The 57,671-nt window shown below is 63.4% G+C and carries 49 protein-coding genes and 1 pseudogene (1 of these 50 running past the window's edge); 26 read left to right on the top strand and 24 right to left on the bottom strand.

The genetic code is table 11. The features are described 5' to 3' along the window. Together dnaJ and dnaK are read right to left on the bottom strand one after the other, a co-directional pair. Positions 1-169: the beginning of a molecular chaperone DnaJ gene (gene dnaJ, locus AC0L3I_RS30205; RefSeq protein ID WP_473485661.1), read on the bottom strand. It extends 962 nt beyond the left edge of the window; only the first 169 of its 1,131 coding nucleotides appear in the window; it begins with the start codon at positions 167-169; the stop codon falls past the left edge of the window. Between the two features lie 211 nt (positions 170-380). Next, positions 381-2,297, bottom strand: a complete 1,917-nt coding sequence (gene dnaK, locus AC0L3I_RS30200; protein ID WP_123147317.1) for a molecular chaperone DnaK — start codon at positions 2,295-2,297, stop codon at positions 381-383. A gap of 583 nt (positions 2,298-2,880) precedes the next feature. Here dnaK and AC0L3I_RS30195 point away from each other — a divergent pair. From AC0L3I_RS30195 to AC0L3I_RS30175, 5 genes are all read left to right on the top strand, one after another. Further along, the gene (locus AC0L3I_RS30195; protein ID WP_473485660.1) at positions 2,881-4,824 is read left to right on the top strand and encodes a hypothetical protein; all 1,944 of its coding nucleotides are present in this window, start codon (positions 2,881-2,883) and stop codon (positions 4,822-4,824) included. A gap of 46 nt (positions 4,825-4,870) precedes the next feature. Beyond that, positions 4,871-8,254, top strand: coding sequence for a DUF7929 domain-containing protein (locus AC0L3I_RS30190; protein ID WP_473529341.1), 3,384 nt, complete (start codon positions 4,871-4,873; stop codon positions 8,252-8,254). A gap of 165 nt (positions 8,255-8,419) precedes the next feature. Then, a complete protein-coding gene (locus AC0L3I_RS30185) occupies positions 8,420-10,378 on the top strand; it encodes an EB domain-containing protein (protein WP_473529329.1) in 1,959 nt (652 codons plus the stop codon). Positions 10,379-10,622: 244 nt separating this feature from the next. After that, positions 10,623-11,300 carry a ribulose-phosphate 3-epimerase gene (gene rpe, locus AC0L3I_RS30180; RefSeq protein ID WP_473529328.1) on the top strand — a complete coding sequence of 226 codons (678 nt, stop codon included), beginning with the start codon at positions 10,623-10,625 and terminating at the stop codon, positions 11,298-11,300. Positions 11,301-11,463: 163 nt separating this feature from the next. Beyond that, positions 11,464-12,843, top strand: coding sequence for a malonyl-CoA decarboxylase (locus AC0L3I_RS30175; RefSeq protein ID WP_473529327.1), 1,380 nt, complete (start codon positions 11,464-11,466; stop codon positions 12,841-12,843). A 42-nt stretch (positions 12,844-12,885) separates the two neighbouring features. Here AC0L3I_RS30175 and nagA read toward each other — a convergent pair whose 3' ends face one another. Genes nagA through AC0L3I_RS30155 form a run of 4 tightly spaced genes read right to left on the bottom strand, consistent with a single transcriptional unit; the run spans position 12,886 to position 16,749 of the window. Beyond that, the gene (nagA, locus tag AC0L3I_RS30170) at positions 12,886-14,064 is read right to left on the bottom strand and encodes an N-acetylglucosamine-6-phosphate deacetylase (protein ID WP_473529326.1); all 1,179 of its coding nucleotides are present in this window, start codon (positions 14,062-14,064) and stop codon (positions 12,886-12,888) included. Beyond that, positions 14,061-15,092 carry an SIS domain-containing protein gene (locus tag AC0L3I_RS30165; RefSeq protein ID WP_473529325.1) on the bottom strand — a complete coding sequence of 344 codons (1,032 nt, stop codon included), beginning with the start codon at positions 15,090-15,092 and terminating at the stop codon, positions 14,061-14,063. Before AC0L3I_RS30165 ends, nagA begins: the two co-directional genes overlap by 4 nt. Beyond that, on the bottom strand, positions 15,089-15,871 hold the full coding sequence (locus tag AC0L3I_RS30160; protein WP_473485654.1) for a GntR family transcriptional regulator: 783 nt from the start codon (positions 15,869-15,871) through the stop codon (positions 15,089-15,091). The genes AC0L3I_RS30165 and AC0L3I_RS30160 overlap by 4 nt, the downstream gene beginning before the upstream one ends. Then, positions 15,868-16,749 (bottom strand): glucosamine kinase nucleotide-binding domain-containing protein, encoded by an 882-nt coding sequence (locus tag AC0L3I_RS30155; protein ID WP_473485653.1) that lies wholly within the window; start codon positions 16,747-16,749, stop codon positions 15,868-15,870. The genes AC0L3I_RS30160 and AC0L3I_RS30155 overlap by 4 nt, the downstream gene beginning before the upstream one ends. Positions 16,750-16,949: 200 nt before the next feature. Between AC0L3I_RS30155 and AC0L3I_RS30150 the strand changes: the two genes are divergently transcribed. The 6 genes from AC0L3I_RS30150 (at position 16,950) to AC0L3I_RS30125 (ending at position 23,489) form a co-directional block, all read left to right on the top strand. Beyond that, on the top strand, positions 16,950-17,906 hold the full coding sequence (locus tag AC0L3I_RS30150; RefSeq protein ID WP_473529324.1) for an N-acetylmuramic acid 6-phosphate etherase: 957 nt from the start codon (positions 16,950-16,952) through the stop codon (positions 17,904-17,906). Between the two features lie 2 nt (positions 17,907-17,908). Then, a complete protein-coding gene (locus AC0L3I_RS30145; protein WP_473529323.1) occupies positions 17,909-19,168 on the top strand; it encodes an ABC transporter substrate-binding protein in 1,260 nt (419 codons plus the stop codon). Positions 19,169-19,396: 228 nt separating this feature from the next. Next, entirely contained in the window at positions 19,397-20,320 is a 924-nt protein-coding gene (locus AC0L3I_RS30140; RefSeq protein ID WP_473529322.1) for a carbohydrate ABC transporter permease, read from the top strand. A gap of 241 nt (positions 20,321-20,561) precedes the next feature. Continuing rightward, positions 20,562-21,401, top strand: a complete 840-nt coding sequence (locus AC0L3I_RS30135; protein ID WP_023801468.1) for a carbohydrate ABC transporter permease — start codon at positions 20,562-20,564, stop codon at positions 21,399-21,401. Continuing rightward, on the top strand, positions 21,398-22,459 hold the full coding sequence (locus tag AC0L3I_RS30130; RefSeq protein ID WP_473529321.1) for a Gfo/Idh/MocA family protein: 1,062 nt from the start codon (positions 21,398-21,400) through the stop codon (positions 22,457-22,459). The genes AC0L3I_RS30135 and AC0L3I_RS30130 overlap by 4 nt, the downstream gene beginning before the upstream one ends. A 31-nt stretch (positions 22,460-22,490) precedes the next feature. Further along, positions 22,491-23,489 carry an ABC transporter ATP-binding protein gene (locus AC0L3I_RS30125; RefSeq protein ID WP_292183460.1) on the top strand — a complete coding sequence of 333 codons (999 nt, stop codon included), beginning with the start codon at positions 22,491-22,493 and terminating at the stop codon, positions 23,487-23,489. 167 nt (positions 23,490-23,656) lie between these two features. Here the strand turns inward: AC0L3I_RS30125 and AC0L3I_RS30120 are convergent, their stop codons facing one another. The 5 genes from AC0L3I_RS30120 to AC0L3I_RS30100 form a co-directional block, all read right to left on the bottom strand. Then, entirely contained in the window at positions 23,657-24,502 is an 846-nt protein-coding gene (locus AC0L3I_RS30120) for a fumarylacetoacetate hydrolase family protein (protein WP_473529320.1), read from the bottom strand. 157 nt (positions 24,503-24,659) lie between these two features. Then, a complete protein-coding gene (locus tag AC0L3I_RS30115; RefSeq protein WP_473529319.1) occupies positions 24,660-25,391 on the bottom strand; it encodes an SDR family oxidoreductase in 732 nt (243 codons plus the stop codon). Between the two features lie 344 nt (positions 25,392-25,735). Further along, positions 25,736-28,108, bottom strand: a complete 2,373-nt coding sequence (locus AC0L3I_RS30110) for an aldehyde dehydrogenase family protein (protein WP_473529318.1) — start codon at positions 28,106-28,108, stop codon at positions 25,736-25,738. Between the two features lie 166 nt (positions 28,109-28,274). Then, positions 28,275-29,339 (bottom strand): deoxyribose-phosphate aldolase, encoded by a 1,065-nt coding sequence (gene deoC, locus AC0L3I_RS30105; protein ID WP_473529317.1) that lies wholly within the window; start codon positions 29,337-29,339, stop codon positions 28,275-28,277. Between the two features lie 750 nt (positions 29,340-30,089). Continuing rightward, positions 30,090-30,917 carry a ferredoxin--NADP reductase gene (locus AC0L3I_RS30100; protein WP_473529316.1) on the bottom strand — a complete coding sequence of 276 codons (828 nt, stop codon included), beginning with the start codon at positions 30,915-30,917 and terminating at the stop codon, positions 30,090-30,092. A 220-nt stretch (positions 30,918-31,137) separates the two neighbouring features. Here AC0L3I_RS30100 and AC0L3I_RS30095 point away from each other — a divergent pair, with 220 nt between their 5' ends. The 11 genes and pseudogenes from AC0L3I_RS30095 (at position 31,138) to AC0L3I_RS30045 (ending at position 43,798) form a co-directional block, all read left to right on the top strand. Next, positions 31,138-33,222, top strand: coding sequence for a hydantoinase/oxoprolinase family protein (locus AC0L3I_RS30095; RefSeq protein ID WP_473529315.1), 2,085 nt, complete (start codon positions 31,138-31,140; stop codon positions 33,220-33,222). Between the two features lies 1 nt (position 33,223). Further along, positions 33,224-34,936, top strand: coding sequence for a hydantoinase B/oxoprolinase family protein (locus tag AC0L3I_RS30090; protein ID WP_473529314.1), 1,713 nt, complete (start codon positions 33,224-33,226; stop codon positions 34,934-34,936). Positions 34,937-34,945: 9 nt separating this feature from the next. Beyond that, positions 34,946-35,092, top strand: a complete 147-nt coding sequence (locus AC0L3I_RS30085; RefSeq protein WP_473529313.1) for a hypothetical protein — start codon at positions 34,946-34,948, stop codon at positions 35,090-35,092. A gap of 234 nt (positions 35,093-35,326) precedes the next feature. Next, positions 35,327-35,515: pseudogene (locus AC0L3I_RS30080) on the top strand (glycine cleavage T C-terminal barrel domain-containing protein); the annotation flags it as partial. A 305-nt stretch (positions 35,516-35,820) separates the two neighbouring features. Beyond that, positions 35,821-36,948: a transporter substrate-binding protein gene (locus AC0L3I_RS30075; RefSeq protein WP_473529312.1), complete on the top strand. Its 1,128-nt coding sequence runs from the start codon at positions 35,821-35,823 to the stop codon at positions 36,946-36,948. Then, positions 36,945-37,544 carry an ANTAR domain-containing response regulator gene (locus AC0L3I_RS30070; protein WP_065009964.1) on the top strand — a complete coding sequence of 200 codons (600 nt, stop codon included), beginning with the start codon at positions 36,945-36,947 and terminating at the stop codon, positions 37,542-37,544. The genes AC0L3I_RS30075 and AC0L3I_RS30070 overlap by 4 nt, the downstream gene beginning before the upstream one ends. Beyond that, a complete protein-coding gene (locus AC0L3I_RS30065) occupies positions 37,522-38,430 on the top strand; it encodes an ABC transporter permease (RefSeq protein ID WP_473485640.1) in 909 nt (302 codons plus the stop codon). Before AC0L3I_RS30070 ends, AC0L3I_RS30065 begins: the two co-directional genes overlap by 23 nt. After that, positions 38,427-39,347, top strand: a complete 921-nt coding sequence (locus tag AC0L3I_RS30060) for an ABC transporter permease (RefSeq protein WP_473529311.1) — start codon at positions 38,427-38,429, stop codon at positions 39,345-39,347. Before AC0L3I_RS30065 ends, AC0L3I_RS30060 begins: the two co-directional genes overlap by 4 nt. Before the next feature lie 44 nt (positions 39,348-39,391). Next, positions 39,392-41,035: an ABC transporter substrate-binding protein gene (locus AC0L3I_RS30055; RefSeq protein WP_473529310.1), complete on the top strand. Its 1,644-nt coding sequence runs from the start codon at positions 39,392-39,394 to the stop codon at positions 41,033-41,035. Next, a complete protein-coding gene (locus tag AC0L3I_RS30050; protein ID WP_473529309.1) occupies positions 41,025-41,969 on the top strand; it encodes an acetamidase/formamidase family protein in 945 nt (314 codons plus the stop codon). Before AC0L3I_RS30055 ends, AC0L3I_RS30050 begins: the two co-directional genes overlap by 11 nt. Next, positions 41,966-43,798: an ABC transporter ATP-binding protein gene (locus AC0L3I_RS30045; RefSeq protein WP_473529308.1), complete on the top strand. Its 1,833-nt coding sequence runs from the start codon at positions 41,966-41,968 to the stop codon at positions 43,796-43,798. Before AC0L3I_RS30050 ends, AC0L3I_RS30045 begins: the two co-directional genes overlap by 4 nt. A gap of 226 nt (positions 43,799-44,024) precedes the next feature. On the opposite strand, the gene AC0L3I_RS30040 is transcribed toward AC0L3I_RS30045, so the two are convergent. The 7 genes from AC0L3I_RS30040 to AC0L3I_RS30010 form a co-directional block, all read right to left on the bottom strand. After that, on the bottom strand, positions 44,025-44,933 hold the full coding sequence (locus AC0L3I_RS30040; protein WP_473529307.1) for a nitrilase-related carbon-nitrogen hydrolase: 909 nt from the start codon (positions 44,931-44,933) through the stop codon (positions 44,025-44,027). Between the two features lie 27 nt (positions 44,934-44,960). Then, a complete protein-coding gene (locus AC0L3I_RS30035) occupies positions 44,961-45,230 on the bottom strand; it encodes a RidA family protein (RefSeq protein ID WP_473529306.1) in 270 nt (89 codons plus the stop codon). Then, on the bottom strand, positions 45,227-46,504 hold the full coding sequence (locus AC0L3I_RS30030; RefSeq protein ID WP_473529305.1) for an NAD(P)/FAD-dependent oxidoreductase: 1,278 nt from the start codon (positions 46,502-46,504) through the stop codon (positions 45,227-45,229). Before AC0L3I_RS30030 ends, AC0L3I_RS30035 begins: the two co-directional genes overlap by 4 nt. A gap of 226 nt (positions 46,505-46,730) precedes the next feature. Further along, the gene (locus AC0L3I_RS30025) at positions 46,731-47,012 is read right to left on the bottom strand and encodes a GIY-YIG nuclease family protein (protein ID WP_473529340.1); all 282 of its coding nucleotides are present in this window, start codon (positions 47,010-47,012) and stop codon (positions 46,731-46,733) included. Positions 47,013-47,268: 256 nt separating this feature from the next. Further along, the gene (locus AC0L3I_RS30020) at positions 47,269-48,243 is read right to left on the bottom strand and encodes a D-2-hydroxyacid dehydrogenase (protein ID WP_473529304.1); all 975 of its coding nucleotides are present in this window, start codon (positions 48,241-48,243) and stop codon (positions 47,269-47,271) included. Further along, positions 48,240-49,037 (bottom strand): pyrroline-5-carboxylate reductase, encoded by a 798-nt coding sequence (locus tag AC0L3I_RS30015; RefSeq protein WP_473529303.1) that lies wholly within the window; start codon positions 49,035-49,037, stop codon positions 48,240-48,242. Before AC0L3I_RS30015 ends, AC0L3I_RS30020 begins: the two co-directional genes overlap by 4 nt. A gap of 104 nt (positions 49,038-49,141) precedes the next feature. Continuing rightward, positions 49,142-49,630 carry a methyltransferase family protein gene (locus AC0L3I_RS30010; RefSeq protein WP_473529302.1) on the bottom strand — a complete coding sequence of 163 codons (489 nt, stop codon included), beginning with the start codon at positions 49,628-49,630 and terminating at the stop codon, positions 49,142-49,144. A 131-nt stretch (positions 49,631-49,761) separates the two neighbouring features. On the opposite strand from AC0L3I_RS30010, the gene AC0L3I_RS30005 reads away from it, so the two are divergent. Together AC0L3I_RS30005 and AC0L3I_RS30000 are read left to right on the top strand one after the other, a co-directional pair. Continuing rightward, positions 49,762-50,265 carry a MarR family winged helix-turn-helix transcriptional regulator gene (locus tag AC0L3I_RS30005; protein ID WP_473529301.1) on the top strand — a complete coding sequence of 168 codons (504 nt, stop codon included), beginning with the start codon at positions 49,762-49,764 and terminating at the stop codon, positions 50,263-50,265. 206 nt (positions 50,266-50,471) lie between these two features. Next, positions 50,472-50,765: a hypothetical protein gene (locus AC0L3I_RS30000; protein WP_473529300.1), complete on the top strand. Its 294-nt coding sequence runs from the start codon at positions 50,472-50,474 to the stop codon at positions 50,763-50,765. 76 nt (positions 50,766-50,841) lie between these two features. On the opposite strand, the gene AC0L3I_RS29995 is transcribed toward AC0L3I_RS30000, so the two are convergent. Further along, positions 50,842-51,075 (bottom strand): hypothetical protein, encoded by a 234-nt coding sequence (locus AC0L3I_RS29995; RefSeq protein WP_065009975.1) that lies wholly within the window; start codon positions 51,073-51,075, stop codon positions 50,842-50,844. Between the two features lie 460 nt (positions 51,076-51,535). On the opposite strand from AC0L3I_RS29995, the gene AC0L3I_RS29990 reads away from it, so the two are divergent. Together AC0L3I_RS29990 and AC0L3I_RS29985 are read left to right on the top strand one after the other, a co-directional pair. After that, positions 51,536-51,799, top strand: coding sequence for a hypothetical protein (locus tag AC0L3I_RS29990; protein WP_128169785.1), 264 nt, complete (start codon positions 51,536-51,538; stop codon positions 51,797-51,799). A 35-nt stretch (positions 51,800-51,834) separates the two neighbouring features. Continuing rightward, positions 51,835-52,977, top strand: coding sequence for a M14 family metallopeptidase (locus AC0L3I_RS29985; protein WP_473529299.1), 1,143 nt, complete (start codon positions 51,835-51,837; stop codon positions 52,975-52,977). Positions 52,978-53,657: 680 nt separating this feature from the next. On the opposite strand, the gene AC0L3I_RS29980 is transcribed toward AC0L3I_RS29985, so the two are convergent. The 5 genes from AC0L3I_RS29980 to AC0L3I_RS29960 form a co-directional block, all read right to left on the bottom strand. Further along, positions 53,658-54,113 (bottom strand): hypothetical protein, encoded by a 456-nt coding sequence (locus tag AC0L3I_RS29980; RefSeq protein ID WP_473529298.1) that lies wholly within the window; start codon positions 54,111-54,113, stop codon positions 53,658-53,660. Beyond that, positions 54,110-54,841, bottom strand: a complete 732-nt coding sequence (locus tag AC0L3I_RS29975) for a hypothetical protein (RefSeq protein WP_473529297.1) — start codon at positions 54,839-54,841, stop codon at positions 54,110-54,112. Before AC0L3I_RS29975 ends, AC0L3I_RS29980 begins: the two co-directional genes overlap by 4 nt. A 601-nt stretch (positions 54,842-55,442) precedes the next feature. Then, positions 55,443-55,679, bottom strand: a complete 237-nt coding sequence (locus AC0L3I_RS29970) for a hypothetical protein (RefSeq protein ID WP_473529296.1) — start codon at positions 55,677-55,679, stop codon at positions 55,443-55,445. Further along, positions 55,663-56,757, bottom strand: a complete 1,095-nt coding sequence (locus tag AC0L3I_RS29965; RefSeq protein ID WP_473529295.1) for a chymotrypsin family serine protease — start codon at positions 56,755-56,757, stop codon at positions 55,663-55,665. The genes AC0L3I_RS29970 and AC0L3I_RS29965 overlap by 17 nt, the downstream gene beginning before the upstream one ends. 31 nt (positions 56,758-56,788) lie before the next feature. Beyond that, positions 56,789-57,202: a hypothetical protein gene (locus tag AC0L3I_RS29960; RefSeq protein WP_123146086.1), complete on the bottom strand. Its 414-nt coding sequence runs from the start codon at positions 57,200-57,202 to the stop codon at positions 56,789-56,791. Positions 57,203-57,671 lie beyond the last annotated feature (469 nt).

Genomic DNA, 57,671 nt, shown 5'->3' with positions numbered 1-57,671 from the left:
TCAGCGTCTCGTAGGCTTCGTTGATTTCCTTGAATTTGTGCTCACAGGCATGATCGCCGGGATTGCGATCGGGATGGAACTGCATGGCGAGCTTGCGGAAAGCGCTCTTGAGCTCCTTCTCGTCGGCCCCCTTTTGCACGCCCAACGTTTCGTAGAAATCAGCTTTCATCTTTTCCTGCAGTCCGGATATTCAACGTCTTGAAGCCTTGTTGCGTCGTTTGCCGGCACGCTGTTCCGATTTAGGTGCGATGGAGCCGGGATGCCAGTGTTGACACGGGCTTGCTCGCACTTTTTCGATCAGGCCCGCACTTTTTCGGCCAGAGTTGCAAAAAAGCCCGGCTTTGCGCCGGGCTTTCTGCCTAAACCTGCCATCCGGCCGCTCAGGCCGACTTCTTCTTGTCGTCGTCCTCGTTGATTTCCTCGAAATCGGCATCGACCACGTCGCTGTCCTTGGCGGCATCCGCCTTGGCGTCAGCCTCCGCGGCTTCCTTCTGCGAAGCCTCGTACATGGCCTGGCCGAGCTTCATCGAGGTTTCTGCGAGCGCCTGGGTCTTGGCTTCGATCTCGGCCGTGTCGTCGCCTTCGGCAGCGGTCTTCAGCGCCGCGATCGCATCGGCGATCGCCGTGCGATCGGCCTCGGAAACCTTCTCGCCATATTCCTTCAGCGACTTCTCCGAGGAATGCACCAGCGCCTCGGCCTGGTTGCGGGCCTCGACCAGCGCGCGCCGCTTCTTGTCGGCCTCGGCATTGGCTTCGGCGTCCTTCACCATCTTCTCGATGTCGGCGTCCGAAAGGCCGCCAGACGCCTGGATGCGGATCTGGTGCTCCTTGCCGGTGCCCTTGTCCTTGGCCGAGACATTGACGATGCCGTTGGCGTCGATGTCGAAAGTGACCTCGATCTGCGGCACGCCACGCGGCGCCGGCGGAATGCCGACCAGGTCGAACTGGCCGAGCGCCTTGTTGTCGGCGGCCATTTCACGCTCGCCCTGGAAGACGCGGATAGTCACGGCCGACTGTGAATCCTCGGCCGTCGAGAACACCTGGCTCTTCTTGGTCGGGATCGTCGTGTTGCGCTCGATCAGCCGCGTGAACACACCACCCAGCGTCTCGATGCCGAGCGACAGCGGCGTCACGTCGAGCAGCAGCACGTCCTTGACGTCGCCCTGCAGCACGCCGGCCTGGATGGCGGCGCCCAATGCGACGACCTCATCCGGGTTGACGCCCTTGTGCGGCTCCTTGCCGAAGAACTGCTTCACGATCTCCTGGATCTTGGGCATGCGGGTCATGCCGCCGACCAGGACGACCTCGTCGATTTCGCCGGCTTTCAGACCGGCATCCTTGAGCGCCGCCTTGCAGGGATCGATCGTGCGCTGGACGAGATCCTCGACCAGGCTCTCGAACTTCGCCCGCGTCAGCTTCAGCGTCAGGTGCTTGGGACCGGTGGCATCGGCGGTGATGAAGGGCAGGTTGATCTCGGTCTGCGTCGTCGACGACAGCTCGATCTTGGCCTTTTCGGCCGCTTCCTTGAGGCGCTGAAGGGCGAGCTTGTCGCTCCGCAGGTCGATGCCCTGTTCCTTCTTGAACTCGGCCGCCAGATATTCGACCAGACGCATGTCGAAGTCCTCGCCGCCGAGGAAGGTGTCGCCATTGGTCGACTTCACCTCGAAGACGCCGTCGCCGATTTCGAGCACCGAAATGTCGAAGGTGCCGCCGCCAAGGTCATAGACGGCAATGGTCTTGCCTTCCTTCTTGTCGAGGCCATAGGCAAGCGCGGCCGCGGTCGGCTCGTTGATGATGCGCAGCACTTCGAGGCCGGCGATCTTGCCGGCATCCTTGGTTGCCTGGCGCTGGGCGTCGTTAAAATAGGCTGGAACGGTGATGACCGCCTTCTCGACCTTCTCGCCGAGATAGGCTTCCGCCGTTTCCTTCATCTTCTGCAGGATCATCGCCGAGATCTGGCTGGGTGACTGCTTCTTGCCGCCGGCCTCGACCCAGGCGTCGCCATTGTCGCCCTTGACGATCTTGTAGGGGACAAGCTTCTTGTCTTTTTCCGTCACCGGATCGTCATAGCGGCGGCCGATCAGGCGCTTGACCGCGAAGATGGTATTTTCAGGATTGGTGACTGCCTGGCGCTTGGCCGGCTGGCCGACGAGGCGCTCGCCATCGCTGTTTATGGCGACGATGGAAGGGGTCGTGCGCGCGCCTTCCGCATTCTCGATCACCTTCGATTCCTTGCCATCCATGATGGCGACACAAGAGTTGGTGGTCCCCAGATCGATACCGATTACTTTTGCCATTTTTCTAATCTCTCCGCTAAGCAGGCTCTCAGGACCCGTACAGGCGTTCCGGCGAAAGCCCCTGTTCACAAGAAATTCCGCTTCGGCAACCGGCATTCCGGCGTCGAACGGCTTGGCGCGTATATAAGAACAGGCTGCGCGGCGCGCAAGCATTCTGCGCAAGGCGTCCAACATCCTTTTCTCGGGCCGGCCGGTTGTTCTCCGGCCATGGCTCCCCTGAACCTTTCCGCGTCCGTTCGCGACTGACACCAAGGTGCGCCGCATGGTGCGGCCCAAAGGAAAGCCCCATGACTGGAAATCCAGAGCCTCCGCGGTCTCCGGGAACTCAGCGCGACCACCGCTTGCGGGATGGAGCCGATATGCCAGGCCTTCCGCTGATTCCGTTGACCCCGCGTAAGTGCCGGCATATCGTGACTACGAGGAAAGCAGACAATTCGATCAGGGAAAAACGTGCCGGAACGCCGCGCCTTGCCCTGATTTGCGCGGAAATGCCGGATGTTTCTCCCGTAGCCCGGGGGGGAACTCCATGTCTGGCGACCACGGCGCGTTCGTGCGCACTCGTGCTGGCCGTTCGCGTCGTGCGATGCAACAAACCAGTGGCTTTCTGGCGCTGGCGCTCGCCACCACCCTGTGGCTTGGCGGTGCCGCCCAGGCGCAGGAAACGCAGATCATCTATCGAGGCTCGATGGCGGTGACCGGATTTTCCGGCACCGTCATTCCCGATTTCGAACAGGATCCCACTCTCGAAGAAGGCCCCAAATTCGAAGAGGGCCTCCCGCCCGGCGTCGACCCTGTCGGCGAAACCTTCATCGACACGACGCGCGCAACCTTGCGCGTTTTCGATGTTTCAAGCCTAGGCGGGCCGGCTTCCGGCCAACTCGTCTTCACGCCGCCGCCCTTCGAAGTGACGGCCGGGCAGATCGGCCAGGTGTTCGCCATCACCTATGACGACGGTGTCCGCGACGGCGCTCCCTCAGGCATTCCGAACCTCTATGCCGGCGCCACCTCGTTGCATGGCATCCGCATCGTCACGTCAGACGAAGATGCGGACGGTCCTCCCGAGCGGCAGCGTCGCGGTGCTGCCGGCGCCACCTTCATGGATGGCCAGTTCGGCACCGAGAACGGTGGCGGACCGGGCACGATCTGGAAGATCGACGGCATCTCCGGCCAAGTGAGCAAATTCGCCGACATCGACACCAACAGCGGTCCCAGCATCGGCGACGTCACCTTCGACACCATCAACCGCCAGCTCTTCGCCAGCGACCTCGACACCGGTCTCATCCATCGCATCGATGCCAACGGCGCCCTGGTCGACATGTTCGACCACGGCATTGCCGGGCGTCCGGCGCACCAGTTGGCCCCGCTTGCCGACGATGGGACGGGGATGGACATCGAAGACGCTGCCTTCGACAGCGAAGACCCCGACAGCTGGGGCTACACGCAGGATGAGCGCCGCGTCTGGTCCGTCGCCTATCATGGCGGCCGACTCTATTATTCGGTTGGTGAAAAGGCCGAGATCTGGTCGGTGGGCGTTGCCCGCGACGGCAGATTTGCCGGCGACCCGCGCTGGGAGCTGACGGTCAAGGCCGACAAGGACCACGCCGTCACCGACATCGCTTTCGATATCAGCGGCTTCATGTACCTGGCCCAGCGCGGCCCGGTGGAAAGCCGCTACGACTACAGCCAGTTCGTCGATTCCGGCAAGGGAGAGGTCATCCGCTATTGGCGCGAAAACCCGGACGATCCGGCGACGGAATCAATCTGGGTGGAAATGCCGCAGGACTATCCGGTCGGTTTCCCGCAAGGCAACCGGCAGTCGGCCGGCGGCCTCGACCTGCAATATGGCTATGGCGCCGACGGCAATCTCGACGCGAGCGTCTGCACCGAAACGCTGGTCAAGACCGGCGACAAATTGCGCAACAATCCGGCGCTTGCCGAACAGCTCGCCGGCGGCGGGCCGCTCGCCTTGCACGGCGTGCAAATCACGCCGGCGGCATTGGTCAAGCCGGCCAACGTGCCCCCCTTCGGCTCGTGGTTCGTCGACTTCGACGGTTATTTCGAGGACCCCGAGGTTGAAGGTCATGTCGGCGACGTCGAGGTCTGGCACCCCTGCGAAGGCCGTGCCGGCTACTACGAGCAGATACCGGGCGGCGGTTACCTGCCACCTTTCTATCCGCCTGATTTTCCGCCGCCCGGCGGCGTGCCTCCTTGCCTCGACCTTGAGGATGTCAGGTATTTCTGCACGCCCTCCGGTCTCGAGGCCGAACTCTATCTCCGCGACCCTGCCGGCTTTGGCGGCGATTCGATCAAGGCTCTGTCCAGGACATCAGGCGTCGGCGTGACTTCACCCCTCTCGCATGCTCCCGGCGCGCGCCACACGATCGGCATCACCGGCCATTATCCTGGCGACACGATCGATGTCGGGCTCTGCTTCTACAGGCAGTCCGACCGCGAGAAGGGCGGCTACTTCCCTTGCTGCAAGATGACCGTGTCGCTCAGAACCCCAGCCGTCAGCTGCGAACGTTGAGGAGGGGAAGGTGAGCATTTCAGCATTTTCCCCGCTTGCGACGAGCATGAAACCGCTGTCACTCGCCAGGCGCAGCGCGCGCTGGCTGATGGCGGCCGGGATCGCGGTTGCCATGCTGGCCCCGGCGCAAGGCTTCGCCCAGGACCTTGTTCCGGCCCAGACCAGCCAGGTCGACCTCGACAAGCCCGCCGATCCCGGTCCGCTCGTAACCGCCAGTCCGGATTTCGGACTCGACCTGGACAATCCGCGCATCGTCAATCCGCGGCCCGGCCGGGTTGTGCCTTTCTTCACCAAGAAAGGCAGGCAACGAGGCTGCGACTTTGTCGTATATTCGCTGAGCTTTGGCCTGCGCGGCAACCCGCAAGCTTTTGCCAGCCCGAGCCTCGCGGCCGCGCTGGAAAAGCTCAAGATCGACTTCAAGGACCAGCTTCCGAATGGCCTGCGGATCGTCGGCGTGCATGTGTCCGGCGACGGCACGGATGCGTCCGGCGGACCGCTGCCCGGGGCCTCGATCAGCACGGCGGCAAATCCCAACGACACGGCTGATGTTTCCGATTTCCGGCTCTCCGCCTCCGATCTTGATGGCGTCGGCGCTCCGAACGAGCGCGTCATTACCTTGCAGATCACCGCCAGGATCGACCATGCGGCGTTTGCCTCGCCGGCGATCGTCGACAATCAGGGCATGATCAAGCTGACGGTCGGACCCGGCACCGGGACCATCATCCCGTCGCAGGATCCGGCCAAGCCGGACGACGGCAATTTCCTCACCGGCGAAAAAACCTCGATCAAGATCGACTTGACCAAATGCAACCCGCCGCCTCCACCTCCCGGCGACCGGGAATGCTTCAAGGTGGAACGCGGCACGGTCGATTGCGTACCCGGCGGCGGCGCCTTCATCTACCACATGCCGGTCGGCGCCGAGATGGGCGGCAAATGGGTGCAACTTTCGACGACGACACCCGGCATCACCGTCATCCCCGACACGCAATTGGTGCCGGCGGGCGGCGGTGTGCTCGACTGGAAGATCGTCGGTGCCTCACCTGGCGAGGTCATCCACCTCATCGTCACCGGAATCGAAACCTATGCCGGCCCGGAAGAGGGCTGGGGCCTGTGCTGCACGCAGACGATCGAAATCGTCATTCCGCGCGACCAGAGGTGTCCGCCCAAGGACAGGGAGCCGGATCTGAAAGTCGAAAAACGCGCCGACGTTCCGCGTTGCACGATGGGTGGCGACTGCGACTTCACCATCAGGGTCACCAATGTCGGCGACGGGCCGTATCACGGCAAGATCGTTATCGACGAAGTAACGCTGCCGGCCGGCTCCACTCTCGATTCAGGACCGAATGCGCCCTGGGCCTGTGCGCCGGCGGCCACCCCGATGATGTGCACCCATCCAGTGACCACGCTCAACCCGGGTGCCTCCGTCGACCTCAAGCTCGGCTTCAAGCCGGCCGGAGGTTGGAAGGGCCGCATCTTGCGCAACTGCGCCGCCTATAATTATGGGGCCAGCGGCAAGCCGCTGTTCGGCAGCCAGCAAAACGACCGCGGCTGCGCCTCGATCCCGATCTGCCGGCGTGGCGACCGTGACCGCGACTGCCGGCCGCCGGTGGAAAAGAATGTCGATCTGATCCTGAAGAAGCGTGCCCGCACCCCGGTCTGCACGGCCGATGGCGTCTGCACCTTCGTGATCGACATCATCAACAACGGCATTGTCCTCTATGACGGGCCGCTGACGGTCACCGACACCTATCCGGGCGGCGCGCCGGCATCGTCGAGCTTCGGCCCAACCCCGCCCTGGACATGCGGACCGAACGGCCCCGGCCAGTTCCGTTGCGACAATGCCGGCATCGTGCTCTCGCCGGGCGCCTCGACGCCGATTTTCGTCAAGGCGGTGATGCCGGCCGGCTATCGCCCGGACACCGTCGAGAACTGCGCCGAGGTGAAGGCCATCCCCGGCGAGAGCGACCTCACGAACAACCGCGCCTGCGCCAAGCAACGCATCCGTGATGGCGGCAAGCCGGCCCTGCGCATCACCAAGCTGTGCAGCGGCTCGCTGGCCGGCGCTGCGGCCATCACCTGCCGCATCACCGTCATCAGCACCGGCACCACTGCTCCCACCGGTCCGGTGCGGGTCAGCGATGCCGCCACGCTGGTGGTCGGAGGCGCCCCCGTCCCGATCCAGACTATCACCCCTGACGGCGCGGAATGGGCGTGCGGACCGGTTCCAGCCAATGCGCTGTCGTGCCAGATTCCCGGCGCTATCATGACGCCCGGAACCAGCCGCCACTTCGATGTGACGATTGCCGGCAATGGCGTGTTCGAGAACTGCGCGCGCGGCTTCTACGGCCCGGCGCCAGGAGACGACATCGTCCATCCGATCGGCAGGGCCTGCGCCAAGGGTGGCGGCGCCTCGACCATCCGTGTCGAGAAGACCGGCGATGCCGAGTGCCGGATGGGCCAGCCTTGCTCGTTCGAGATCACCATCGCGAATGATGGGCAAAACGCCTTGTCCGGTCCGGTTCGCATCGGTGATGCGATCGGCGTCGAAGGCCTTGGCCGGCTGGAAGGCGTTGCGATCACCTCGATCGACCCGCCCTTCGGCTGCGCGCCGGAACCGGCGACCTTGCCTGCGTCCTGCATCGCCAACCTGACGCTCGGCGCCGGGGAAAGCCACGTTCACCGTGTAACCGTGATCATTCCCGACGACGGCCACCTGGCCGATCTGCAGGGCACCGTCAGCGGCCAGAACTGCGTCGGCGTGCTGTCTCCCGAAACGCCGGTGCGAGGTGCGGGCGACGTGCTCTCCCGCGACCTGACCAGCGTGCAGGGCGATCGCGGCAAGGCCTATGCCTGCCATCCCTTCACCATCAGGCATGAGGTGAAGAAGGGGTGCTCGGCAGGCCTCGTCATGAACGACGCCGGCCGGTGTGTCTGCCCGGAAGGCACAACCTTCCGCAATGGCCAGTGCTCGTCCGGTGGCGGCACGGTCATCATACCGAAGCCGAAGGAGCGCTGCCTGCTGCTCAAGGGCCAGATCCGTACCCAGGATGGTGATTGCATCTGCCCGAGAGGGACGGAACTAAGGGGCGACGCCTGCCGGCCGATCCGGAAAAAGCCGCCCCTAGTGGAACAGTGCAAGCTGCTGCGCGGCCAGATCCGCACCAAGAACGGCGCCTGTGTCTGCCCGCGCGGGACCGAGGTGATCAGAGGGGCATGCCGCAGGCCGCAGGTGGAGTGTGCGCCTGGCTCACGGCTGATCAACGGCCGGTGCCAGCCGATCGTCAAGCGGCGCTGTCCGGTCGGGACAGTCGGACAGTATCCGGACTGCGCTCGGATCCGCAGGGCGCCGACGCTGCAGATCAATCCGAACCTGTTGCTGAACCCGAACATCCTACAGCAGCCGAGGCGCAGGCCGCGGGCTCTCCAGTAGGGACCCGGCGCGCAACAGTCCGTCACATTGGACCGCAATACCAAGACCTCGCGGGAGCAATCCGGCGGGGTTTTTCGTTGGTCGGACGTGTTTCAGCCGCTGCGTGAACCTAATCGCTGCAGTCGGCGACAAACTCCCTGAAGGAACATTTCAGGGAGAGAGAAGATGTCTTCAACCAAGCATATTTTTCGCAACACGGCGGCGACCGTCGCCCTGATCGCAGCCGCGCTCGCCACCACACCGGCCTTCGCCAAGCAGGCGAACATCAAGTCAATGTCGTTCAACACCGAAAGCGCCAAAACGACGATCCATGTCGGCTCCAGCGACAAGCAAAAATGGGACACGCTTAAGAGCGGCAACGTCCAGTTCTGGGGCCACATGAAGCTCAACACATGGTGGCCAGGTTATATGCAGGATGTCGGCGTGGCGCTCGGCGTTTGTGGACCGGGCCAGTGCGGCGCGTTTCCGCCGATCTGGAGCGCGTCGCCTGTCAGCCGCGACTACGATCGCCAGGAAAATTTCTCCTTCGATCCCTCCATAATACCGCTGTCGTCGGACACCGGTATCGCCGTCGTGCCTTACGGCGACCAGATCATTGCCAGGTGCAACCAGCACCTCCAGCCCGATGGGCCGACAAAGTCTTACTCGTTCACGCACAGCTTCCATGCGAGCTTCTCGGCACTGACCGACACGGCGCTCGATATGGACAATGCGGTCAGCGAGGCCCAGGGCGGCAGCTGGCCCCATCCGCTGTACGACTCGCACTATGCCGAGCACGGATCGTTCGACGTCCAGGTTGTCTGCGACCCCGTCATCAAGCCGCCGGTTCAGGACGTCGCCAATGATTTCGGCGAATTCGACGTGGGCAACGTCAAGCTGTTCCTGACCACCTACCAGTCGAACCAGACCGGCTCGACGCTCGGTACGGTCTGCCCGTCGTTGAAGGTCACGAGCCGGGCGCAGGCTAACCAGGCCGGGCCTGTGTCGATGCGCATCTGGCGCCAGAAGAACGACGGGCCGATCACCTCCGAGGTGCAGCAGGCGTGGGCGTCATACGACGCTACCAAGAATGGCTATTTCGGCACCTACGAGAAATGGGAGGATGTCGGCGCCACCGCCTACTTCCAATACAAGACCGAGATCATCGGCATCGGTCCGTTCGAACCATTTGACGGCTGGAAGGACATCACCGTCCATTGCACCGGCGCGGGCGGGGGCGGCTTCACCGACGCACCTCAGGACAACCCCGAAAACCCGCCGGCGCATTCGGACTGGCAGGGAGAGGTCACTGTCTCGGACAGCGCTGGCTTCAAAAAACTCTGCCCACGCAAGGGTCAGGTGGCGTTCCAAGTTGAGCGCGATGCGCCGGGTGCGTTTCACTACCGCATCAGCTGCTCGAACGGCGCATTCTTCACCGGCACGACGGCCGCCTTCAACGATGGCGGTGTGTTCAAGGCGAGTGCCGCACACGAGCTCAGCATCGTCAGAACCCGCTCGATCCAGTGCACCCTGCAGGAGATCAAGCAGAACGGTTCGATCGCCACCGTCGACAACAGCAGCGAGGATTTTACCTGTATCAAGCGCAATTTTGATCCGAATGGCGATGGTCTGGCGGTCGATACGCGACCCAATCCCGGCAAACCGCAACTTCCGCCGGTCGTCATCGATGCCGGCCGCACATGCCTGCCGAGCCAGAGGCTGATCCGTGGCAAATGCGTCGACAGGCCGCTCGTGGCTGCCTGCCGCAGCACCGAAAAGCGTGTCAACGGCAAGTGCGTTGGGGTCAGCATCCACTGCCTGCCCGGTTACCATCAGGTCGGCCTGAAATGCGTGCGCAATGCAGTGATCGCCGACAGGTGCAAGCGCAACGAACAACGCATCGACGGGAGATGCGTGCGCAATACCCCCATCATTATCGACTGCAAGCGCGGCTATCATCTGGTCGGCAAGGCATGCGTTAAGAACCCGCTGATCATCACCGCCTGCCGGGCAACCGAAAAACTGGTGGGTGGACACTGCGTGCCCAAGCAACCTGTGAAAAAGCCCAATCTGCAAAAAGTGAAGCAAGGCAGCGGCAGGGTCTTACTGCCACGACTGGCCAGGCCGCGGCATCCGGTGAACTGAAATCGCGACGCTTGAACAGGGAGAGAGGTGGCCGACGCTGCCTCTCTCCTTTGTGCAACAACCCATCTTCGTGCAACAGCCACCGGCGCCGGATTCCTGTCGACAAGCGGCGCTGAGACGATTAGAGCGACGTCAAAGTACGCGTCTCAAAGCTTTGAATCTTCGCTTCGTGCTTTCCGAAAATCCATTCCGATTTTCGGGCCGATGCGGTAGGCGAAGGCGGGCTCAAGAACGGGAAGCGAACATGGCTCACAAGATCCTGATCGCGCCATCTGTGCTGGCGTCGGATTTTTCGAAGCTCGGCGACGAGGTCGAGGCGGTAGCGGCGGCCGGCGCCGACTGGATCCATCTCGACGTCATGGACGGGCACTTCGTGCCCAACATCACCTTCGGTCCGCCGGTGATCAAGGCGATCCGCAACCGCACCAAGGCCTTCTTCGACTGCCATCTGATGATCGCGCCGGCCGATCCCTATCTGGAGGCCTTCGCCGAAGCCGGCTGCGACGGCATGACGGTGCATGCCGAGGCCGGGCCGCATCTCGACCGTTCGCTGCAGACGATCAGGGACCTCGGCAAGAAGGCCGGCGTGTCGCTCAACCCGGCGACGCCGGAAACGGCGATCGAATATGTGCTCGACCGGCTCGATCTGATCCTTATCATGACCGTCAATCCGGGTTTTGGCGGCCAGGCCTTCATTCCGGGGGTCGTCGACAAGGTGAAGCGGGTGAAAGCGCTGATCGGCAATCGGCCGATCCGGATCGAGATCGACGGCGGCATCTCGCCGCAAACAGCACCTTTGGTCACCGCCGCCGGCGCCAGCGTGCTGGTCGCCGGTGCATCCATCTTCAAGGGCGGCAGCGTCGAAGCCTATCGGGCGAACATCGAGGCGATCAGGACAGCGGCCGACCAGGCGGCCGGTTGACGCTGCCGGCGTCGTTACCAGAACGCGCCGTCTCTTCAGCCGGTCAGGAATTCGTTGGCCGACGCCGGTGCGCTTGTGCTCGTGACATGCGGCCCCATATGCTCTGTCTCACCCTCATGCCTCTCCGGACCCTCCCGCAGGCTCCTCTTCGACGGTCGGATTGATGAACCGCAGCCCTTTCTTCGCTGATTTGCTGAACACCATCGCCGATCGCGGCCGGATGATGCTGAACCTCGTGCGCGGTGACGAGCCGGTCTCGGCCGACAGCCTGGGGCGTCTGTGCGCCCGTCTGCTTTCCAGCCAGGGCGAGGCATCGGGTGTCGCCTATGCAAGGGAAATCCTGGAGCGCTGGCGCATCCTCGGCGCCGACGGAAGGCTGGCTTTCCTGCATGTGCTGCGCGATCGTTTCGGCACTGATCACGCCAGGCTTGCCGCCGCGGTGGATGCCTATCGCGCCGAGCCCGACGATCGCTCGGCACTTGCCCTGCACGACGCCGCCGAGCCGGCCAGGCAGGAGCTCCTGCGCCGCCTGAACCTGGCGCCCGGCGGCATCGAGACGCTGGTGCGCATGCGCGAGGATCTGCTTGCCCGGCTGCCCACATCGCCCGATCTCGCCATCGTCGATGCCGATTTCACGCACCTCCTGTCGTCGTGGTTCAACCGCGGCTTCCTGGTGCTGCGGCGGATCGACTGGTCGACACCGGCCAACATATTGGAAAAAATCATCCGCTATGAGGCGGTGCACGCCATCCACACCTGGGACGATCTGCGCCGCCGGATCGAACCTGACGACCGGCTCTGCTATGCGTTCTTTCATCCGCAGCTCGGCGACGAGCCGCTGATCTTCGTCGAGGTCGCGCTCACCCGGGCGATGCCGACGACGATCGCCGAGCTGCTTGCCGACGAGCGGCCGCTGGTGCAGCCACGGCAGGCCACGACAGCGGTGTTCTATTCCATCTCCAACTGCCAGGAGGGCTTACGCGGCATTTCCTTCGGCAATTTTCTGATCAAGCAGGTGGTCGAGGATCTGCGCCGCGACCTTCCCGGCTTGACCGATTTCGTCACGCTGTCCCCGGTGCCGGGCTTTGCCCGTTGGCTGGCTGAGCAGACTGAAACCATACCCTCCGCCGCCGAAGTGTTAGACCTCGTCGCCGACGAGGGCTGGCATGCGGACGCTGCCGCGCGCGACCGCGTAGGCCAGGCCCTGCTTCCTCTTGCGGCGCAGTATTTCCTCGAAGCCCGCACCGCCTCCGGCAAGGTGATCGACCCGGTCGCCCGGTTCCATCTCGGCAATGGCGCGCGGCTGGAGCGCATCGATCTTTTCGGCGACCTGTCGCTCCGCGCCTTGCGTCAGGCGCATGGCCTGATGGTCAATTATCGCTACAAGCTTGACGATATAGAGAAGAACCACGAGCTGTTCGCCGCCAGGAACGATGTGGCGGCCGCGCCCGCCGTGCGCCGCCTGCTGCCGAACCGGCGAGACCGGGCCGCGCCGCGGCTTCCGGCGCGAGCTCAGGGGATTGAGGACAAGAGGGACATATGAGCAACCCACCCGCTTCAGGCTGCGGGCCGAACAGCTGATACCTTAGGCGCCCCTTGCGACACCGGCCTCGAAAACCCTGTCGCCTTCTATCCAGACGCCCTTGACGTCCAATTCGTCCGACAGCGCAACGATATCGGCGGAGGTGCCGTTGGCGAACCGCCCGAGCCGGTGCGACTGGCCGATCGCCTGCGCCGGATAGAGCGAAGCCATGCGCAGCGCCTCCGAAAGCTCCAGTCCGACAACTCGGTGGACGAAGCGCACGGCGGAGATCATGTCGAGATCGGCGCCCGCCAGCGTCCCGTCGGCAAGCCGCAGGCTGCCGTCCTTGCGATAGATGGTGCGGCCGTTCAGCGTGAACGAGGTCATATCGGTGCCGATCGTCGCCATGGCGTCGGTGACCAGGAAAATTTTTGCCGGGCCCTGCTTGGCGCGCAGCGCGATGGCCATGGTGGCGGGATCGACATGGATGCCGTCAGCGATGATGCCGGCAAACAATGTGGCTGTATCGATGGCGGCACCCGCCAGACCCGGCTCACGATTGCCGATCTGGCTCATTGCGTTGAACAGATGGGTGACCATTGTTGCGCCGGCATCGGCGAACGCGCGCGCCTTGGCATAGCCGGTGTCGGAATGGCCGAGGCTGACCACGATGCCGGCCTCGACGAGCGCCGAAACGCGCACGGTGTCGACGGATTCCGGCGCGATCGTGGTCAGCAGCACTGGCAGGTTTTTCCGCGCCGCAATCAGCATCGCCTGGTCGGCATCTGACATTGGCCGGATCAGCGCCGGGTCATGCGCACCCTTCCGGGCGACCGATAGATGCGGGCCTTCGAGATGCAGACCCAAAAAGCCCGGCACCTTCTGCTGCGCGGCCTCCGCTCCGGCGGCGACCGCGGCGGCGGTGATCTCAGGCGTGTCGGTGATCAGCGTCGGCAACAGTGCCGTCGTGCCGAAAGGCGCATGCGCCCGGCAGATGGCTTCGATCGAGGCGACGTCGGGATGATCGTTGAGCATGACGCCACCGCCGCCATTGACCTGCAGGTCGATGAAGCCCGGCGCAAGCATGCCGCCGTCGATCTCGATACGCGCAACGCCGGATGGAACGGCGCCGGCGGCAACGATGGCCTCGACCAAACCGTCGCGGACGACTAGGGCGGCGTTATCGTGCCAGTCGTCGCCGTCGAAAATCCGGGCGCCAGTCAGGGCAAAACGGTCGCTCATATGGTTTCCGTCACCTTGCGAAGATGGGGCGGCGTGTCCGGATCGAGACCGCGATGACGGGCAAAGGCCTCGACGAAGCCATAGAAGGACACGATCAGCGCCAGTGGGTCGGTCAACGGATGGCCGGTGGCGACATGCGTCAGGTGCTGAGCGCTTTTCGCCTGGTCCGAAGTCACGAAGACGGCCGCACCCTTGGCCGCCAGGCTGTCGGCGGCCTCTGCGATCGATGGCTCGGAAGCATCGCGGGCGGCGAGCGCCAGCACCGGAAAATCGGGCCCGACCAGTGCCAGCGGGCCATGCATCACTTCGGCAGCACTATAGGCCTCGGCATGCATGGCGCAGGTTTCCTTGAACTTCAGCGCCGCTTCATTGGCGATCGCAGCGGACGGACCGCGACCGAGGATGAACAGCGATTTCGGCGTCTCCAACGCACCGGCCAGCGCCATCCAGTCGCAGGCGATCGCCTTGCGAAAATGCTCCGGCAAGCGGGCAAGTGCTGCCAGAAGCTTATCGTCGCCGGTGCTATGCGCCATCAAGGCGAGGCCGGCGACAGCCGAATTGACGAAGGTCTTGGTCGCCGCAACGCTGCGTTCCGGGCCGGCCAGGATGTCGATCGCATAATCGGAGGCGCGCGCCAGCGGCGAATCGGCAGTGTTGGTGATGGCGACGGTCAGGGCACCGCCGGCTCTCGCGGTTTGCGCCATGGCGACAATGTCCGGGCTCTTGCCCGATTGCGAGATCGCCAGGCAGGCTGAGCCGGCCAGCTTGAGCTTGGCGCCGTAGATCGAAGCGATCGACGGGCCGACCGACGCAACAGCAAGGCCGGCGGTCAGCTCGACGGCATATTTCATGAAGGTGGCGGCATGGTCGGACGAGCCGCGCGCCACGGTGACGACGAACTGCGGATCGCGCTCGCGGATGCCGCGCCCGGCCTCGGTCAGCACCGCTGCCGAGCCGTCGAGCAGGCGTGCGGTCGCCTCCGGGATCTCCTCGATCTCGCGCCGCATATGGGTAATTGTCGCGCTCATGGCCGGCCCTCTTCGCCCGGCCCGCTCAGCCGGAGTTCGGCGACGAAATCATAGGCGTCGCCCCTGTAGATCGAGCGGGTGAATTCGATCACCTTGCCGCTCGCCAGATAGGAAATACGCTCGATGTGCAGGGCGGCAATGCCAGGCGGCACTTCGAGCAGGCGCGCGTCGTCGTCGCCGAGATTGGCGGCGGAAATGCGCTGCACCGCCCGCACCGGCCGCAGCCCCGTCGTTTCCAGCGCCGCGTAGAGCGACGAACCGATCGCCGCCGGGTCGGGCAGCACGCTGGCCGAGAGGGCGGCGCGCTCGATCGCCAGCGGCGTGTCGTTGGCAATGCGCAGGCGCGCCACCCGCGCCACCAGTTCGTTCGACGACAGGCCGAGCACCATCATCTCGTCCGGCGAGGGCGCGTAGAGGCCGCGGTCGAGCCAGGCCGAACGCACAGCCATGCCGCGCCGCGCCATATCCTCAGTGAAGGATGTCAGCCGCGACAGCGACTGCTCGACGCGTTCCATCCGCGGCGCGACGAAGGTGCCGGAGCCGTGGCGTTGGACGAGGATGCCGCCCTTGACCAGATCCTGCACCGCCTTGCGCACGGTGACGCGCGAAATGTCGGCCTTGCTGGCAATATCGCGCTCGGAAGGCAGCGCATCGCCCGGCCCGATCAGGCCGCGATTGACCGCGTCCTCGATGCTCTTCCTAAGCTGCAGATAGAGCGGCGCGCCGCTCTGCGACGACTGTTTCAGCATGGCGAAGATCTGGTCGGCGGCTTCGCTCATCGCGTTGCCTCCGCCGCTTTGGCGAAGACACGAACTGCCATCTGCACCGCGCCGCCGAGCGCATCGTCGAGCGGCGGCTTCAGCAGCGCCCGGTAGCGCGCCGACAGGCGTGGTGCATAGAGCGGCGCCAGCCCGCCAAGCAGGCAGAGCGGATCGTCGTCGCCGAGATCGAGCACGCCAAGTGCTGCCTCGACGTCGGCGACCGCCTTGTCGAGGATCCAGTTGGCGACGGCGTCGCCCTTTTCGGCATGGTCGAACACCTTTGGCGCGAAGCCGCCGAAATCGCCGGGTTTTGCGTTGGTGGTGAACTCGACCAAATCCTCGGGATTGTCGCGGAAGATGGCGAGCATGGCCTGCGTCAGCGGCGACCCCTGGCGGATGCCGTCATAGGCAAGCAGCGTCTGTTCGAGCAGGTCGCGGCCGATGCGGGCGCCGCTGCCCTGGTCGCCGACCTGAAAACCCCATCCGCCGATGGCGCGCGACTTACCGTTTTTACGCGCCATGTAGGCGGTGCCGGTGCCGAGGATGGCCATGGCGCCGTCACCGAAGCCGATCGCGCCTTCCAGCGCGATTTCGGCGTCGGTCTCGACGCGGCTGATGCTGAACGGCAGGATCGCTTCGAGCTGCTGCCTGTAGGTGCCGACATTGGCGCCGGCGAGGCCGAGGATGGCCGGGGTCTGCGGGATCAGTTCGGGGTCTTGTCCGGCGGCGACAAAGGCCTGCCGCGCCGCGTCGACGATGTTGGCCCTGGCGCCGGTTAGATCGGTGCGGATGTTGGCGGCGCCGCTCTTGGCGCGGCCAATGACGGTGCCGTCCGCTGTTGCAAGGGCCGCCCTGCAGCTGGTGCCGCCGCCATCGATGCCAAGCACGAATTTCACACGATTTCTCCTCCGGGCGGATAATACCAATAAAATACCAATAGCCAAGGATTAATTTCCGTTTCAAAAAGATTAAGGCGTAGTTGATTGAAAAACCACCGTATTTTGCCTGAACGGCGATTTCAGGGCAGGGAAGTCGCTAATGCGTGTGGACAAGTGGTATTTTTTTGGTATTGTTTTCTGGATTGGAGGGAAAGCGGATGGCCGAAACGCGCACCGAAGCGCTTCACCAGAATGCCGAGGGGCTGGACATCCAGGCCTCGGACGTCATCCTTTCCTCTTTGGCCAACGCGCAGATCGAGGCCGCCAAGGCGGTGCGCGGCGCCATTCCCGCCATTGCCAAGGCAGCCGAAATCATCGCCAGCCGGCTGAACAGCGGCGGCAAGCTCGCTTACGCGGCGGCCGGCAGCTCGGGCCTGATGGCGCTGGCCGATGCGCTGGAACTGCCGGGCACCTTCGGCATTCAGCGCGACCGTATCGCCATCCTGATCGCCGGCGGCGACGATGCCTTCAAGACACTGGCCGGCGGGCCGGAGGACGACACCGAGGAAGCCTCAGCAGCGGTTGCCGCTGCCGGCGTCGGCGAGGGCGACTGCCTGATCGCGGTCTCGGCCAGCGGCTCGACGCCCTATGCCGTCACGGCGATCGAGGACGCCAGGCGCCGGGGTGCGGCGACCATCGCCATCGCCAACAACAAGGATGCGCCGCTGCTTCGGCTGGCCGATATCGCCATATTGCTCGAAACGCCGCCGGAGCTGATCGCCGGCTCGACGCGCATGGGCGCCGGGACCGCCCAGAAGATCGCGCTCAACATGCTGTCGACGCTGGCCGCCATCCATCTTGGCCATGTCCATGACGGCTATATGGTCAACCTCATGGCTGACAACATCAAGCTGCGCGACCGCGCAACACGCATCGTCGCCGTCATCAGCGGACGCGACAAGGAGGATGCGGCGCGCCTGCTCGAAAAGAGCGGCGGCGCCGTCAAGACCGCCATTCTCCTCGCCGCCGGCGCCGCCAATGCCGATGCGGCCGAGAAGATACTGGAAGGGACCGGCCAGAAGCTGCGCCCGGCCCTTTCCGCGATTGAGGGGAGCATGAGGCAGAAAGCCTCTGTTCTCAAAACCGAACCTGAAAAAGGTCAACAGGGAGACTGAGCATGACAACGAAACTACTGACGGCACTGCTTCTCGGCACCAGCATTCTCGGCTCCGCCGGAATGGCCTATGCCCAGGACGTAACGCTCAACATCGAAAGCTGGCGCGGCGACGACCTTGCCATCTGGAAGGACAAGCTGATCCCGGCTTTTGAAGCCAAGAACCCCGGCATCAAGGTGGTGTTCGCGCCGTCGGCACCGACCGAATATGACGCCGCACTCGGCGCCAAGCTCGCCGCCGGCTCGGCGGGCGACCTGATCACCTGCCGCCCGTTCGACAAGTCGCTGGAACTTTTCAAGAAGGGCAACCTCGCCGATCTGTCGGCGCTGCCGGGCATGGAGAATTTTTCCGACGTCGCCAAAGCCGCCTGGCAGACCGACGACGGCAAGGCGACATTCTGCGTGCCGATGGCTTCGGTCATCCACGGCTTCATCTACAACAAGGACGCCTTCGACCAGCTCGGCATCAAGGTGCCGACCACCAATGAGGAGTTCTACGCCGCGCTCGACAAGATCAAGGCCGACGGCACTTACATCCCGATGGCGATGGGCACCAAGGACCTCTGGGAAGCCGCGACCATGGGCTACCAGAACATCGGCCCGAACTACTGGAAGGGCGAGGAAGGCCGCACCGCGCTGATCAAGGGCGAGCAAAAACTGACCGACCCGCAGTGGGTCGCGCCCTTTGCCGAACTCGCCAAATGGAAGCCCTATCTCGGCGACGGCTTTGAGGCACAGACCTATCCGGACAGCCAGAACCTGTTCACGCTTGGCCGCGCCGCCATCTACCCTGCCGGCTCGTGGGAGATCGCGCTGTTCAACACCCAAGCGCAGTTCAAGATGGGCGCCTTCCCGCCGCCGGTGCAGAAGGCCGGCGACACTTGCTACATCTCCGACCACACCGATATCGGCATGGGTCTGAATGCGGCGTCGAAGAATGCCGATGCAGCCAAGACCTTCCTGTCCTGGGTCGCCTCGCCGGACTTCGCCACTATCTACGCCAACGCGCTGCCGGGCTTCTTCAGCCTGAACAACACGCCGGTGAAGATGGAAGACCCGCTGGCCCAGGAATTCGTCTCCTGGCGCGACAAGTGCAAGTCGACGATCCGCTCGACTTACCAGATCCTGGGGCGCGGCACGCCGAACCTCGAGAACGAGACCTGGGTTGAATCGGCCAACGTCATCAACGGCACCGTCACGCCGGAAGCTGCCGCCAAGAAGCTGCAGGACGGTCTCAACAGCTGGTATAAGCCGGCGAAGTAAGAACGAGCGCTATCTCCCCCTCGAGGGGGAGATGTCGCCGGAGGCGACAGAGGGGGTCGGTTGTGGCAGGTTGCGACCTGATCGTTGCTGGAAAGCACGATCGAAACCACGATGGCGCACTGCTCGGCCGACCCCACCCGCCTCGCTTCGCGAGGCACCCTCCCCTCGAGGGGGAGGGAGGCGCCGCGCCCTTTGGCGGCAAGAACCTGATCGGCGGGGACCGAACGCATGGCCGCAGCACCGAAACGACCGTTCCGCTGGCACATCGGCGTCTTTCTGGCGCCGGCAGTGCTGGTCTATACGGCGATCATGATCCTGCCGCTGGCCGGCACGCTGCAGCTCTCCTTGTTCCGCAACATAGACCAGTCCCAGGTCTTCGTGGGACTGGCAAACTTCCGCACGCTGTTCGGCGATCCTAACTGGTCCGTGGGTTTCTGGAATGCGCTGAGGAACAATATCTGGTTCTTCATCATTCATATGCTGGTGCAGAACCCGATCGGCGTCCTTTTGGCGGCGCTTCTCTCAAGCCCGCGGTTGAGATTCTCCGCCTTCTACCGCACAGCCATCTTCGTGCCGACGATCCTGTCCTTCGTCATCGTCGGCTTCGCCTGGAAGCTGATCCTGTCGCCGCTGTGGGGCGTGGCGCCAAACCTTATGGATCTTGTCGGCCTCAAAAGCCTGTTCACACCGTGGCTGGGCAAGGAGCAATATGCGCTGACCACACTCAGCCTGATCTCGGTGTGGCAGTTCGTCGGCATTCCGATGATGCTGATCTATGCGGCGCTGCTGTCGATCCCCGACGAGGTGATCGAAGCGGCCGAATGCGACGGCATCACCGGCATGTCGCAGTTCTGGAAGATCAAGCTGCCGCTGATCCTGCCGTCGATCGGCATCATCTCGATCCTGACCTTCGTCGGCAATTTCAACGCCTTCGACCTGATCTACACCGCGCAAGGCGCGCTAGCCGGGCCGAATTATTCGACCGATATTCTCGGCACCTTCCTCTACCGCGCCTTCTTCGGTTTCCAACTGCAAATCGGCGATCCCAACATGGGCTCGGCAATCGCCACGATGATGTTCCTGATCATTCTTGGCGGCGTCTGCGTCTATCTGTTCCTCGTCCAGACGCGCCTGCGTCGCTATCAGTTCTAGGGGCCGAAATGTTCAGCTTGAGCACCCCCCTCTGGCCTGCCCTCTTTGCCACCACTTGGCATCTCCCCCTCAAGGGGGGAGATTGGATGTCATCGCCGGGTTCGCCAACTTTCAGCGCAGCAGAACGGGTAGCGACATCGACGCTGCCGATCTCTCCCCTTGAGGGGGAGATGTCCGGCAGGACAGAGGGGGGCGTCTTGGCGCCATCCTTTGGAAATGCAGCTCGTCAGGAGACTTTCCAATGAGCACGGCAACCCACTCCCTGCCCCGCACCATCGGCGCCCATGCGGTGCTGTTGACCTACACGGTGATCGCCCTGTTTCCGGTGATCATCGTCATCATGAATTCATTTAAATCCCGTGCGGGCATCTTCGGCGCGCCGCTGACGCCGCCGACCCCGAAAACCTTCGACCTGATCGGCTACACAACGGTGATCGGACAGGGCGATTTCATCCACTATTTCCAGAACAGCCTTGTCGTCACCGTCGCCTCGCTGTTCTTCGTGTTGCTGTTCGGTGCGATGGCGGCCTTCGCGCTGTCGGAATACCGCTTCCGCGGCAATTCGCTGATGGGGCTTTACCTCGCGCTCGGCATCATGATCCCGATCCGCCTCGGCACCGTCGCCATCCTGCAGCTGATGGTGGCAAGCGGGCTCGTCAACACGCTGACGGCGCTGATCCTGGTTTATACGGCGCAAGGCCTGCCGCTCGCCGTCTTCATTCTGTCGGAATTCATGAAGCAGGTCTCCGACGACCTGAAGAATGCCGGGCGTATCGACGGTCTGTCCGAATACACGATCTTCTTCCGGCTGGTGCTGCCGCTGGTGCGGCCATCGATGGCGACCGTCGCCGTCTTCACCATGATCCCGATCTGGAACGATCTGTGGTTTCCGCTGATCCTGGCGCCGTCGGAGGAGACCAAGACGGTGACGCTCGGCGCCCAGCTGTTCCTCGGCCAGTTCGTCACCAACTGGAACGCGATCCTGGCCGCACTTTCGCTGGCGATCATGCCGGTGCTGATCCTCTACGTCATCTTCTCGCGGCAGCTGATCCGCGGCATTACCTCGGGAGCGGTCAAGTGAGTGAGGAAAAACCTCTTCGCGTCGTCGTCGCCGGGCTCGGCAATATGGGCCGCAGCCATGCGCTGGCCTATCACACCAATCCGGGCTTCGAGATCGCGACACTGGTCAACCGTTCGGACGTGCCGCTGCCGGCCGGGCTTTCCGGCTATGATATCAGGCGCTCCTTTGGCGAGGCGCTGCGCGACGAGACGCCTGATGTCGCCTGCATCGCCACTTATTCCGACAGCCACGCCGACTATGCGGTGAGGGCATTCGAGGCCGGCTGCCATGTCTTTGTCGAAAAGCCGCTGGCGACGACGGTGGCGGATGCCAAACGCGTGGTCGCGGCGGCCAAGGCCAACGGCAGAAAACTGGTGATCGGCTACATCCTGCGCCATCACCCGTCCTGGATCAGGCTGATCGCCGAGGCGCGCAAGCTCGGCGGCCCTTACGTGTTCCGCATGAACCTCAACCAGCAATCCTCAGGCCATAGCTGGGAGACGCACAAGCAGTTGATGCAGACGACATCGCCGATCGTCGATTGCGGCGTGCATTATCTCGACGTGATGCTGCAGATCACCGACGCCAGGCCGATCGAGGTGCGCGGCATGGGGCTGAGGCTGACCGACGAGATCGCACCCTCGATGTACAATTACGGTCATCTGCAGGTGCTGTTCGACGACGGTTCGATCGGCTGGTACGAGGCCGGCTGGGGGCCGATGATCTCGGAGACCGCCTTCTTCGTGAAGGACGTGATCTCCCCCAAGGGCTGCGTGTCGATCGTCATGAAGGAGGGCGTCAGATCCGACGACATCGACACCCACACCAAGACCTCGACCATCCGCCTGCACAGCGCGGCGACCGGCGCGGACGGCAAGTTCGCCAAAGCGGATGAGATGCTGTCGATGGAAGGCGAACCCGGCCATCAGGATCTCTGCGACCGCGAACAGGCTTTTCTGCTCAAGGCGGTCCGCGAGGATATTGATCTTTCCCGCCACATGGACGACGCGGTGAAGTCGCTCGCCGTCTGCCTTGCCGCCGATGAGAGCGTTCGCAGCGGCGCCCCAATCAGACTCTAGACCAGTCAAACTCTAGAACAGGAACGAAGCCGTGGGCTCGCTGAACATCGAGAATGTGAAAAAAGCCTTCGGGCCGGTCGAGGTGCTGAAGGGCATCAACCTCGAAGTGACCGACGGCGAATTCGTCGTCTTCGTCGGCCCCTCCGGCTGCGGCAAGTCGACCTTGCTCAGGGTCATCGCCGGATTGGAGGATTCGACCTCGGGGCGTGTGGTCATCGACGGGGCGGACGTCTCCGCAACCCCGCCGGCCAAGCGCGGCATCGCCATGGTGTTCCAGACCTATGCGCTCTACCCGCATCTGACGGTGAAGAACAATATGGGCCTCGGCCTCAAGCAGGCCGGCACGCCGGCGGCCGAGATCGACCGCCGCATCGGCATCGCCTCCTCGATGCTGTCGCTGGAACCCTATCTCGCAAGGCGCCCGGCCGAGCTTTCCGGCGGCCAGCGCCAGCGCGTCGCCATCGGCCGCGCCGTGGTGCGCGAGCCCAAGCTTTTCCTATTCGACGAGCCTTTGTCCAACCTCGATGCAGCGCTGCGCGTCAACACCAGGCTGGAGATTGCGCAACTGCATCGCCGGCTGAAGGCGACGATGATCTACGTCACCCACGACCAGGTCGAGGCGATGACGCTGGCCGACAAGATCGTCGTGCTCAACGCGGGCAAGATCGAGCAGATCGGCGGGCCGATGGAGCTTTATAATTCACCGGCGAATGAGTTTGTCGCCGGCTTCATCGGCTCACCGAAGATGAATTTCGTTGACGGCGCCAGGCTTGGCGAGACGGCCAAGACCATCGGCGTCCGTCCCGAGCACCTGACGGTCGATGCGAAATCCGGCGCCTGGAAGGGCACGGTCGTCCATGCCGAGCATCTCGGCGCCGACACCAACCTCTATCTCGACTGCGAGAAGGCCGGCCTGATCACCGTGCGCATCTTCGGCGTCTACAACGCCGAACCGGGAGCCACGCTCTACGCGACGCCGGATCCGGCAAGGACGTACCGGTTCGGAGCGGATGGGAAGGTGCTGAAGTAGGGTTGCGGCAAAGGTTGGCGCTGCCCCTCACCCTTACCCTCTCCCCGTATAGAGACGGGGAGAGGGGGGCGTCAGCGCTGCAGCTTCGTCCTTCTCCCCGCCACTATACGGGGAGAAGATGCCGGCAGGCAGATGAGGGGCGGCGCAAACTTGCCAAAGTGAAGCGCCTACTCGTCCGCCTTGAACGTCTGCTTCTGCATGCCCAGCCCTTCGATGCCGAGCTCGACGACGTCGCCGGGCTTCAGGAACACCGGCGGCTTCATGCCGAGACCGACGCCGGGCGGCGTGCCGGTCGAGATGATGTCGCCCGGATGCAGCGACATGAACTGGCTGAGATAGGAAACCAGGTAGGCGACGCCATAGACCATGGTCTTGGTCGAGCCGTTCTGCATCGTCTTGCCGTTGACCTTCAGCCACATCGGGATGTTCTGCGGGTCCTGGACCTCGTCCTTGGTCACCAGCCACGGGCCGATCGGCCCGAACGTGTCGCAGCTCTTGCCCTTGGTCCACTGGCCCTGGCGCTCTGCCTGGAAGGCGCGCTCGGAAACGTCGTGCGCGACGCAATAGCCGGCGACATAGTCCAGCGCCTCGGCCTCGGTGACGTATTTGGCTTTTCTGCCGATGACCACGCCGAGCTCGACTTCCCAGTCGGTCTTGACCGAGCCGCGCGGGATCAGCACATCGTCATCAGGCCCGACGATGGCCGAGCTTGCCTTCATGAAGATGATCGGCTCCGGCGGCACGACGGCGCCGGTCTCGGCGGCATGATCGGAGTAGTTGAGGCCGATGCAGATGAATTTGCCGGTGCCGGCGACGCACGCACCGATGCGCGGCTTGCCGGAAACCGCCGGCAGCGATTTTGGATCGAGCTTCGACAGTGTCTCAAGCGATGCCGGGTCGAGCGCCTTGCCGGCAATGTCGGTGACATGGGCGGAGAGGTCGCGGATCGTCCCATCCGCATCGAGCAGGCCGGGGCGTTCGCTCCCCGCCTCGCCATAGCGCAGCAGTTTCATAGAATTTTTCTCCCAGTTGCGACCAGAGGCCGTTTGCAAATTCGCTCCGCTGCGGCGAGTGGCGTGGCTTTCGAGAACCGGAGCGGAGCGTACTTAAAGTGCCTAGGCAAGCACAGACGCCGCGCCAGGCGCCCGGCAGAATAGGATTTTCAGACTCCTAGATCGACCAGCCGCCGTCGATATTATAAGCCTGTCCCGACGTATAGGTGGCACCGGCCAGATAGACGGCGAGATCGGCGATTTCCTCGGGCGTGCCGAGGCGGCCCATCGGCTGGCGGGCGATGAAGGCGGCGCGGGCAGCCTCGTAGTCGCCCTGCGCATGCATGCGGTCCTCCAGCGACGGGCTTTCGACGGTGCCCGGGCAGATGGCATTGCAGCGTATGCCCTTGCCGACATAGTCGGCGGCAACCGATTTGGTCAGGCCGATGACGGCCGCCTTGGTCAGTCCATAGACGAAGCGGTTGGGCACGCCCTTGGTCGAACCGGCCAGCGACGCCATGTTGATGATCGAGCCGTCGCCGCGCTCCAGCATGCCGGGCAGCACGGCGCGGATGGTGCGGATCATCGAGCGAACGTTGAGGTCATAGGCAAAGTCGAGATCGGCGTCCTTCATCTCGAGGATCGAGCCGGAGTGGACGAAGCCGGCGCAGTTGAACAGCACATCGACGGCGCCGATCTCGGCGAAGGCGGTTTCAACCGCCTCGTCGTTCAGCACGTCGAGCTTGCGGGTCTTGATGCCAGCCGTCTTGCCAAGTTCGGCGAGCATCACCTCGTTGATGTCGGTGGCGTGGACGACAGCGCCCGCCCTGGCGAAAGCCAGCGCGCTCGCCCGGCCGATGCCCTGTGCCGCCGCCGTGACGACAACGATCTTGCCTGCCAGATCAGCCATGGTTTTCTCCTCTGTGGCCGCCCGGCTTTTACCGGCCCGCGGCCAAGGCGCAATGTGCCAGATAGGCACTATCATGCCGCCTGTATTGCTGTTCGCTTAGGGGCAAATGTTTTTTCTCGGTAAAGAACATCTTTTCAGCCGTCAAGCCCGGAGATCTCTTGGGTATCCCTCACCCGGGCCTTGGCGCTGCCCCTCCAACATTGCAGTATGTGCGCCGAGGCTGCGGCCAGCGTGTTTCTCCCCGTCACTATACGGGGAGAAATGCCCGGTCCACCCTCCGCAGCTGCTGCGGAGGACGGGCAGGGCAATGAGGGGCGGCGTCGACGTCGACAATCGACACACGCTCAGTCGCCGTACGGCACCCAGACGTTCTTGACCTCGACGGCACGGCGCAGGAAGGCATCGCCGGCGGCCTCGGTCGACGCCCAGTCGAGGCTGCGGCCGTTGCCGGTCCAGACGCGCTTGAGATTGCCGACGGAGTCGGCTTCTGCCTTGGCGCAGGTCTCGGCATCGGCGAACACCCAGAGCCCGTCGACATCGTCATGCTTGGCCAGCACGCCGGCGAGCTCGGCGGTGCGGCCGGTGACGATGTTGATGGCGCCGGCCGGAACGTCGGAATATTCGATGACCTGGTAGAGATCGGTGGCAAGCAGCGGATATTTTTCCGAAGGCACCGCGACCACGGTGTTGCCCATGGCCAGCGCCGGCGCCACCAGCGAGATCAGGCCAAGCAGGGGCGCATTGTCGGGCGCCACGATGCCGACGACGCCGACCGGCTCGTGCAGCGCCAGCGTGACGGCGCGGGCCGGCGGCTGGTGGACGCGGCCCTCGAACTTGTCGGCCAGGCCGGCATAGAGGAATAGCCGCTCGATCGACTGCTCGACCTCTTCGCGCGCCGCCTTGACTGTGGCGCCGGTAAGCTCTGTGAGACGCACGGCAAACTCGCCGGCACGGCCGGACAGATTTTCGGCCAGATAATACAGTACCTGGCTGCGGTTGTAGGCGGTTGCCTCCGGCCAACCCTTGCAGGCACGTGCAGCCGCGACGGCATCGCGGATATCCTTGCGGCTGCCGAGGCCAACCTCGCCGGCAAGCTTGTCCTTGGCGGTGGCGACGGCAATCGAATAATTGCCGTCCGGCCTGACCTGCTTGCCGCCGATGAACAGTTTTGCGGTGCGATCGATGGCGTCGCTTTCGGCCTGCTCGACAGGTTGTGTCGAAGCCGCTGCCGGCTTGACGACCGGGCCGAGCGGCAGTTTTGCCGACAGATATTCGAGCATGCCCTCGCGCCCGCCTTCGCGGCCAAAACCGCTTTCGCGGTAGCCGCCGAAGCCGCAGGCGGCGTCGAACATGTTGGTGCCGTTGACCCAGACGACACCGGCCTTCAGTTGCGGCGCGACGTGCAGCGCGAGGTTGATGTTCTCGCTCCACACCGAAGCGGCCAGGCCGTAGCGCGTGTTGTTGGCGAGCTCGATCGCTTCCTCGGTGTTGCGGAAGGTCATGGTCGCCAGCACTGGGCCGAACACCTCCTCCTGCGCCAGGATGTTGGCCGGCGAAACGCCTGTTGCCAGCGTCGGCAGGTGATAATAGCCGGAAGCCGGCAGCGCCACATCCGGCTGCCAGCAGACGGCGCCCTGCTTTGCGCCTGCGGCGACCAGACCCCTGACGCGATCGAGCTGGGTCAGGTCGACCAGCGGGCCGATGTCGGTGTTCTTGTCGAGCGGGCTGCCGACGCGCAAACGGCTCATCCGCGTCTTGACCTTGGCGATGAAGGCATCTGCGATGCCTTCCTGCACCAAAAGGCGCGAGCCGGCGCAGCAGACCTGGCCCTGGTTGAACCAGATGCCGTCGACCAGTCCCTCGACGGCGCTGTCGAGATCGGCGTCCTCGAAGACGACGAAGGCCGACTTGCCGCCGAGCTCCAACGACAGTTTCTTGCCCGAGCCGGCGGTGGCTTTGCGGATGATCTTGCCGACCTCGGACGAGCCGGTGAAGGCGATCTTCTGGACGCCGGGATGATTGACGATGGCCGCACCCGCCTCCGGCCCGCCCTGTACGACGTTGACGACACCCTTCGGCACGCCGGCGCGCTCACAAATCTCGGCGAACAGGATGGCGGTGAGCGGCGTGAACTCGGCCGGCTTCAGCACCACCGTGCAGCCGGCGGCGAGCGCCGGCGCGATCTTCCAGGCCAGCATCAGCAGCGGGAAGTTCCACGGGATGATCTGGCCGACGACGCCGACGCCCTTCTGATCCGGGAAATCCTTGTCCAGCGCCTGCGCCCAGCCGGCATGGTGGATGAAATGGCGAATGGCCAGCGGCACGTCGATGTCGCGGCTTTCGCGGATCGGCTTGCCGTTGTCGATCGATTCCAGCACCGCGAACAGCCGCTGGTGGCGCTGCATGGCGCGGCCGATGGCATAGAGCACTTTGGCTCGGCTGTAGCCGGAGCTGGCGCTCCATTTCGGCAGCGCTTTGGCGGCGGCCGAAACTGCCGCATCGATATCGGCAGCTCCGGCATCCGACACCTTGGCCAGCAGTTTTCCCGATGACGGATCGCTGGTGTCGAAGGTCTTGCCGCCCGCGGCTGCTTTCCAGTCGCCGCCGACAAACAGCGCTTTGGAGAAATCGCGCACGGCAAGCCAGGCATCGGCCTCGTTGCGGGCCTCCGGCGCCGGACCGTAGTCCATGGCATGATAGCGTTCGAGAATGTTCATGGAGCGCCTCCTTTACCCTCCCCCTGGTGGGAGGGTCGATCGGCAAAGCCGATCGGGGTGGGGGTAATTGGCTATTGGCTGGTTCATTGCACGGGCTGATCTGATTCCTTTGACCCCCACCCCGCCGCTTCGCGCCCACCCTCCCCACAAGGGGGAGGGTGGGCGCTCACGCCATCGCGTGGCGATGATTGGCCGAATAGTGGCCGGTCAGATGATGTTCGAGCTGGCGTTCGATGTCGGTCAAAAGGCTCGATGCACCGAAGCGGAACAGGTCTGGCTCCAGCCACCGCCGGCCAAGCTCTTCCTTCATCAGCACCAGCCAGTCGAGCGAAGCCTTGGCGGTCGAAATGCCGCCGGCCGGCTTGAAGCCGATGAGATAGCCGGTTTCCTCGAAATAGGCGCGGATGGCGCGCACCATGGCAAGGCCGACCGGCAGCGTCGCGTTGACGCTTTCCTTGCCGGTCGAGGTCTTGATGAAGTCGGCGCCCGCCATCATCGCCACCATCGACGCCAGCATGACGTTGCGCAGCGTCGCGAGGTCACCGGTGCCGAGAATGACCTTGAGATGCGCCTCGCCGCATTCGGCGCGCATCGAGACGATCTCGTTATAGAGTTCCTGCCATTTCGCGGCGAAAACCAGGCCACGCGGAATGACGACGTCGATCTCGTCGGCGCCGTCCTTCACCGAGGCTTCGATCTCCTGCAGGCGCGTCGAAAGCGGGGTGAGGCCGTGCGGGAACGCAGTGGATACGGCGGCGACATGGATGCCGCTGCCGCGCAGCGCATCGACGGCGGTGGCGACGAAGGGGTGATAGACGCAGACCGCCGCCGGGCGGATCCTTTCACCTGTAATGCCGAGGCCTTCGACGATGTCGCGGCGGAACGGATTGACCGCCTTGGCGCAGAGCCGGCGCACGCGCTCTTCGGTGTCGTTCGAGTTGAGCGTCGTCAGGTCCATGCAGGCAACGGCGCGCAGCAGCCAGGCGGCCTGGTTGTCGGCCTTGATCGAGCGCCGCTTGGTCAGGCTGGCGACGCGCCGTTCCAGCGCAGAGCGGTTGACGCTGCGCATCGATTCCATGAAGCCGAGATCCAGCCTCATGCCTGGGTTGCGGGCAATGACGTGCGCTTGCGGCGTCGGCGCATTGGCGGCGGTGCGCGCCGGCAGCGGCGTGATCTTGGAAGGTCCCAATCTGTCGGCACTAAGATCGGCTTCGCGGATTGTGCTGCTCATCTCCTGCCCTTTCGTTCGACGACTTATGCCGAAGATAGACCGTGAAGCAGCGCTTCACGAGTCCTTCAGGCGGTCATAGCGGAAAAAGCCTGCTGTGACATCAGCCGAAGAGCGCGGCGCTGGAGATTAGCCACAGGCCACCATGCCTTCGTCATCCCAGGGCGGAGCAGGAGCGAAGCGACGCGGAAGCGTAACGAGCACGGTTGCGCGTGCAAGCGCCATTCTGAGCCGTAGCATTCTTCGGCCTGGGTAACGGCATGGATCCTAGGGTCTGCGCCGCGTCGCTCCGCTCCTTGCTTGCCCTAGGATGACGAAGGCGTGGTGGGATTTGGCCAATCGCCAGCGTTGGAGATTTGGCTGCCGACCGGCCGGCAGCGAAGGTCCACAGCCCCTTTCAGCAGCGAATCTCAGTGGCATATCGCAGAGGTTGGAGATTGGCCGAAACACCCCTCCACTTCGTCATCCTAGGGCGGAGCAAGGAGCGAAGCGACGCGGCGCAGACCCTAGGATCCATGCCGTTACCCAGGCCGAAGAATGCAGCGGCTCAGAATGGCGCTTGTATCCGCAACGCTGCCAGCTACCCTTCAACCATGATCGGCTATGCCTAGATGACCGCGCGCCAGAAGCGCGGCACGATCTCCATCGGCGTCACCAATGATCTTGGCACCGCCGCATGCCGGAGCATAAGTCCGGCGATGGCTCCGAAGTGGAGGGATGGTTCGGCTAAATTTCCATGGCCTGCGATTCGTCTCAGCCAACAAACGCGCGCTCGACGACGAAGCTCGCCGGATGATGCAGCGAACCTTCCTCGAAGCCGAGGCTTTCGGCCAGTTCCTTGACGTCCCTGAGCATATGCATCGAGCCGCAGATCATGATGCGGTCGGTCTCGGGGTCGAGCTTGTCGATGCCGAGATCGGCATAGAATTTTCCCGAGCCGATCAGCGCGGTGATGCGGCCCATGCGCTCGGAGGTTTCGCGTGTCGTCGAATTGTAGAGCGTGACGCGGCCGCCGGTCAGCTCGCCGATCAGCGGATCGTTCTCCAGCTCTGCAACCAGCTCCTGGCCGTAGGTGAGTTCGGCATTGTCGCGGCAGGTGTGGGTCAGCACGACCTGCTCGAACTTCTCATAGGTATCAGGATCGCGCAGCAGGCTGGCGAACGGCGCGATGCCGGTGCCGGTCGAGATCATGAACAGGCGCTTGGCCGGGGTCAGCGCGTCGACCACCAGCGTGCCGGTCGACTTCTGCCGCATGATGACGGTGTCGCCGATCTCGATTTTTTGCAGCTGCGAGGTCAGCGGGCCGTCCGGTACCTTGATCGAGAAGAATTCCAGCTCGTCGTCCCAGGCAGGGCTGGCGATCGAATAGGCGCGGAACACCGGCTTCTCGGCATTGGGCAGGCCGATCATGACGAACTCGCCGGAGCGGAAGCGCAGCGACTGCGGCCGGGTGATGCGGAACGAAAACAGCCGGTCGGTATAGTGCTTCACCGAGACCACGGTTTCGGCATAGACATTGGCCGGTATAGGAAACTGCAGCGGCCGGGCGCCGGCGGTGTTGAGCGTTGATATGGTGTTCATCAAACCTAACCTTCTGGCCAACCCGAGGGCGCTGACGCCAAACCTTCTCCTGCGCGCCCGAACCGATCAGGTTCCGGCGTGCCGTTTGCACACTGCGAAGCGGTAAGCTCTTGTGTCCGGAATTTATTAGTATACAAATGATATTTGCGTCAAGACGCCAGCGTGAAACACCTTTCCAAACTGAGACATATCTGTAGTCCTGACATTTCGGGTTTCGACAATGGAAGAGAATTTTTCGGCGCAGACGCTGGATTCCTCGGGCAGCGTCGTCGCCGGCATCGATGTCGGCGGAACCTTTACCGACCTGCTTCTGATCGACGGCCGTGACGGTGGCCGGGTGCATATCGCCAAGACCCCGACCACGGTCGACAACCAAGCCTTCGGCGTCGTTTCGGCGCTCGGTGCCACCGGCTTCCCGGTCGACAGCATCGACCTCATCGTGCACGGCACGACCACCACCACCAACGCGGTGCTGGAACGCCGACTGGCCAAAACCGGCATGATCACCACGCGCGGCTTTCGCGACGTCATCGAGCTGGGTCGGCGAACGCGGCCGCAAGCCTATGGCATGACGGGGACCTTCGTCCCGATCATTCCGCGCAACCTGCGGCTCGAAGTGTCGGAGCGGGTCGAAGCCTCGGGCGGGGTGCGGATTCCGCTCGACGAAGCCGAGATGCGCGCGGCGGTTTCACAATTGATCGAGGCCGGCTGCGAATCGCTCGTCATCCATTTCCTGCATTCCTACGCCAATCCGGCGCATGAGCGACGCGCCGCCGAGATCGCCGCCGAGCTTTGGCCGAACGGCTACATCACGACAGGCCATGCGCTGCTGTCGGAAGCACGCGAATTCGAGCGCGGCGTCACCGCTTCTGTGAACGCCTCGGTGCAGCCGATCCTCGAGCGCTATGTCGAGCGGCTGCGCAAGGAATTGGGGTCAAAAGGCTACGCCCGCGACTTCCTGATCATGAACGGCAATGGCGGCATGATTTCGGCCCGCTTTGTCACCCGTGAATCGGCCAAGACCGTGATGTCCGGCCCGGCCTCCGGTGTTATCGCCGCCGCCTATACGGGAAAACGCGCCGGCTTTGAAAACCTGGTCACCTACGACATGGGCGGCACCTCGACCGACGTGGCGCTGATCCGCAATGCCGAACCCGCAGTGTCGAACGAGATCGAGATCGAATATGCGATGCCGATCCATGTGCCGATGGTGGCGGTGCATACGGTCGGCGCCGGCGGCGGCTCGATCGCCCGCGTCGATGCGGCAGGTCTGATCCAGATCGGCCCGGAAAGCGCCGGCGCCAATCCCGGCCCGATCTGCTACGGGCGCGGCGGCAGCGAGCCGACCATTACCGATGCCAATCTGGTGCTCGGCCGGCTGGCGCCGAAAAAGCTGCTCGCGGTCGAAAACCCGGTCACCGTCGAGCACGTCACCGGCATCTTCGAGGACAGGATCGGCCGCCCCACCGGCCTGTCCGGCGTCGAGGCGGCGGGCGCCGTGCTGCGGCTCGGCAACATCAAGATGGCCGGCGCTATCCGCATGGTCTCGGTGTCGCGCGGCCACGACCCGCGCGATTTCGCGCTGTTCGCCTTTGGCGGCGCCGGGCCGCTGCATGCGACAGCCCTGGCGCGCGAACTCGGCCTGCCAAAAGTGCTGGTGCCGGCGCGGCCGGGCATCACCAATGCGCTCGGTTGCGTCGTCGCCGATCTCAGGCACGATTTCGTTAACACCGTCAACCAGCCGGTGGCGGGACTCGATGAAATCCAGCTTCACGGGATATTGGAACGGCACCGAAACGAAGGCGAAGAGCTGATCGGCAAGGAAGCGGTAAAGCCGGAGACGATCCGCGTCACCCATTCCGCCGACATGCAGTTCGTCGGCCAGACCCATATCATCAACGTGCCGCTGCCCTCGTCCGCAGTGACGCGCGCGGTATTGCAGCAACTGTTTGAAAAGGCCTATTTTGCCCGCTTCAAGGTCGAGCTGCCGGAAATCCGCGCCAATCTGGTCAACCTCAATACGTCGGTGACCGGCATGCGGCCGGCGATCGATCTTTCGCGATTGATCGACCCGGCTGGCCGCGCCAAAACACTTGATGAGGCGCGCCGCGAAATTCGGCCGGTCTGGTATGGCGGGCGCTGGCACGATACGCCGGTCTACAGCAGGGAAAAGCTGCCGCTCGACGCCCTCATCGAGGGCCCGGCGATCCTCGAACAGATGGACGCGACCACCGTGCTCGAGCCCGGCGACCGGGCGCGCTCGGACGCCGACGGCAACATCATCATCGACATCGGTGAGGCCTGAAATGGCAAAGCTCGACACGATCACGCTTTCGGTCATCCAGGCGGCGCTGCAGCAAGTCTGCGACGAGATGGACTTGACCTTCTCGCGCGCCGCCTTCTCGCCCGTCATCGCCGAGGCCAACGACCGCTCCGACGGCATCTATTCGGCGGTCGATGGTTCGCTGATCGCGCAAGGCAGCCAGGGCCTGCCGGTGTTCGTCGGCGTCATGCAGTATTCGACCAAAACGGTGATCGAAATGATCGCCGATGGACGCTGCCTGCCGCCCGAGCCAGGCGATATCTACATCGTCAACGACCCCTATCTCGGCGGCACCCATCTGATGGATGTGCGCTTCGCCATGCCGGTCTACCGGGACGAAAAGATTTTCTGCTGGCTGTCGAACACCGGCCACTGGCCCGACATTGGCGGCTCGGTACCGGGCGGTTTTTCCGCCTCGGCAACGGCGGTCGAGCAGGAAGGCCTGCGGCTGCCGCCGGTGAAATTGTTCAAGAAGGGCGTGCTCGACCCTGAGATCTACGCCATCATCTGCTCGAACATCAGGGTTGCCGACCAGCGCATCGGCGACATCCGCGCGCAGGCGGCGGCACTGCTGATCGGCCAGGACCGGCTTAAGGGAATCCTGGATCGTTACGGAGACGAAACAGTTGTCGAGGCGATCGCCGAACTGCGCCGCCGCGCCGCCGAGCAGATGCGCGCCAACATATCGGCCATTCCCGATGGCATCTACCGCTCCAAGGCCTTCGTCGATTCCGACGGGGTGGTGAACGAGCCGCTGACCATCGCGCTGGCGGTCGAGAAACAGGGCGACACGCTCAGCTTCGATTTTTCAGGCTCGTCAAAGCCGTGCGCCGGGCCGATGAACAGCGTGCTGGCGACGACCTTGTCCTCGGTCTACCTCGCCATGCGCCATATTTTCCCCGATGTGCCGATCAGCGCCGGCGCCTTCGAGCCGCTGATCGTCGAGCGGCCGGAAGGCACGTTCCTCGACGCCAAATATCCGCGCCCGGTATCGGGCTGTGCGGCCGAGGTTTCGCAGCGCATTGCCGAGGCGGTGTTCGCGGCCATGGTGCAGGCGCTGCCGGACAAGGTGACGGCGGCTCCCGCCGGTTCCAGCGGCAATTTCGCGCTCGGCGGCAACGACCCGGCCCGCGGCCGCGATTACGTCATGTACCAGATCTCCGGCGGCGGCTATGGCGGCAATGCCGGTCATGACGGCCTCACCAATGGCTGCTCGACCATCGGCATCTCCAAATCGCCGCCGGTCGAAATCATGGAGCAGGCTTTTCCGGTGCTCTATCGTCACTACGCCCTGCGCGAAGGCTCGGGCGGCGCCGGCAAGCATCGCGGCGGTTTTGGGCTCGCCTATGAGGTCGAGATCCTGCGCGGCGACGCCCGCGCCTCGTTCGTCATGGACCATGGCCGCTTCGGCCCGCAGGGCGCGCTCGGCGGCAAGGACGGCGCTGTCAACACGGTGACCGTGTTCCGCGACGGCAAGGAACATATGCCGCCGCACCTCTCCAAGGAACAGGACATCGCGCTGAAGGCCGGTGACCGCGTCCGCGTCGGCACGCCGGGCGGCGGCGGCTATGGCGATCCCCTGGCGCGCGACCCGGAACTGGTGCTGAGGGATGTCAGGCTTGGGTATTATACGGCCGAACAGGCCAAGGACATGTTCGGGGCTGTGTTGGATGACCAGTCCAAACCAAATTGGTGAAGAAGTATCATGCCCGAACGGCGATCGCCTTTCTACAACAGCATCGTCGAGCTCGGCGCAACGATGGGCCGGGTCGGCGGCCTTCCTGAACTTCGTCATCCCTGGGCGAAGCAGGAGCGAAGCGACGTCGCGGAGACCCTGGGATCCATGCCGTAACCTTAGCCGAGGAGTGCAGCGGAGCAGAATTCTGCACCGCAGCAGCGCTCTGAAGTCACGGCATGGATCCTGGGGTCTCCGCCGCGTCGCTTCGCTCCTTGCTCCGCCCCAGGATGACGAAGCGATAGGCGTTTCCGCCAATCGCCAAGGTATACAACGCACGCACATGTAACCTGCGCCGGCCGTCGCCGAGGCGCCGATCAGCGTCACCAATGTCACCGTGAAGCCGGCGAGGATGCCGGCGTCGTCACCTACAGCGACCACGGCTATTCGCTGGGGACGGTGCTGGCAACCGCGCATCTGCGGCTGCCATTCACGCGGATCGGAACGGAACTCGGCATCGACATCGATGGCATGCCGACACGCGCGGTGGTGTCGGCGATGCCATTCTTCGATCCTGACGGGGCGAGGCTGAAAGCGTAATCTAGCTGTGGCTCCAGCCAGCCGCCGAGGTAATATTCAAGGCAAAACCCGCTCGTTAGGGCAGGTGCGTCGTGCAGTCGGGACACGCCATTTCCGGATAGGACGAGTTTTCTGCGGGACCCCTTCGCGCAACCAGACGCAACGCGGTCGCTTTGGCCGCTCTCACTTTTCCCGCTTGACTGACCCGCCGTACCGAATACGCTAATGGGGAAAATACCGGCTCCGACCGCCGGGCGGCAAAAATGCCTCGTATGCCTCGCCTTCCGCGGCGGCGGCTGCGGGGCATTGTTATTTGGGGATTTGCTTTGGGACGGCGTATCGAAATCGGCATTCTTTACTCGCGGTCGGGCAACTACCGCCTGCTGTCCGAATCCTGCCGTTCGGGTGCGATGACGGCCATCGCCGACATCAATGCCGATCCCGCCATCCCGATCGAATTCGTTCCGGTGGAGCGCGACCCGCAAGGCAACATCGATGGCTACGCGACGGGCTGCGCCGACATTCTCGGCAACAGCGGTGCGCGCCACATCATTGGCTGCATCACGTCATGGAGCCGCAAGGAGGTCATTCCGATCCTCGAGCGCGCCGGTGGCACGCTCTGGTACGCCTGCCCCTATGAGGGCTTCGAAGCGAACGAGCATGTCGTCTACATGCACGCTTGCCCAAACCAGCATCTCGTCCCGCTGCTGGCCCATGTCGTGCCGCGCTTCGGCGCCGACGGCTTCCTGCTCGGCTCGAACTACATCTGGGGCTGGGAGACCAACCGTGTCGCCCGCGACCTGATCGCCGACGCCGGCGGCAAGGTTTTGGGCGAGCGCTATCTGCCGCTCGGCGAGGTCGATGTCTCCAGGCTGATCGCCGAGATCCAGGCCACCCGGCCGGAGTTCATCCTGAACAACCTGATCGGCTCCTCGTCCTATGCCTTCATCGCGGCCTATGCCGAACTTGCCGAACGCGACCCGCATTTCAGGCCGGAGCGCTGCCCGATCCTGTCCTGCAATCTGACCGAATGCGAGTTGCCGGCGCTCAACGAGGCGGGCAATGGCCACCTTTCCGTCGGGCCGTACTTTCACGATATCTCGGTAGCGGATCGCCAGGGCGATTCGGCGCCCTCCATCATGCCTGCCTCGTCCTTCGAGGCGGCGGCCTATGCCTCGGTGCGGACGCTTGCCGAGATCCTCGCCCGCAATCCCGGCGCACAATGGCCGGACCTTCCCCAGGCCTTTGCCGGAACCTCGTTTCGAACCCCGCTCGGCGACATATCCATCGATCCGCAAACCCAGCACGCCACCTTGCCGGTGCAGATCGGGCGCATCGAGGGGACCGCATTCAAGACCGTCACGCTGACCAAGGGAGTGGCGCCCGATCCCTATCTGTCCCGCTATGACCGGACCGAGACGTTCGGCCGCCCACGCCTGAGGGTGGTCTCGTGAGCAAGGTCCCGCGCATCCCGAACCTCGGCGGCGCCAGGGCCTTTGTCCTGCATCGTCCGCATCCGACGGTGCAGGCGATCACGCGGCAATTGTCGGCCATCGGCCTCGAGACGGTCGGCTGCTGGCCGGAACTGCCGGCCGAGGCGCTGGCAGCGGATTTCGTCTTCTTCGATGCCGACCTCGGCTTCGACGAACAATTCCCATGGGCGCCGGGCGAGGCGCCGATGCCGCTGGTCGCGCTGATCGGCTCCGAAGCGCCAGGCCGCATCGAGTGGGCGCTGTCGCACAAGGCCGACGCCCAGTTGCTGAAGCCGGTCGGCAATGCCGGCGTCTACAGCGCCCTTTTGATCGCACGGCAGAGTTTCGAGGCGCGCAAGCTTTTGGCAAGCGAGATATCGTCGCTTCGGCTGCGCGTCGCGGAGCGCCAGACCATCGTGCGCGCGGTCGAGGCCTTGTCGAAAGGCGCCGAGGACGGCCGCGCCTATGCGCAGTTGCGGTCGCTGGCGATGAGCTGGCAGATCAGTGTCGAGGAGGCCGCGCGCAGGATCGTGGCGATGACGGAAGAAGGCGGCGATGACCAGTCCCATCGCGCCTGACCTTCCGGCAACCGGGCGCATGCCAATCAAGCCACGCGCCGGCGTCTGGCGGCGCCTGGTCAAGCGTCCTCTGGCATTGATCGGCCTGGGGATCGTTGCCGTCGTCTTGGCTGGCGCCATCCTGGCGCCGTGGCTGACGGGCTACGATCCGAACGAGCAGATGTTCGACGGGCTGACGCTTGAAGGCGCGCCTTTGCCGCCGAATGCCAGCTTCTGGCTGGGCACGGACCTGCTCGGCCGCGATCTGCTGACCCGCATCCTTTTCGGCGCACGCACCTCGCTGATCATCGGCATTGTCGCCAACGGCGTGGCGCTTTTGATCGGCACGCTGGTCGGCGTCACCGCGGGCTATTTCCGCGGCTGGATCGGCGGCGCGCTGATGCGCTTCACCGATCTGATGATGGCCTTCCCGGCGCTGCTGCTCGCCATCTGCCTGGCGGCGGTGCTCCAGCCGAGCCTGTGGATCGTTGCCATGGTGATCGCACTGGTGAACTGGGTGCAGACCGCGCGGGTCGTCTACACCGAGACCAGCTCGCTCGCCGAGCGCGAGTTCATCGACGCCGAGCGTACGATCGGTGCCAGCGCGCCACGCATCCTGTTTCGCCATATCCTGCCGCATCTGCTGCCGACGATCATCGTCTGGGGCACGCTCGGCATCTCGACCACGGTGCTGCTCGAAGCAACGCTCAGCTATCTCGGCATCGGCGTGCAGCCGCCAACCGCATCCTGGGGCAACATCATTTTCGAGAACCAGACCTATTTCCAGGCAGCGCCCTGGCTGGTCTTCTTTCCGGGCGCGGCGATCCTGGCGCTGGCGCTGGCCTTCAACCTCATCGGCGATGCGCTGCGCGACATCCTCGATCCGACGCAAAGGGGCCAGGCATGATCGCCTATCTCGGCCGCCGCGTCATTCAATCGCTGCTCATCCTGCTGGGCGTCTCGCTGATCACCTTTGCGCTGCTCTACCTGCTGCCCGCCGACCCTGTCCGCCAGATCGCCGGCCGCAGCGCCACGCCCGAGACGGTCGAGAACATCCGCCGGCAGCTCGGCCTCGATCAGCCCTTCATCATCCAGTACTGGCACTATCTGACCAGCCTGCTCAGCGGCGATCTCGGACGCTCCTACATCCAGCGTTCCGAGGTCACTGAGCTCATCGTCTCGCGGCTGCCGGCAAGCCTGCTTTTGATGGTCGGCGCCATCCTTTGCGAGCTGGTGATCGGCCTGACGATGGGCCTGCTTGCCGCCGTCAGGCGCGGCACCGCCACCGACCAGACGCTGATGGTCGCGTCCTTTGTCGGCGTCTCGGCGCCGCAATTCGTCGTCGGCCTGCTGCTCCTTTATGTATTCGCCGTGCGGCTCGGCTGGTTTCCGATCGGCGGCTACGGCACCTGGCGCCATCTGGTGCTGCCCTCGCTGACCATGGGCATCCTCGGCGCCGGCTGGTACGCCCGCATGATGCGCTCGTCGATGATCGACGTGCTGCGCCAGGACTATATGCGGACCGCCCGAGCCAAGGGCCTTGCGCGCGGCACCATCATCTTCCGCCACGCACTTCCCAACGCCATCCTGCCGGTCATCGCCATGATCGGCATCGACATCGGCATCTTCATGGGCGGCATCGTGGTGGTCGAAAGCGTGTTCGGCTGGCCCGGCATCGGCCAGCTTGCCTGGCAGGCCATCCAGCGCGTCGACATTCCGATCATCATGGGCGTCACCCTGGTTTCGGCCTTCGCCATCGTGCTCGGCAATCTCCTGGCCGACACCGTCGCACCGTTCATCGATCCGCGCATCAAGCTCAGATGAAAACCAAAAAAAGACACGATAAAACCAGAGAAAGGGAACATGAGATGAAGAAAATCTTGACCTCCACCGTTGCGGCATCGGCGCTCGCGCTGATGCTCGGCATGACAAGCGCCCGCGCCGAAGACGCCATCGATCCGAACGCCAAGCAGGGCGGCGCGATCACTATCACCTACAAGGACGACGTCGCCACGCTCGATCCGGCCATCGGCTATGACTGGCAGAACTGGTCGATGATCAAGAGCCTGTTCGACGGGCTGATGGACTACGAGCCGGGCACCACCAACCTGCGGCCCGACCTCGCCGAGAGCTACGAGATCGCGCCCGACGGCAAGACCTTCACCTTCAAGCTGCGCCAAGGGGTGAAGTTCCACAATGGCCGCGAGATGACTGCTGACGACGTGAAATATTCGCTTGATCGCGTCACCAATCCGAAGACGCAGAGCCCGGGCGCCGGCTTCTTCGGCTCGATCAAGGGCCATGAGGATGTCGCTGCAGGCAAGGCGGAAAGCCTGGCGGGCGTCACCGTCGTCGACCCCTACACGATCAAGTTCGAACTGACCCGGCCCGATGCCACCTTCCTGCATGTCATGGCCATCAACTTCTCGCATGTCGTGCCGAAGGAGGAGGTCGAGAAATACGGCGCGGACTTCGGCAAGCATCCGGTCGGCACCGGGGCTTTCAAGTTCGCCGAATGGACGCTCGGTCAGCGCGTCGTCTTCGAGCGCAACCCGGATTACTGGCATAAGGGCCTGCCCTATCTCGACAGGATCAGCTTCGAGATCGGCCAGGAGCCGATCGTCGCCCTGCTGCGGCTGCAGAAGGGCGAGATCGACATTCCCGGCGACGGCATTCCGCCGGCCAAGTTCCAGGAGGTGATGTCCGATCCCGAGCAGAAGGCCCGTGTCGTCGAGGGCGGCCAATTGCACACCGGCTACATCACCATGAACACCACCATGGCGCCCTTCGACAATGTGAAGGTGCGGCAAGCGGTCAACATGGCGATCAACAAGGACCGTATCGTCCAGCTGATCAACAACCGTGCGGTGCCGGCCAACCAGCCGCTGCCGCCGTCGATGCCCGGCTACGACAAGGAATTCAAGGGCTATCCCTATGACGTGGCCAAGGCCAAGGCTTTGCTTGCCGAGGCCGGTCATCCCGACGGTTTCGACACCCAGCTGTTCGCGATGAACACCGATCCCAATCCGCGCATCGCCCAGGCGATTCAGCAGGATTTGGCGGCCATCGGCATCAAGGCCAGCGTCCAGTCGCTCGCGCAGGCCAATGTCATCGCCGCCGGCGGCGACAAGGCCGGCGCGCCGATGATCTGGTCCGGCGGCATGGCCTGGATCGCCGATTTCCCCGATCCGTCGAACTTCTACGGGCCGATCCTCGGCTGCGCCGGCGCAGTCCCGGGCGGCTGGAACTGGTCTTGGTACTGCAACAAGGATCTCGACGCCAAGGCGGCGGAGGCCGACTCGATCGTCGATCCGGCCAAATCAGGCGAACGTGCCAAGATGTGGAGCGCGATCTACGGCAAGATCATGGAAGACGCACCCTGGGCGCCGGTCTTCAACGAGAAGCGCTTCACCATGAAATCGGCCCGGATGGGCGGCGCCGACAATCTCTATGTCGACCCCGTCCATATCCCGATCAACTATGACAATGTGTATGTGACCGATGTGCAATAACTGCGACTACACCATCCATGGGCGCCATCACCATTTCGGCTGGGACAATTCCTTTGTCCCGACTGAGCGGGTGGCGCCCGGTTCGACGATCGAGTTCCAGTGCCTCGATTCGTCCGGTGGCCAGCTTCAGGCCGACAGCACCGTTGCCGATGTCGCCAAGCTCGACTTTGACAGGATCAACCCGGTGACCGGGCCGATCTTCGTCGACGGTGCTGAGCCGGGCGATGCGCTGAAGGTGACGATCGAGATGTTCAAGCCGTCCGGCTTCGGCTGGACGGGGAACATTCCGGGGTTCGGCCTGCTCGCCGACGACTTCCCGGAACCGGCGCTGAACATCTGGACATACGACGCCGTCTCGCTCGAGCCGGCGCTGTTCGGCAGGCAAGCCCGCGTGCCGCTGAAACCCTTTGCCGGCACCATCGGCAACGCGCTGGCTGAAATGGGCCTTCACTCGGTGGTGCCGCCAAGGCGCGTCGGCGGCAATCTCGACATCCGCGATCTCGCGGCCGGCACCACGCTCTATCTGCCGGTGGAGGTGGCCGGTGCGCTGTTTTCGGTCGGCGACACGCATGCCGCGCAGGGCGACGGCGAAGTGTGCGGCACGGCGATCGAAAGCCCGATGGATGTCGTGCTCAAGCTCGACCTGGTCAAGGATATCAGGCTGAAGACACCGCGCTTCACCACGCCTGGCCCGGTGACGCGCCATCTCGACGCCAAGGGCTACGAGGTGACGACCGGCATCGGACCGGACCTGATGACGGGCGCCAGGGAAGCGGTCTCCCAGATGATCGACCTGCTTGCCGGCCGCTACGCAATGGACCCGGTCGAGGCCTACATGCTGGTATCGGTCTGCGGCGATCTCCGGATCAGCGAGATCGTCGACATGCCGAACTGGGTGGTGTCGTTCTACTTCCCGCGCTGCGTCTTCGAATGAGCAAAGGCGCAACCAGCAAGCGGACCGGGGCTTTTGCCCCGGCCGTTTCGGTCACGGCCGGACCGGTGCTGGAGATCTCCGGCTTGACCGTAAGCGTACGTGGCGAAGACGGCGAGCGGCCGGTGGTATCAGACCTATCGTTCTCGCTTGCGCGCGGCGAGACGCTTTGCATTGCCGGTGAATCCGGCTCCGGCAAATCGATGACCGCGCTGGCGATCATGCAGTTGCTTCCGCAGCCCGCCGCCCGGATAGAATCCGGCGCGATCCGGCTTCGCGATATGGATCGGGGCGACATCGATCTGGCTTTGCTCGATGAGCGCCAGATGCGCCACATTCGCGGCGACCGCATCGCGATGATCTTCCAGGAGCCGATGACATCGCTCAATCCGGTGCTGTCGATCGGCCGGCAGCTGGTCGAGTCCATCGAGGCCCATACCGACCTGTCCCGCGCCGAGGCGCGCCGGCGCGCCATCGAGGCGCTGAAGGCTGTCCGCATCCCGGAGGCCGAAAGCCGGCTAAAACAGTTTCCGCACGAACTGTCCGGCGGCATGCGCCAGCGCGTGATGATCGCCATGGCGCTGGCGCTGAAACCGGATGTGCTGATCGCCGACGAGCCGACGACGGCGCTCGATGTCACCGTGCAAGGCGAGGTGCTGGAACTACTGCGCGATCTGCAGCGCGAGCATGGCACCAGCGTCATCCTCATCACCCACGACATGGGCGTGGTCGCCGAAATGGCCGATCGCGTCGTCATCATGCGGCACGGCCGCATGGTCGAGGAGGGAACAGCCGCCGATATCTTTGCCCGCCCGCAAGCCGACTATACGCGTGAACTGCTCGCCGCCGTGCCGCGCATTGGTACCGGCGTCGGCCGCCAAAAATCCGCCGAGCAAAAATCCGTCGAAGCGGAAATGCCCGCAAGCGTGGCGGTGGTCAACGATCTGCATGTCCATTTCGACCTGCGCGGTGGCTTCTTCGGCCAAGTGAACCGCCGTGTCCACGCCGTCGAAGGCATCAGCTTTTCGATCGCGCCGCACGAGACGCTGGCGCTGGTCGGCGAATCCGGCTGCGGCAAGTCGACCACCGCCAAGGCGCTGGCCGGGCTTGTGCCCTACCACGGCGATATCGTGATCGGCGGGCGCAATCTGGCGGGCCTTGGCCGTGACCAGCGCAAGGCGGTTCGCCGCGACGTGCAGATGATTTTCCAGGATCCCTATGCCTCGCTTGACCCGCGCATGCGCGTCGGCGACCTCGTTGCCGAGCCGCTGTTGATCCATGGCATCGCCTCGAAGGAAGAGCGCAGCCAGCTTGTGGCGGCGCTGTTCGAGCGCGTCGGCCTATCGGCCGACCAGATGGAGCTCTATCCACACGAATTCTCAGGCGGCCAGCGCCAGCGCATCTGCATCGCGCGCGCTCTGGCGCTCAGACCCAAACTCATCATCGCCGACGAGAGCGTTTCGGCGCTCGACGTGTCGGTGCAGGCCCGCGTGCTCGACCTGCTGAAGGAACTGCAGCGCGAATTCGGCATCGCCTATCTGTTCATCTCGCACGACATGGCGGTGGTCGAGAACATTTCCGATCGTGTCGCCGTCATGTATCTCGGCCAGATCGTCGAAATGGGCACCCGCGACCAAGTCTTTTCGAACCCGCGCCATCCCTACACGAAGCGCTTGATCGAGGCCGTGCCGGTGCCCGATCCGGCAAAGCGCCGGCCGCGTTTCGCGCGTCTCGATCAGGAGATTCCGAGCCCGACTCGAAAAATCGGCGAGGACCCGCCGAAACTGGCCCTGAAGGATCTTGGCAACGGTCATCTCGTTGCTGTTTCCTAGAGCATTTTGCAGCCAAACGTCTTCGTTTGGCGTCCGACAAAATGCGTTAAAACAAAGAGTTAATGCATGTCGCGCAAAAGTGTGCAGCGGTTTTGCGATAACGACATGCATAAAACAGCAACCTTAAAGCGCGTCGCATGAGGCCGGTCGAACGCGACGCGCTTTAGGGCGCCGTCTTGGTTCCACCAAAACGCAAAGCGCTCTAACACCAGCGAGCGCTGTCACCTCAAACCTGATCCGCGATCAGCCGGTATTGGTCGGGCCGGCGATATCTGGCGAAGTCGAAATTCACCTTGCGGCAGACGGCGATCAGGTCGAGATCGGCGCGATGGACGATCACCTCATCGTCGAGCGACATCGCCTGCGCCGCGATTTCGCCGGTCGGGGCGATGATGCAGGAGCCGCCGATCAGGGCCTGGCCGTCCTCGACGCCGGCCTTGGCCGCTGCCGCGACCCAGACCGTGTTCTGATAGGCGCCGGCCTGCATCGGCAGATGATTGTGGAACATGCGCAGATGCGCCAGCGCCGGCGCCTCATCGAGCAGCAGCGGCGTGTTGTAGCCGATCAGGACAATTTCAGCGCCGTTGAGACAGAGCATCCGGTAGGTCTCCGGCCAGCGCCGGTCGTTGCAGATGGCCATGCCGACGCGCACGCCGCGATAGACGAAGATCGGAAAGCCGAGATTGCCGGGCTCGAAATAACGTCGCTCGAGATGGACGGTCGTGCCCGGTTCCGGCTCACTCGATCCCGGCACATGGATTTTGCGATAGCGCCCGACAAGCTTGCCGTCCTGCCCGACCAGATCCATCGTGTTGAAGCGGCCCCCGTCGACGCGCGTCAGCTCGGCATAGCCGAGCGCAAAGCCTATCTTGAGGCGCGCCGCGGTGTCGTAAAGGCGCTGTGTCTGCGGGCCCGGCATGGCGGGTTCGAAGAACGCCTCGATCTCGGCCTGGTCGTCGATCCGCCAACGCGGAAAGAAGGTTGTCAGCGCCAGTTCGGGAAACACCGCGATTTCCGCGCCGGCGGTAGCCGCCCTTTCCAGAAGCGCGACGAGCCGGTCCACCGTTTCGGACCGTTGCGCGCTTTTCTGTATCGGGCCGGTCTGGCAGACCGCGATGGTCAGGTCTCGAGCCATGGCGTCGTCTCCCCAATAGATTGCAGTTCATGCTGCAGCGGTCACCATGATCTCGACGCGATAGCCGTCGCCGGCGAGCCGGGCCTCGACCGTTGCCCGCACCGGCATGGCGCTTTTGTCGATCCAGGCATCCCAGGCGGCGTTCATCTTGTCGAAGTCGGCAATATCGCGCAGCCATACCGTGGCGCTCAGGATCCTGGTCTTGTCGCTGCCGGCCTTCGCCAGATAGCTGTCGATCTTGGCGAGCACGTCGCGCGTCTGCTGCGTGGTGTCGCCCGACAGATCGTCGGCCGTCATGCCGGCCAGATAGACAATGCCATGTGGCTGAGCACGCGGCAGAAGCGTGGGCCATTCTCGAAGCGTTCGATTGTCATGTCCTTCCTCACGATGCTTTTTCCTACTTTTTCCTCCGGCGCGGATGTCGCCCCGATCCGGCCAGGCGCAAGATCACCCGGCTCGATGCCTTGGCGCAACAGATCATCCGGCAAACGTCCGGTGCGGATCAGGTCGCGACATGCCCTGGCCAGCGCCGGCGATGTCTTGATGCCATAGCCGCCCTGGCCCGCCAGCCAGAAGAAGCCTTCGGCCTTCGCGTCGAAGCCGACCACCGGCGAGGCGTCGCGCACAAAGCTGCGCAGTCCCGCCCATTGATGTTCTATCCGGCGCACGTCGATCGTCGTCGCCCGCTGCAGGCGATCGACGCCGACGGCGACATCGAATTCATCGGGAAAGGCGTCCATCGGCTCGCTCGGGGTGGCATCCGCCGGCGAGACGAAAATCCGGCCGGCGTCCGGCTTGAAGTAGAATTCCTCGCCGACATCGTTGACCAGCGGCCATCCGGCAATGGAGACACCATCCGGTGCCGCGACATGGAATGCGGTGCGTCGCTTCGGCACCAGGCCGATCGGGGCAATTTTGGCCAAAGCAGCGATCCTGTCGGCCCAGGCGCCGGCCGCATTGACGAGGATCGGCGCGGCGAACAGTCCCTGGCTCGTCTGCAGGATCCAGCGACCCTTGTGCCGCTCGATCGCGTCGACGGCTGCATTGGTGACGATCCGGCCGCCACGTTTGCGCGCATTGCGCAGGAAACCCTGATGGAACTCGTTGACGTCGATCTCGCGACAACCCGGTTCGACGATCGCACCGGCGACATAATCGGCTCGCAGCACCGGCACGCGGTCCAACGCCTGTTCGCGGCTGACCCGATGGATCGACGGCACGAATTGCCTGGCCCTTTCGAGTTCCTCTTCAAGCCGGCCGAGCTGATCCTGGCGCGCGATGGTCAGCATGCCGCGCGGAAGCATCAAGGGATGATCGCAAAAGCCCTCGGGCGGCGCTTCGAGAAAAGACCGGCTGGCGATCGCCAGCCGTCGGATGACGGCGTTGCCGTAATTCTCGGTAAAGCTCGCGGCCGACCGGCCGGTGGAATGGTAGCCGCAATGGCTTTCGCGCTCGAGCAGGATGACCGACGAGACTGCCGCCAGTTCATAGGCCGCACTCGCTCCGGCAATGCCGCCGCCGATGATCGCGATATCGGCTTCTTGTATCGAGGCGCCGCTGGGAGACTTCATCGCTAGTTCCTCTGCACAGTGATTTTGACAGGTGGGCCGATCGGCAGCGATCATCGACAATTCCTCTCAGCCAATCTCAGTGGCAAATCGCAAACGTCTAGGATTGGCCGAAACACCCCTCCACTTCGTCATCCCAGGGCGGAGCAAGGAGCGAAGCGACGCGGCGCAGACCCTAGGATCCATGCCGTTACGCCAGCCGAAGAATGCAGCGGACCAGAACCGAACGCTACCACCCCGTTCCGCGAAAAAGCTCGAACCACTGCGGATTGGTCTTCTCAATCAGCTCGATCTTCCACTGGCGTGGCCAGCGCTTCAGCGACTTCTCGCGCTGGATGGCATCGCGAATGTCGAAATATTCTTCGTACCAGACCAGACGCTGCACACCGTAGCGGCTGGTGAAGCGCGAGCCCTGGCCGGATTTGTGCTCCGGCATGTGGCGGCCAAGATTGTTGGTGACACCGATGTAGATCGTGCCGCGCTTCTGACTCGCGGTCATATAGGCGGTCATGGTGGAAGGGTAGCTGGCACCGTTGCGGATGCAAGCACCGTTCTGAGCCGTTGCATTCCTCGGCTGAGGTAACGGAATGGATCCCAGGGTCTGCGCCGCGTCGCTGCGCTCCTTGCTCCGCCCTGGGATGACAAAGGTGTGGTGGCTTATGGCTAATTGCAAACCCTCGAGATTGGCAGGAGGCGATCGGTCGGCGGCAACCATCACAGCCTCCTTCAGGCTCAGTCAAAGAACCAAATCCTCTGTGCAGAGGAAACTAGTAACCGCGTCTCGGATCGACAACGCCGAGCAGCTTTTCGCCGCGCCGATAGCGGCCGAGATTGTCTGCGAACATATCGAGCGCTTTCTCCTCCCAGCCATCATAGACCGACGAGCAATGCGGCGTGACGATCACGTTCTCATACCGCCAAAGTGGATGATCCGCCGGCAGCGGCTCGGTCGAAAACACATCGAGCGCGGCGCCCTTGATGCGGCCGCCGTCGAGCGCCGCCAGCAGCGCTGCCTCATCGACGACGCCGCCACGCGAAACGTCGATGAGCACCGCCGACGGCTTCATCGCGGCAAACGCCGCAGTGCCGATCAGCCCGCGCGTCGCCTCCAGCAACGGCACGCAGCAGGCGATGAAGTCGGCCCGGCCCCAAAGCCCCGGCAAGGACTCGATGCCGTGAACCTCGTCGACATCGGCGGTTGGCCTGGGATGCGCGCGCACGCCGAGCGTCGTCAGCCCCAAGGCCTTGGCGCGCCGGGCCAATGCCTGCCCGGTCCTGCCGAGGCCGAGCAGCAGCAAGGTCTTGCCCTGGATCGGCTCGACCGCCCCAGTGATCCATGTCCGGGCGCGCTGATGCCTGGCGAAATTTCGAAGACCCAGCGAGAAGGACAGCATCGCCCCCAGCGCGTATTCGGCCATCATATCGGCCGCGACACCGGCGGCGTTCGTCACCGTCACCTTTTCGGGGTTCCAGGGACCCAGATGATCCGTCCCCGACCCGCCGACCGACACCCATTTCACCGTCGGGCTTTCCAGGAGAGCGGAGCGCGGGAAGCGCGCTGTGCCGTCGAAGCGCACCGAGTAAACGATCTCGGCTTTTGTCTCCTCGATCAGGGCGGCCAGACCGGCGTAGCTGTCACAGGGGTAGACCGACAGCCCCGGATGCTTGTCCCGCAACAGCTTCATCGCCATGGCTGGCGCGTTGGTGTGGAGGATTACGGCAGGACCAACTGTCATCGTCATGATGGAGGGCCGGTGCGCGGCGCTGCTCCTGCCGAGATACGCCGGTGCACGCCATCCAGGCTCTCTGCGAAGGCATCGAAGACATTCCCTGTCGTGAGCTCGCGCAAAACCTGTTCGTTGATGCCGCCGCGCGTTGCATAGTCTTCCGCCAGATCCATGAAGCCGGCATCCGGCGCTGTTTCCGGTGCGTTTGCCAGCGCCTTGTAAAGCGTGACGACATAGTCGCGCGCCTGCGCGTCCGCGACGCCATGCTGTTTCAGCCAGCCATGGATCGTATCGAGATATTTGAAATAGCTGGCGAATGTCGCGGTGACGACGCTCAGCGCGTCGAACTCGCTCGGCCCCTCGACCTCGATCACCTTTCCCAGCCTGCCGAACAATGCCGCCATGCGCCGATCGGGCGGACAGATGATTGTCGCTCCCTGCCTGTGAGCGATCATCGGCATGGGAAGTGCTTTCGTCACCTGCTCCACGGGAGCGATCAACGCGGCTATTTCTTCGCGCGACAGGGTGGCGATCAGGCTGACGACGTGATGGTCCCGACGAAACCGCAATCCTGCAAGCACGTCATGGGCAATCTGCGGCCGAACCGCCAGCATGATCGTATCGCAACCGTCGAGGACGGCCTGATTGTCCGGTGCAATGCGTACATCGCGGTAGCGAAGCGCCAGGCTGGCAGCGATTTCTTCATTACGGGGCGACAGGAGCACCGATACGGAATTGTCCGCGGCGGATTTAAGTCCGGTGACAATCGCTGACGTGAGCGCGCCTGTGCCGATGAAGCCGAGTTTCATTTGAAATCCCTAAGCGTTGATTCTGGATCGTCGTCAGCCGACAAAATAGTACCAGCTCGGCGTGATTTTGGGATCAGAGCACGCGATCGGCATTCTTGCGAGGCTCAGAGCCAGCGCCGCACGCGTTGCCTGTAGTCGAGATAGGCATCGCCAAAACGCCGCTCGAGATAGGCCTCCTCGCGGGCGACGACGCCGTAGCGGATCAGGATTGCAAGCGGCAGCGTCAGGACAAGGATCCAAATATTCTGCGCGGCGACGCCGATGCCGCCATAGATGAGGAACATGCCGAGGTAGATCGGATTACGCGTCCAGCCGTGGATGCCGGTCGTCACCAGCACGCGCGTCGGCTCATTCGTCGGCACGGGCGTCTCCGCGCGCATGAAGTTGCGAATGCCCGCGGCGAAAAGCGCAAAACCAATCAGGATCAGCGAGCCGCCGGTGATCCAGGTGATCAGGTCATTCCTGGGGAACGGCAAGCGCAGCAGGCGATCCAGCACGAAGCCAATCAGAAAAGCGGCGAGAAACAGCAGGGGCGGTCTCGCGATGACACCTGCGGTTCCGCTGTCGGTTTGCCCAGCCTGGTCCATTTCCATGTCTGCTCCCGCAGATGCCTAGGGCTACGAAGCCTATAGCCGCCTAGAAACGACAACTAGGTTGTCATCCTAAAAGTTGACAACTGTGGTGTCAATCGCAGAAGTTGGCACGGAAAAAGGGAAATAAAAAAATGGCGTCGGCACGACACGGGACTGACCGAGCGACGGGCACGGACCCTATCGTTGACGGCAAGGCCGAGGCGATCGCCGAGCTGATGCTCGAAGTGGCCCAGTGCTTCTTCAGGATACGGGCTCTCGGCCAGAAGACCGGGCTCATCACCAGTTGGGGCGGCGGTGCGTTCGGCTTCATGCGAAGCCTGGCGCTGCTTGGCCCGCTCACCGTGCCGCAGATCGCCCAGATGCGACCCACCAGCCGCCAGCGCATGCAGCGGCTGGCGGATGAGCTTGCGGCCGAGGGGCTGGTCGAATTCATCGATAATCCAAAACACCGGCGCTCGAAGCTTGTGCAGCTGACGAGCACAGGCGCCGCGCGCTACGGCGAGCTGAACGCCCAGCTCCTGGCGATCGCCTCGACCATGGGCGTCGCTCTCGACGAAGCCGATATCCGCAAGACCGCCGGGATCGTGCGGCAGCTGAGCGACGATGTGAAAGTGCGCTCGGAGCGGCTGTCGTAGCGCTGGCGCAAAAGCAGCGCCGCGCCATTGAAGGGAATCCTGCTTGAGCGCCCCCCGATTGCGTGCCGTTTCAGCCTGGATGCGCTTGGCTGTTTGCCGCTTCCGTCCGCGCCCGCCGGCGAACGATTGCCAGCCGGAACCTCTGCGGAACTGAGGCGTTCGAACCGCAGGAGCTGAGAGCTGCGCCTTCGCAAAAGAGTACTGCAATGGCTCACAAGATAACGACAGGCACCAACGACCGGCTGCGCAACGAAACCATAGGCCAATCCGGCGAAGGTCTGCCGGGCAGCACGCCGCTTGACGTCGACGAGACCGCCGCCCGGTTGCGAGGCAAGCTGCACGGCAAACCTGCGCAACTTGCGGAAGCCAATGTCGACGCGGCAGGCATTGCTGGCGCCGGCGAGCATATGTGTCACCGCTGCGCCGGGACAGGCATGATCGACGGCCGCACCTGCCCCGAATGCGGCGGAACCGGAAAGGTGACGACGCCGATAGGCTGAGGCGGTCAGGATAGCGATCACGTTTCGCGGCAAGTCGATCACTGAAGCGCCAAGGGGCCGATGGAAATTGTGCGGATCAGATCGCCGGCACCCACTTCCAGAACACGCCCTCCATCCGTTCGGGATAATGCTTGAACTCGCATTCGAAGCGCCATCCGTAAGTCTTGGCGGCCGCCAGCGCTTCCTTGCTGACCGGGTTCATGCCCGTTCCCGGCGCGAACCAGTCTTCGAGCAAGTCGTCGGGTACATAGGCGCCGATCCTCAAAGGCAGCTTTTCGAGGACGACATCCATTTCCTCAGGTGCGGACAATGGCCTCTCCCTTCAAGAGCTATCAACGAACAAGTCATCTGAAACCGATTGGGTTCCAGACAATGGCAGAGTGGAAGGGAAACGTGATGGGCGACTGTCTCTCGATCTGCACATTTCAGGCCGCCCGCCGCCGCCGGTTGGTCGAACGCCGGCTAGCGTGTTCTCACAAGGTTGCAGATGGAGCTATGGGGCATACTTGACGACCGCTTGTGGGCGCCTTGCCGTCCGGCAGGACCGGGGCCGGAAGCAGACCGGCAACTTCTGGTGTCCGAAAAACGATAGCGGACATTCGGACGGCCGCGATGCGTGCGAACGGCGACCTTGTCGCTTATTGTCGTGAACGGTGTGGAGGTCTGCACAGCATGGCATGGGCTGACCGGCTTCGGGGGCGGCGTTGCAGCTCACTTCGGGAGAGGCTAAAGTCGAGACAGGCTGCATAATATGCCGAGGAGCACCTGATATGGCGGAGGGCGCGACGGTCCGCTGGCTGGTTCGTCTCACTCCAGTTGCGGGTCGCAAAGTCGACGATCTCCTGAAGGTTCCACTGAGCCTTGATGTCTGGGAACGGGAAGCTGACGCCGTCGTGGCGGTTGCCTCAGAGCAGACGATTGCCGAGCTCGAGCGCCGACGAATAGCTGGCGTCGAGCGCCTCCGCACGATCGCCGACCTGGAAAGTGGAGCACCCAGCTCCGATCACCTCGACGGGCAATCCGAGGGTCCTTGATCAGGCTCGCTTTATCGAAGGAAGGAGATGGTCGCATGAACCTGATCGCCAAGGTCACGTCTTCGGGACTGCAGAAGCCGCTTGGGGACGTTCTTCGAGTGCCGCTGGGCATCGACGTTTGGGAGGTCAAGCCGGATCACCTGATCCTTCGTGCAACCGAGGCTCAGCTGGACCGCCTGTCCAGCATGGGCTACCTCGTCGAGCAACTCGAGGATGTGGCGCGGCACCTGTCCACCTTCGCCAGCGCCGAGGCGGCGGAGCAGTATCATTCGGCAGCCAGCCTGGAGGAGGAGCTGCGGCAGCTTGCGGAAGCGAAGCCGGACATCGCCCAATTGATCGAGATCGGCCGAAGTATCGAGGGCCGGCCCATCCTTGCCTTGCGGATCGGGGACCGTCGCGGCGGTGTTCCCAAGGTTCTCTTCATGGGCTGCCACCACGCGCGCGAGTGGATCGCCGTGGAAGTGCCCTTCCTGCTCGCCAAGGAACTCGTCGAGCGGGCTGACGAGGCGCCGATCGCAGGTTGGCTTACGAGCGGAGAAGTCTGGGTCGCCCCGCTGGTCAACCCGGACGGCCATGAACACAGCCGGGCACAAGAGCGGCTTTGGCGCAAGAACCGCCGCAGGAACGACGACGGCTCGTTCGGCGTGGACCCGAACCGCAACTATGGCTACATGTGGGGCATTCTTGACGTGCCCACTTCCAGCCACGTGCCGAGCGACGAGACCTATGTCGGCCCGCGCGCTTTCTCCGAGCCGGAGACCCAGGCGGTCCGCGATCTCATAGGCTGCGAACGCTTCGCCGGCGTGATCACCTATCACAGCTACTCTCAGCTCATACTCTACCCCTGGGGCTACACGGAGAAGCCCATACCGGACGTTCAGCATCGGGAGCAGATGGTGGGGATGGCCCAGGAGATGCAAACCCTGATTAAGGGGGTGCATGGCAAGACCTATGTCCCGCAGCAGTCTTCCGAGCTCTACCCAACCGCGGGCGATACAACGGATTGGACCTACGGGACCTACGGCATACCGTCGTTCACGGTCGAACTCAGGCCGCGCACCTTCGAAGAAGGCGGGTTCATCCTGCCGCCAGACCAGATCCTGGCGACCTGGGAGGAGAACCGTCCGGCTGCATTCCGGTTCGTCGAACAGCTCCTGGCGGCGCCTGTGGCAGCATAGGAGGCGGAGGACGACCGGTCCCGGAATTCCGGAACGAGTTCGGAGGAACCGGTTGCGATCATCGAGCTAACCGAAGGAGAAACGCCGGTCTCCGAAGCCACGCGCGTTCCGCGTAAAACGCGCGCGATCAAGATGCTTGGGGTTCGGCCGGTGAGCCCATCTGGGCCGCATTTTCGGTTGCTGGCGAGAGACCGTCTGCCGCCCCTTGCACTGTTCGGCGGCGGCTTGATCGTCCCCGGGTGCTCGCCAGCGAGTTAAGCTTCAGGCCAAAGAAAGGCTCGGGGCACGACTCGCGCAAGGGAGCAAGGGTGGCCATCGCTATAAGCGATGGCTCGTTTGTCCGCACCCCGGTCATTCAGCGCTTTGCTCACGACCCTCTGCTTGCCACCCCTTCTACGACGTTCGCCACTGCTGAAGGCTAAGGCTGTTCAGGGTCAAGGGTTGCCTATCAGGGCCGGAGCGTCAGGGTCCTGATTGGGGTCGTAAGCTGAAATTCAAGCTGACACGATTTCGGACCAGCGTACAAAATGATGTGTACCGATCATGATACGTCACGTCGGCAAAGACCCTCACAAATCTGTCGACCTCGGCGCGCATCCGCTGCCTCGAGAGCCTTGCGGCGAAGCCTGACGATTGGTTGGCCGCCGACAAGGATGCCACGATCGCGCATCGGCGTCGGCTTATCCTGGCGGTACGGCCGTCACCTCGTCAGTGATCTTTGAATCAGATTTCGTCGCCCCGATAGCGCGGTCGCCGGTGAGAAGCGAAACGTGCTCGAAGACGACCGGTTTTGTCGGATAATCGCGGGAAACGGCAGCGAGCAGGAGCTTGTCACGGGTTCGTTGCGTCTCCTTTTTGGCGAGGCGCCCGGCCTTGAGCCGCTGCACCACGATCTGGCTTTCGCCCACCCGAATATTGTCAGCCTGGAGCAGAACCCTCCGTGTGCCCACCAGGGCCTCGCGACTTAGATCAAGGTTTTCCCCCATCAACTCGCGCTGAGCCATGCGCAACATCTGCCGAGCCGTCGAACGGTAAACTGTGTTGTGCGGATGATCGACAGGGCCCTGCTCGGCCCACCTCAACTCGAATTGCTCGTCGAACTCGCTGGTGCGTGCCGCCGGCGCCGCCGCGTTCATCCATTTGAGCGTCGACCGGATGACCGAAAGGAAGCGCAGATAAGGCGCCCGGTCGGACCGTGATCGCAACCGCAACACATCCTCATAATAGAAGCGTCTCGGACATTTCTCGTAGCGTTCGATGGCCTCGACTGCGATGCCTTGGGATGAGTCGAACTCGCCAGAGAGTGGCGGATAGGCGGGCTAGTCTTCCGGATGAGTTCGTCCAGAGCGCTGATTGCCGCCTTGTCGACCAGGCTATCGAGAGGGTCCAAGTCGTTCATGGTCGTTGAGGCGCTGGCGACCATGCGCGGCTTGGGTTTGTCTTTGAGCTTTGCACGCTGCTTGGTGGTCTGGCTGGCGACCGAACCACTGAAGTCGATCTCGAGGTATTCCGACATCCGGGTCGGTGTCTCGGTGAGTATCAGCTTCACCAGGTGAGTCCTGACCTCGCCGGCGATTTCGTCGACGTCGGTTGGACTGAACCCGCGGCAGTTCAACGCCACGATCTTGCCGGCGCGGGTCATGACCTCGCGCACCAGGCGACCAGTCAGCTCGCGCCGCTTGCCGCCGTTGCGGGCGAAGTAGACGAGCGTCTGGGTTTTCCATCTCGAGGGCGCCTCAAGCAGCATGGCGCCCGACCTGTCAGACTGGAGGACCTCGGCGATTTCCTCTTCGACGTCGGCAAATCGCGTGTACGGACGGCCGTCTCTCTCCCGTACCGAGGTTAGTGGCACGGGGCGAAGCATGAGTGCATCTGGTGTCGACGAGTCGCTCGTATCCCCCTCAAGCCGGCATTATGCTGAGTCGGAAAAAGCGCAGGAAGGATTTTTTTGAAGAATTCGCGAAAATCTTTCGGCTAGCAATCAAACAGCGCCCGGCCCGGCTTGGACGGTCACTCAGCCTAGGATTGTCGCGACGAGGCTATCGCGGACGGCGGATGAGCGGGATATGAGCAAAGCCGTTATGGCGCTGTTCGTTGTTTGTTCGCTGAAGGTCGCATAAGATTGCAGAGAGGAATGCGTTCGGAACGGATCTAGCCGTAACGGACCTTTCCATTCGGCCAACCTCAATGACTGAAAACGGGCGAGTTGCAGACGTTCGGCATCAGCCGCCCGAACCCAGATAGCGGAGTGATATTGAGCAACACCCCATCTCGGCCTGTGATCGTCGCAATGCCGGCTGGGAGTAAGGGCGGCGCGCTAACGGTTCTAGGGATCTATCTCGCGGGATTGCCACGTATGTTTTGATCGGCCGCCGTGGGTCTCAGTGGTGCCGGATCGATAGCAATGTTCGGCCGACTACCCTTCAGGTCGCCCTCACGCCAATTCGACATGCCACCGAAAGAAACTATTGGTACGTGTTGGCTCGTGGTTCGATGTTGGCAATCACCTTGAAAGGGTGGGCTTCCTGCCGCGCTTCATCGAGCAGCTTCCCGAGCAACTCCCGCTCCACTTCCGTCACCCGCTCATCGACTTCGAACCGGACGGCTTGCTGGTCGCGCACTATTCCAACACCATGGACGCCGCACTTGCCGAGGTACTTGGCACTCAGCTTTGATTTGGCATCTTCAAGCGATTGCGGCAACATCCGCTCCGTCGACTAACTCGATCTCAAGTTCAGACAGCACATCACTTATTTGGTTTGCGACCCCATAATTTCCAGATGGAGGACCGGCAAAATACAATCCAACACCCCGCTTCTGGCCCAATTCGACCACTAATGAGCCACTGTCGCCGCCAAGCCCGAATGCCGGAGCGCCAGAGACGGATTCAATACGAATTTGATTCTGGAACAATCCTACGATGCTTGCATCACTGTGATCCATCCCAATCAAGGCGTCGTAGGCGATGTCGGTAACGATGCCTTCAGTATAGCCCGTCGTCCGCCCATGCTTGCAAACGCTCATCCCAACAGCTGTAACCGCTGTTCCATTGATGCTTCCGATTGTACATATCTCGGGCCGCCATTGGATATCGGGCGCAAACTTCGCGATCGCCCCGTCCACTCTGTTCGGCGCGCCTGACAGGTCGATGGGAGTAAATCGCACTAAGTCAGCCACATAGGCCTGGCTATCGCCCCCATCCGCTGGGCCAGGCTGATAAATATCGTCGCCCGGATAGCCTTTGTTCACGTTGGCTAAGACGTGATTGTTGCTAAGAATATAAACTTGCTGTGCACTATCGCCTTGTCGACGCGAGCGACAAAAGTAACCGAGTGTCCCTGCAGTGATATCACGGTGGGCCACGCTTATGCCTGCAACGAGAGGCCTCTGTTTCCCTTTCCGTGAGTCAGAACACGTCGGAGCAGCCGACGCTGAAGCAGCCTGTCCCGCTGCCGTTTTGGGTCTGCGCGCCAATGCAAATGCAGGAGCGGATTCAATAATGTCGGTGGGGATACCATCAATTGTTTCGGGAATCCGATCCCTGGGGGACAACAGGCTCGGCGCGATTTTCTGAACAACGTGAACACGCACAACCATATCGTCTGTCGTAGCCTGCCCGTTCACAAACTTGTGCCCTATACCGACTGCGTGGACATTGAGGCGCGCTCCGGCCACCGCCTCATCCACACTCATCGTTTGAACACGTGCAACAACCTTGCTCCGAAAACCCAGCGGAAGATAACGTGCGCTTAAAGACTGTTTAGCCTCGAGTACGCCCATCTAAGCTATCCTTATTCGGGCACGGCTTTGTTTAGAACTGACAACGCGCCGGCGGCGCGGCGGTTTCAGGCTTCGCCCTAAATGGTATCGACCATAGGAAATCTGTCTGAACGTAGAAGGGCTTGCTGTCTTTCTCGAATTTCTTCCCGCGCCAGAGGATGCGTACGCTTCGACAGCCCGGCAACGCGGCGTCGAGGCTACGCAATTCTTCCTCCATTTCCGCCTTGAGCGCGGCGGTGAAGGCGCGGGCATCCATCGACAGACCCAGATCGGCGTAATATTCGGCCCGGCGACGATCGAAATCCTTCGGCAAGTCATCGTCCGGATTGCGGTGACGATCGGCGCCAACCACCCAGATCTCCTTGGCTCGGATGCGCTCGCGCAACGCCTGCAGGACGCAAAGCTCGTAATCGATCAGGTTGATCCGTCTGCCGCCCGCAATCATGAAACCCCGCCATTTAGCCGGAACCACGCCGTCAACTGGAACGCCGTCCCCGATGCTGAGCAACCGGCGGCCCTCGCGTCGCGCCCGACGAATCCATGCCAACGCATTCAAAACGGGCCGGTGCGCCGCATTGTTCGAACGGACCCACCTCGGCGAGAGAAGCGACGGAGGACATCTGAGCCATCCCGGGGACGCATTCGCTCCAGTAATTGTATCCCGTACCGCTCGTGTTTGCAGCGTCGCGCGCGGTTGGCAAAGCAACGCGCGATCCGAGCCGAATTACCGCAATGTTGCTGGCTGGAGCCGTCTATGGATCAAAATTCTGATGTGCCGACCTTTGTTTCCCTGTGGCGTCTGCGAGGCGCTCGATCCGCGGCAACTGGTGGGATTCCCCAGGACATCCTCGAAGGCGCGCCGTCGCTGCGGACGTTCAAGCGAAGGGCGAGACTCCGAACAGCCAGCCGTGCAG

The organism is Mesorhizobium sp. WSM4840 (assembly GCF_055811755.1).
This window is presented reverse-complemented; position numbering and strand designations above follow the sequence as displayed.

Bases quoted from the DNA above. Each gene is read 5' to 3' on its own strand.
- dnaK (WP_123147317.1), bottom strand. From the start codon at position 2,297: ATGGCAAAAGTAATCGGTATCGATCTGGGGACCACCAACTCTTGTGTC.
- AC0L3I_RS30195 (WP_473485660.1), top strand. From the start codon at position 2,881: ATGCAACAAACCAGTGGCTTTCTGGCGCTGGCGCTCGCCACCACCCTG.
- AC0L3I_RS30190 (WP_473529341.1), top strand. From the start codon at position 4,871: ATGAAACCGCTGTCACTCGCCAGGCGCAGCGCGCGCTGGCTGATGGCG.
- AC0L3I_RS30185 (WP_473529329.1), top strand. From the start codon at position 8,420: ATGTCTTCAACCAAGCATATTTTTCGCAACACGGCGGCGACCGTCGCC.
- rpe (WP_473529328.1), top strand. From the start codon at position 10,623: ATGGCTCACAAGATCCTGATCGCGCCATCTGTGCTGGCGTCGGATTTT.
- AC0L3I_RS30175 (WP_473529327.1), top strand. From the start codon at position 11,464: ATGAACCGCAGCCCTTTCTTCGCTGATTTGCTGAACACCATCGCCGAT.
- nagA (WP_473529326.1), bottom strand. From the start codon at position 14,064: ATGAGCGACCGTTTTGCCCTGACTGGCGCCCGGATTTTCGACGGCGAC.
- AC0L3I_RS30165 (WP_473529325.1), bottom strand. From the start codon at position 15,092: ATGAGCGCGACAATTACCCATATGCGGCGCGAGATCGAGGAGATCCCG.
- AC0L3I_RS30160 (WP_473485654.1), bottom strand. From the start codon at position 15,871: ATGAGCGAAGCCGCCGACCAGATCTTCGCCATGCTGAAACAGTCGTCG.
- AC0L3I_RS30150 (WP_473529324.1), top strand. From the start codon at position 16,950: ATGGCCGAAACGCGCACCGAAGCGCTTCACCAGAATGCCGAGGGGCTG.
- AC0L3I_RS30145 (WP_473529323.1), top strand. From the start codon at position 17,909: ATGACAACGAAACTACTGACGGCACTGCTTCTCGGCACCAGCATTCTC.
- AC0L3I_RS30140 (WP_473529322.1), top strand. From the start codon at position 19,397: ATGGCCGCAGCACCGAAACGACCGTTCCGCTGGCACATCGGCGTCTTT.
- AC0L3I_RS30135 (WP_023801468.1), top strand. From the start codon at position 20,562: ATGAGCACGGCAACCCACTCCCTGCCCCGCACCATCGGCGCCCATGCG.
- AC0L3I_RS30120 (WP_473529320.1), bottom strand. From the start codon at position 24,502: ATGAAACTGCTGCGCTATGGCGAGGCGGGGAGCGAACGCCCCGGCCTG.
- AC0L3I_RS30115 (WP_473529319.1), bottom strand. From the start codon at position 25,391: ATGGCTGATCTGGCAGGCAAGATCGTTGTCGTCACGGCGGCGGCACAG.
- AC0L3I_RS30110 (WP_473529318.1), bottom strand. From the start codon at position 28,108: ATGAACATTCTCGAACGCTATCATGCCATGGACTACGGTCCGGCGCCG.
- deoC (WP_473529317.1), bottom strand. From the start codon at position 29,339: ATGAGCAGCACAATCCGCGAAGCCGATCTTAGTGCCGACAGATTGGGA.
- AC0L3I_RS30100 (WP_473529316.1), bottom strand. From the start codon at position 30,917: ATGAACACCATATCAACGCTCAACACCGCCGGCGCCCGGCCGCTGCAG.
- AC0L3I_RS30095 (WP_473529315.1), top strand. From the start codon at position 31,138: ATGGAAGAGAATTTTTCGGCGCAGACGCTGGATTCCTCGGGCAGCGTC.
- AC0L3I_RS30090 (WP_473529314.1), top strand. From the start codon at position 33,224: ATGGCAAAGCTCGACACGATCACGCTTTCGGTCATCCAGGCGGCGCTG.
- AC0L3I_RS30085 (WP_473529313.1), top strand. From the start codon at position 34,946: ATGCCCGAACGGCGATCGCCTTTCTACAACAGCATCGTCGAGCTCGGC.
- AC0L3I_RS30065 (WP_473485640.1), top strand. From the start codon at position 37,522: ATGACCAGTCCCATCGCGCCTGACCTTCCGGCAACCGGGCGCATGCCA.
- AC0L3I_RS30060 (WP_473529311.1), top strand. From the start codon at position 38,427: ATGATCGCCTATCTCGGCCGCCGCGTCATTCAATCGCTGCTCATCCTG.
- AC0L3I_RS30055 (WP_473529310.1), top strand. From the start codon at position 39,392: ATGAAGAAAATCTTGACCTCCACCGTTGCGGCATCGGCGCTCGCGCTG.
- AC0L3I_RS30050 (WP_473529309.1), top strand. From the start codon at position 41,025: ATGTGCAATAACTGCGACTACACCATCCATGGGCGCCATCACCATTTC.
- AC0L3I_RS30045 (WP_473529308.1), top strand. From the start codon at position 41,966: ATGAGCAAAGGCGCAACCAGCAAGCGGACCGGGGCTTTTGCCCCGGCC.
- AC0L3I_RS30040 (WP_473529307.1), bottom strand. From the start codon at position 44,933: ATGGCTCGAGACCTGACCATCGCGGTCTGCCAGACCGGCCCGATACAG.
- AC0L3I_RS30035 (WP_473529306.1), bottom strand. From the start codon at position 45,230: ATGACGGCCGACGATCTGTCGGGCGACACCACGCAGCAGACGCGCGAC.
- AC0L3I_RS30030 (WP_473529305.1), bottom strand. From the start codon at position 46,504: ATGAAGTCTCCCAGCGGCGCCTCGATACAAGAAGCCGATATCGCGATC.
- AC0L3I_RS30025 (WP_473529340.1), bottom strand. From the start codon at position 47,012: ATGACCGCCTATATGACCGCGAGTCAGAAGCGCGGCACGATCTACATC.
- AC0L3I_RS30020 (WP_473529304.1), bottom strand. From the start codon at position 48,243: ATGACGATGACAGTTGGTCCTGCCGTAATCCTCCACACCAACGCGCCA.
- AC0L3I_RS30015 (WP_473529303.1), bottom strand. From the start codon at position 49,037: ATGAAACTCGGCTTCATCGGCACAGGCGCGCTCACGTCAGCGATTGTC.
- AC0L3I_RS30010 (WP_473529302.1), bottom strand. From the start codon at position 49,630: ATGGAAATGGACCAGGCTGGGCAAACCGACAGCGGAACCGCAGGTGTC.
- AC0L3I_RS30005 (WP_473529301.1), top strand. From the start codon at position 49,762: ATGGCGTCGGCACGACACGGGACTGACCGAGCGACGGGCACGGACCCT.
- AC0L3I_RS30000 (WP_473529300.1), top strand. From the start codon at position 50,472: ATGGCTCACAAGATAACGACAGGCACCAACGACCGGCTGCGCAACGAA.
- AC0L3I_RS29990 (WP_128169785.1), top strand. From the start codon at position 51,536: ATGGCGGAGGGCGCGACGGTCCGCTGGCTGGTTCGTCTCACTCCAGTT.
- AC0L3I_RS29985 (WP_473529299.1), top strand. From the start codon at position 51,835: ATGAACCTGATCGCCAAGGTCACGTCTTCGGGACTGCAGAAGCCGCTT.
- AC0L3I_RS29980 (WP_473529298.1), bottom strand. From the start codon at position 54,113: ATGAACGCGGCGGCGCCGGCGGCACGCACCAGCGAGTTCGACGAGCAA.
- AC0L3I_RS29975 (WP_473529297.1), bottom strand. From the start codon at position 54,841: ATGCTTCGCCCCGTGCCACTAACCTCGGTACGGGAGAGAGACGGCCGT.
- AC0L3I_RS29965 (WP_473529295.1), bottom strand. From the start codon at position 56,757: ATGGGCGTACTCGAGGCTAAACAGTCTTTAAGCGCACGTTATCTTCCG.
- AC0L3I_RS29960 (WP_123146086.1), bottom strand. From the start codon at position 57,202: ATGATTGCGGGCGGCAGACGGATCAACCTGATCGATTACGAGCTTTGC.